Source organism: Synechococcus sp. N5 (assembly GCF_900473925.1).
In the GTDB taxonomy this organism is placed as follows: Bacteria; Cyanobacteriota; Cyanobacteriia; order PCC-6307; family Cyanobiaceae; genus Parasynechococcus.
In genome coordinates, this window is sequence record NZ_UCNI01000003.1 from 1 (window position 1) to 54,084 (window position 54,084).

61 protein-coding genes, 1 tRNA gene and 1 pseudogene (1 of these 63 only partly in view) are annotated in these 54,084 nt (G+C 62.6%); 25 read left to right on the plus strand and 38 right to left on the minus strand.

Features of this window, described 5'->3' with window-relative positions; genetic code table 11:
* Positions 1-111: 111 nt before the first annotated feature.
* Positions 112-1,017: a YihY/virulence factor BrkB family protein gene (locus DXY03_RS04320; RefSeq protein ID WP_244272298.1), complete on the plus strand. Its 906-nt coding sequence runs from the start codon at positions 112-114 to the stop codon at positions 1,015-1,017.
* 53 nt (positions 1,018-1,070) lie between these two features.
* Positions 1,071-1,421, plus strand: a complete 351-nt coding sequence (locus tag DXY03_RS04325; RefSeq protein WP_115009325.1) for a hypothetical protein — start codon at positions 1,071-1,073, stop codon at positions 1,419-1,421.
* Here the strand turns inward: DXY03_RS04325 and DXY03_RS04330 are convergent.
* The 8 genes from DXY03_RS04330 to DXY03_RS04360 form a co-directional block, all read right to left on the minus strand.
* Positions 1,397-1,750 carry a DUF2834 domain-containing protein gene (locus DXY03_RS04330; RefSeq protein WP_115009326.1) on the minus strand — a complete coding sequence of 118 codons (354 nt, stop codon included), beginning with the start codon at positions 1,748-1,750 and terminating at the stop codon, positions 1,397-1,399. The two genes, DXY03_RS04325 and DXY03_RS04330, sit on opposite strands and share 25 nt — an antisense overlap.
* Entirely contained in the window at positions 1,743-2,012 is a 270-nt protein-coding gene (gene xseB, locus DXY03_RS04335; protein ID WP_115009327.1) for an exodeoxyribonuclease VII small subunit, read from the minus strand. The genes DXY03_RS04330 and xseB overlap by 8 nt, the downstream gene beginning before the upstream one ends.
* Entirely contained in the window at positions 2,012-3,175 is a 1,164-nt protein-coding gene (gene xseA, locus DXY03_RS04340; protein WP_115009328.1) for an exodeoxyribonuclease VII large subunit, read from the minus strand. The genes xseB and xseA overlap by 1 nt, the downstream gene beginning before the upstream one ends.
* Entirely contained in the window at positions 3,165-3,341 is a 177-nt protein-coding gene (locus DXY03_RS12195; RefSeq protein ID WP_170951512.1) for a hypothetical protein, read from the minus strand. Before DXY03_RS12195 ends, xseA begins: the two co-directional genes overlap by 11 nt.
* A 112-nt stretch (positions 3,342-3,453) precedes the next feature.
* Positions 3,454-3,594, minus strand: coding sequence for a chlorophyll a/b-binding protein (locus tag DXY03_RS04345; RefSeq protein ID WP_011365253.1), 141 nt, complete (start codon positions 3,592-3,594; stop codon positions 3,454-3,456).
* Positions 3,595-3,680: 86 nt separating this feature from the next.
* The gene (hrpB, locus tag DXY03_RS04350; RefSeq protein ID WP_115009329.1) at positions 3,681-6,185 is read right to left on the minus strand and encodes an ATP-dependent helicase HrpB; all 2,505 of its coding nucleotides are present in this window, start codon (positions 6,183-6,185) and stop codon (positions 3,681-3,683) included.
* Positions 6,186-6,407: 222 nt separating this feature from the next.
* The gene (locus tag DXY03_RS04355; protein ID WP_006851931.1) at positions 6,408-6,791 is read right to left on the minus strand and encodes a hypothetical protein; all 384 of its coding nucleotides are present in this window, start codon (positions 6,789-6,791) and stop codon (positions 6,408-6,410) included.
* A 33-nt stretch (positions 6,792-6,824) separates the two neighbouring features.
* Entirely contained in the window at positions 6,825-7,097 is a 273-nt protein-coding gene (locus DXY03_RS04360; RefSeq protein ID WP_115009330.1) for a DUF2973 domain-containing protein, read from the minus strand.
* 81 nt (positions 7,098-7,178) lie between these two features.
* On the opposite strand from DXY03_RS04360, the gene DXY03_RS04365 reads away from it, so the two are divergent.
* Positions 7,179-8,372, plus strand: coding sequence for a trypsin-like peptidase domain-containing protein (locus tag DXY03_RS04365; protein WP_244272301.1), 1,194 nt, complete (start codon positions 7,179-7,181; stop codon positions 8,370-8,372).
* A gap of 10 nt (positions 8,373-8,382) precedes the next feature.
* On the opposite strand, the gene DXY03_RS04370 is transcribed toward DXY03_RS04365, so the two are convergent.
* On the minus strand, positions 8,383-8,571 hold the full coding sequence (locus DXY03_RS04370; protein WP_244272303.1) for a hypothetical protein: 189 nt from the start codon (positions 8,569-8,571) through the stop codon (positions 8,383-8,385).
* Positions 8,572-8,685: 114 nt separating this feature from the next.
* Positions 8,686-10,410 carry a ribosomal protection-like ABC-F family protein gene (gene abc-f / locus DXY03_RS04375; protein WP_115009332.1) on the minus strand — a complete coding sequence of 575 codons (1,725 nt, stop codon included), beginning with the start codon at positions 10,408-10,410 and terminating at the stop codon, positions 8,686-8,688.
* 70 nt (positions 10,411-10,480) lie between these two features.
* On the opposite strand from abc-f, the gene DXY03_RS12200 reads away from it, so the two are divergent.
* On the plus strand, positions 10,481-10,657 hold the full coding sequence (locus tag DXY03_RS12200) for a hypothetical protein (protein ID WP_170951975.1): 177 nt from the start codon (positions 10,481-10,483) through the stop codon (positions 10,655-10,657).
* Here DXY03_RS12200 and DXY03_RS04380 read toward each other — a convergent pair.
* Positions 10,635-10,865 (minus strand): hypothetical protein, encoded by a 231-nt coding sequence (locus tag DXY03_RS04380; protein WP_114988707.1) that lies wholly within the window; start codon positions 10,863-10,865, stop codon positions 10,635-10,637. The genes DXY03_RS12200 and DXY03_RS04380 overlap by 23 nt on opposite strands.
* A gap of 47 nt (positions 10,866-10,912) precedes the next feature.
* Complete coding sequence (locus DXY03_RS04385; protein ID WP_115009333.1) at positions 10,913-11,212, minus strand: hypothetical protein; 300 nt, start codon at positions 11,210-11,212, stop codon at positions 10,913-10,915.
* A 105-nt stretch (positions 11,213-11,317) separates the two neighbouring features.
* Here DXY03_RS04385 and DXY03_RS04390 point away from each other — a divergent pair, with 105 nt between their 5' ends.
* Positions 11,318-11,611 (plus strand): hypothetical protein, encoded by a 294-nt coding sequence (locus DXY03_RS04390; RefSeq protein WP_115009334.1) that lies wholly within the window; start codon positions 11,318-11,320, stop codon positions 11,609-11,611.
* Here DXY03_RS04390 and DXY03_RS04395 read toward each other — a convergent pair.
* From DXY03_RS04395 to DXY03_RS04420, 6 genes are read right to left on the minus strand one after another with little or no spacing between them, the layout of a single operon-like run.
* Positions 11,608-12,747, minus strand: a complete 1,140-nt coding sequence (locus tag DXY03_RS04395; RefSeq protein WP_115009335.1) for an anhydro-N-acetylmuramic acid kinase — start codon at positions 12,745-12,747, stop codon at positions 11,608-11,610. The genes DXY03_RS04390 and DXY03_RS04395 overlap by 4 nt on opposite strands.
* Before the next feature lie 4 nt (positions 12,748-12,751).
* Positions 12,752-13,456, minus strand: a complete 705-nt coding sequence (locus DXY03_RS04400; RefSeq protein WP_115009336.1) for a TrkA family potassium uptake protein — start codon at positions 13,454-13,456, stop codon at positions 12,752-12,754.
* 24 nt (positions 13,457-13,480) lie between these two features.
* Positions 13,481-14,896, minus strand: coding sequence for a TrkH family potassium uptake protein (locus DXY03_RS04405; protein WP_115009337.1), 1,416 nt, complete (start codon positions 14,894-14,896; stop codon positions 13,481-13,483).
* A gap of 29 nt (positions 14,897-14,925) precedes the next feature.
* Positions 14,926-16,743, minus strand: a complete 1,818-nt coding sequence (locus tag DXY03_RS04410; RefSeq protein WP_115009338.1) for an SLC13 family permease — start codon at positions 16,741-16,743, stop codon at positions 14,926-14,928.
* Entirely contained in the window at positions 16,731-18,407 is a 1,677-nt protein-coding gene (gene hflX / locus DXY03_RS04415) for a GTPase HflX (protein ID WP_115009339.1), read from the minus strand. Before hflX ends, DXY03_RS04410 begins: the two co-directional genes overlap by 13 nt.
* Positions 18,404-19,549, minus strand: coding sequence for an NAD(P)/FAD-dependent oxidoreductase (locus DXY03_RS04420; RefSeq protein ID WP_115009340.1), 1,146 nt, complete (start codon positions 19,547-19,549; stop codon positions 18,404-18,406). Before DXY03_RS04420 ends, hflX begins: the two co-directional genes overlap by 4 nt.
* Before the next feature lie 67 nt (positions 19,550-19,616).
* Here DXY03_RS04420 and DXY03_RS04425 point away from each other — a divergent pair, with 67 nt between their 5' ends.
* Together DXY03_RS04425 and DXY03_RS04430 are read left to right on the plus strand one after the other, a co-directional pair.
* Positions 19,617-20,384 carry a phosphoadenylyl-sulfate reductase gene (locus DXY03_RS04425; RefSeq protein WP_115009341.1) on the plus strand — a complete coding sequence of 256 codons (768 nt, stop codon included), beginning with the start codon at positions 19,617-19,619 and terminating at the stop codon, positions 20,382-20,384.
* Positions 20,385-21,110: a type III pantothenate kinase gene (locus DXY03_RS04430; protein WP_115009342.1), complete on the plus strand. Its 726-nt coding sequence runs from the start codon at positions 20,385-20,387 to the stop codon at positions 21,108-21,110. It abuts the gene before it with no gap.
* Here the strand turns inward: DXY03_RS04430 and bcp are convergent.
* Complete coding sequence (gene bcp / locus DXY03_RS04435; protein ID WP_115009343.1) at positions 21,088-21,555, minus strand: thioredoxin-dependent thiol peroxidase; 468 nt, start codon at positions 21,553-21,555, stop codon at positions 21,088-21,090. The two genes, DXY03_RS04430 and bcp, sit on opposite strands and share 23 nt — an antisense overlap.
* 91 nt (positions 21,556-21,646) lie before the next feature.
* Here bcp and DXY03_RS04440 point away from each other — a divergent pair, with 91 nt between their 5' ends.
* Positions 21,647-22,258 carry an alpha/beta hydrolase gene (locus tag DXY03_RS04440; RefSeq protein WP_115009389.1) on the plus strand — a complete coding sequence of 204 codons (612 nt, stop codon included), beginning with the start codon at positions 21,647-21,649 and terminating at the stop codon, positions 22,256-22,258.
* A 5-nt stretch (positions 22,259-22,263) separates the two neighbouring features.
* Here the strand turns inward: DXY03_RS04440 and DXY03_RS04445 are convergent, their stop codons facing one another.
* Positions 22,264-24,462 (minus strand): AAA family ATPase, encoded by a 2,199-nt coding sequence (locus DXY03_RS04445; RefSeq protein WP_371637647.1) that lies wholly within the window; start codon positions 24,460-24,462, stop codon positions 22,264-22,266.
* Between the two features lie 160 nt (positions 24,463-24,622).
* Here DXY03_RS04445 and DXY03_RS04450 point away from each other — a divergent pair, with 160 nt between their 5' ends.
* Complete coding sequence (locus DXY03_RS04450) at positions 24,623-25,699, plus strand: efflux RND transporter periplasmic adaptor subunit (protein WP_115009344.1); 1,077 nt, start codon at positions 24,623-24,625, stop codon at positions 25,697-25,699.
* A gap of 160 nt (positions 25,700-25,859) precedes the next feature.
* Here DXY03_RS04450 and DXY03_RS04455 read toward each other — a convergent pair whose 3' ends face one another.
* The 8 genes from DXY03_RS04455 to DXY03_RS04490 form a co-directional block, all read right to left on the minus strand.
* Positions 25,860-27,518: an alpha-D-glucose phosphate-specific phosphoglucomutase gene (locus DXY03_RS04455; RefSeq protein WP_115009345.1), complete on the minus strand. Its 1,659-nt coding sequence runs from the start codon at positions 27,516-27,518 to the stop codon at positions 25,860-25,862.
* A 195-nt stretch (positions 27,519-27,713) separates the two neighbouring features.
* Positions 27,714-28,124, minus strand: a complete 411-nt coding sequence (locus tag DXY03_RS04460) for a hypothetical protein (protein ID WP_244272307.1) — start codon at positions 28,122-28,124, stop codon at positions 27,714-27,716.
* A gap of 139 nt (positions 28,125-28,263) precedes the next feature.
* Positions 28,264-28,470: a hypothetical protein gene (locus DXY03_RS04465; RefSeq protein WP_006850065.1), complete on the minus strand. Its 207-nt coding sequence runs from the start codon at positions 28,468-28,470 to the stop codon at positions 28,264-28,266.
* Positions 28,461-29,534 carry a DUF4912 domain-containing protein gene (locus tag DXY03_RS04470; protein ID WP_115009392.1) on the minus strand — a complete coding sequence of 358 codons (1,074 nt, stop codon included), beginning with the start codon at positions 29,532-29,534 and terminating at the stop codon, positions 28,461-28,463. Before DXY03_RS04470 ends, DXY03_RS04465 begins: the two co-directional genes overlap by 10 nt.
* Before the next feature lie 184 nt (positions 29,535-29,718).
* Entirely contained in the window at positions 29,719-30,489 is a 771-nt protein-coding gene (locus DXY03_RS04475) for a phycobilisome rod-core linker polypeptide (protein ID WP_371637649.1), read from the minus strand.
* A gap of 108 nt (positions 30,490-30,597) precedes the next feature.
* Entirely contained in the window at positions 30,598-31,191 is a 594-nt protein-coding gene (locus tag DXY03_RS04480) for a phycobiliprotein lyase (protein ID WP_115009347.1), read from the minus strand.
* An 80-nt stretch (positions 31,192-31,271) separates the two neighbouring features.
* Positions 31,272-31,610, minus strand: a complete 339-nt coding sequence (locus DXY03_RS04485; RefSeq protein ID WP_115009348.1) for a hypothetical protein — start codon at positions 31,608-31,610, stop codon at positions 31,272-31,274.
* Positions 31,610-32,254, minus strand: a complete 645-nt coding sequence (locus DXY03_RS04490) for a metalloregulator ArsR/SmtB family transcription factor (RefSeq protein WP_115009349.1) — start codon at positions 32,252-32,254, stop codon at positions 31,610-31,612. The genes DXY03_RS04485 and DXY03_RS04490 overlap by 1 nt, the downstream gene beginning before the upstream one ends.
* 158 nt (positions 32,255-32,412) lie before the next feature.
* Between DXY03_RS04490 and DXY03_RS04495 the strand changes: the two genes are divergently transcribed.
* The 5 genes from DXY03_RS04495 to DXY03_RS04515 are packed head-to-tail and all read left to right on the plus strand — an operon-like array spanning position 32,413 to position 37,500.
* Positions 32,413-32,769, plus strand: coding sequence for a ferredoxin-thioredoxin reductase catalytic domain-containing protein (locus DXY03_RS04495; RefSeq protein WP_115009350.1), 357 nt, complete (start codon positions 32,413-32,415; stop codon positions 32,767-32,769).
* Between the two features lie 5 nt (positions 32,770-32,774).
* Positions 32,775-34,214 (plus strand): Fe-S cluster assembly protein SufB, encoded by a 1,440-nt coding sequence (gene sufB / locus DXY03_RS04500; RefSeq protein WP_115009351.1) that lies wholly within the window; start codon positions 32,775-32,777, stop codon positions 34,212-34,214.
* 42 nt (positions 34,215-34,256) lie between these two features.
* Positions 34,257-35,045: a Fe-S cluster assembly ATPase SufC gene (gene sufC / locus DXY03_RS04505; RefSeq protein ID WP_115009352.1), complete on the plus strand. Its 789-nt coding sequence runs from the start codon at positions 34,257-34,259 to the stop codon at positions 35,043-35,045.
* A 2-nt stretch (positions 35,046-35,047) separates the two neighbouring features.
* Positions 35,048-36,226, plus strand: coding sequence for a Fe-S cluster assembly protein SufD (gene sufD / locus DXY03_RS04510; protein ID WP_115009353.1), 1,179 nt, complete (start codon positions 35,048-35,050; stop codon positions 36,224-36,226).
* On the plus strand, positions 36,223-37,500 hold the full coding sequence (locus DXY03_RS04515; protein ID WP_115009354.1) for a SufS family cysteine desulfurase: 1,278 nt from the start codon (positions 36,223-36,225) through the stop codon (positions 37,498-37,500). Before sufD ends, DXY03_RS04515 begins: the two co-directional genes overlap by 4 nt.
* A gap of 281 nt (positions 37,501-37,781) precedes the next feature.
* Here DXY03_RS04515 and DXY03_RS04525 read toward each other — a convergent pair whose 3' ends face one another.
* Positions 37,782-39,719, minus strand: a complete 1,938-nt coding sequence (locus DXY03_RS04525) for a prolyl oligopeptidase family serine peptidase (protein WP_115009356.1) — start codon at positions 39,717-39,719, stop codon at positions 37,782-37,784.
* Positions 39,720-39,768: 49 nt separating this feature from the next.
* On the opposite strand from DXY03_RS04525, the gene def reads away from it, so the two are divergent.
* The 4 genes from def to DXY03_RS12205 all read left to right on the plus strand — a co-directional run bounded on the left by def (position 39,769) and on the right by DXY03_RS12205 (position 41,485).
* Entirely contained in the window at positions 39,769-40,374 is a 606-nt protein-coding gene (gene def, locus DXY03_RS04530; protein WP_115009393.1) for a peptide deformylase, read from the plus strand.
* A 3-nt stretch (positions 40,375-40,377) separates the two neighbouring features.
* Complete coding sequence (locus DXY03_RS04535) at positions 40,378-40,575, plus strand: hypothetical protein (protein WP_006850702.1); 198 nt, start codon at positions 40,378-40,380, stop codon at positions 40,573-40,575.
* Between the two features lie 50 nt (positions 40,576-40,625).
* The gene (locus tag DXY03_RS04540; protein ID WP_115009357.1) at positions 40,626-41,255 is read left to right on the plus strand and encodes a DUF3747 domain-containing protein; all 630 of its coding nucleotides are present in this window, start codon (positions 40,626-40,628) and stop codon (positions 41,253-41,255) included.
* Between the two features lie 80 nt (positions 41,256-41,335).
* On the plus strand, positions 41,336-41,485 hold the full coding sequence (locus tag DXY03_RS12205) for a hypothetical protein (protein ID WP_006851286.1): 150 nt from the start codon (positions 41,336-41,338) through the stop codon (positions 41,483-41,485).
* On the opposite strand, the gene DXY03_RS04545 is transcribed toward DXY03_RS12205, so the two are convergent.
* A complete protein-coding gene (locus DXY03_RS04545) occupies positions 41,479-41,835 on the minus strand; it encodes a hypothetical protein (protein WP_256377236.1) in 357 nt (118 codons plus the stop codon). The two genes, DXY03_RS12205 and DXY03_RS04545, sit on opposite strands and share 7 nt — an antisense overlap.
* Positions 41,836-41,849: 14 nt before the next feature.
* Positions 41,850-42,026, minus strand: a pseudogene (locus DXY03_RS04550) (magnesium chelatase domain-containing protein); the annotation flags it as partial.
* Between the two features lie 74 nt (positions 42,027-42,100).
* On the opposite strand from DXY03_RS04550, the gene DXY03_RS04555 reads away from it, so the two are divergent.
* From DXY03_RS04555 to DXY03_RS04565, 3 genes are read left to right on the plus strand one after another with little or no spacing between them, the layout of a single operon-like run.
* Positions 42,101-42,442: a histidine triad nucleotide-binding protein gene (locus tag DXY03_RS04555; protein ID WP_115009359.1), complete on the plus strand. Its 342-nt coding sequence runs from the start codon at positions 42,101-42,103 to the stop codon at positions 42,440-42,442.
* 55 nt (positions 42,443-42,497) lie between these two features.
* Positions 42,498-44,474, plus strand: a complete 1,977-nt coding sequence (locus tag DXY03_RS04560; protein ID WP_115009360.1) for an ABC transporter ATP-binding protein/permease — start codon at positions 42,498-42,500, stop codon at positions 44,472-44,474.
* A 9-nt stretch (positions 44,475-44,483) separates the two neighbouring features.
* The gene (locus DXY03_RS04565; RefSeq protein WP_114988677.1) at positions 44,484-44,684 is read left to right on the plus strand and encodes a chlorophyll a/b-binding protein; all 201 of its coding nucleotides are present in this window, start codon (positions 44,484-44,486) and stop codon (positions 44,682-44,684) included.
* Here DXY03_RS04565 and DXY03_RS04570 read toward each other — a convergent pair whose 3' ends face one another.
* The 4 genes from DXY03_RS04570 to psbX are packed head-to-tail and all read right to left on the minus strand — an operon-like array spanning position 44,685 to position 46,798.
* On the minus strand, positions 44,685-45,161 hold the full coding sequence (locus tag DXY03_RS04570; protein WP_115009361.1) for a hypothetical protein: 477 nt from the start codon (positions 45,159-45,161) through the stop codon (positions 44,685-44,687).
* Positions 45,158-45,688, minus strand: a complete 531-nt coding sequence (locus DXY03_RS04575) for a hypothetical protein (RefSeq protein WP_115009362.1) — start codon at positions 45,686-45,688, stop codon at positions 45,158-45,160. The genes DXY03_RS04570 and DXY03_RS04575 overlap by 4 nt, the downstream gene beginning before the upstream one ends.
* A 5-nt stretch (positions 45,689-45,693) precedes the next feature.
* Positions 45,694-46,626, minus strand: coding sequence for a Ycf66 family protein (locus DXY03_RS04580; RefSeq protein ID WP_115009363.1), 933 nt, complete (start codon positions 46,624-46,626; stop codon positions 45,694-45,696).
* A gap of 49 nt (positions 46,627-46,675) precedes the next feature.
* Positions 46,676-46,798, minus strand: a complete 123-nt coding sequence (gene psbX / locus DXY03_RS04585) for a photosystem II reaction center X protein (protein WP_115009364.1) — start codon at positions 46,796-46,798, stop codon at positions 46,676-46,678.
* 89 nt (positions 46,799-46,887) lie between these two features.
* Here psbX and DXY03_RS04590 point away from each other — a divergent pair, with 89 nt between their 5' ends.
* A complete protein-coding gene (locus tag DXY03_RS04590) occupies positions 46,888-47,208 on the plus strand; it encodes a YggT family protein (protein ID WP_244272311.1) in 321 nt (106 codons plus the stop codon).
* A gap of 2 nt (positions 47,209-47,210) precedes the next feature.
* Here the strand turns inward: DXY03_RS04590 and accC are convergent, their stop codons facing one another.
* Positions 47,211-48,557 carry an acetyl-CoA carboxylase biotin carboxylase subunit gene (accC, locus tag DXY03_RS04595; protein ID WP_115009366.1) on the minus strand — a complete coding sequence of 449 codons (1,347 nt, stop codon included), beginning with the start codon at positions 48,555-48,557 and terminating at the stop codon, positions 47,211-47,213.
* A 120-nt stretch (positions 48,558-48,677) separates the two neighbouring features.
* Here accC and DXY03_RS04600 point away from each other — a divergent pair.
* The 3 genes from DXY03_RS04600 (at position 48,678) to msrB (ending at position 50,484) form a co-directional block, all read left to right on the plus strand.
* A tRNA-Leu gene (locus DXY03_RS04600) sits at positions 48,678-48,759 on the plus strand.
* A gap of 77 nt (positions 48,760-48,836) precedes the next feature.
* Positions 48,837-50,054, plus strand: coding sequence for a glycosyl transferase (locus DXY03_RS04605; RefSeq protein WP_244272313.1), 1,218 nt, complete (start codon positions 48,837-48,839; stop codon positions 50,052-50,054).
* Between the two features lie 28 nt (positions 50,055-50,082).
* The gene (msrB, locus tag DXY03_RS04610; RefSeq protein WP_115009368.1) at positions 50,083-50,484 is read left to right on the plus strand and encodes a peptide-methionine (R)-S-oxide reductase MsrB; all 402 of its coding nucleotides are present in this window, start codon (positions 50,083-50,085) and stop codon (positions 50,482-50,484) included.
* A 25-nt stretch (positions 50,485-50,509) separates the two neighbouring features.
* On the opposite strand, the gene DXY03_RS04615 is transcribed toward msrB, so the two are convergent.
* Both DXY03_RS04615 and smc read right to left on the minus strand, forming a co-directional pair.
* Positions 50,510-51,577, minus strand: coding sequence for a PRC-barrel domain-containing protein (locus DXY03_RS04615; protein ID WP_371637661.1), 1,068 nt, complete (start codon positions 51,575-51,577; stop codon positions 50,510-50,512).
* A gap of 90 nt (positions 51,578-51,667) precedes the next feature.
* Positions 51,668-54,084 carry the 3' portion of a chromosome segregation protein SMC gene (gene smc / locus DXY03_RS04620; protein WP_115009370.1) on the minus strand. It continues 1,192 nt past the right edge of the window, so the window shows 2,417 of its 3,609 coding nt (coding positions 1,193-3,609); its start codon lies off the right edge, out of view; it ends in the stop codon at positions 51,668-51,670.

Sequence of the window (54,084 nt, forward strand, 5' to 3'; positions counted from 1 at the left end):
TCACCATCACCACCCGCAAAAAAGCCACCTCAACATGAGGTGGCTTTTTTGTTGTAAGGTTTTAGTAGTCTTTTGCGCTCATCTGTGCCAAGACGTTCACTTGTTCGATGCTTGAGTGGGCAAATTTGGCAGGCTTGTCAGCGTTGGAATAATGCTGAGTGTGTTGACTTAAGTGCTGCTTTTGCATATTTCGTTCTTCAGTCGTTCTTTCCGCTGCTTCTGATTGCCCTGTCGGTTGCCGCAAGGGTGTTTGGCAAAACGGACAGTGTGGATAATGTGTTGGCCTCGGTGACGCAGGTTTTACCGCCGTCAGCAACCAGTCTCGTGGATTCCACCTTGCGTGGGTTGGTGGATCAAGGTTTTGGAGCTGGAATCCTCGGTGTTGTTGTGTTGCTTCTTACGGCGAGTAATGCTTATTTAACGCTCCAGCGTGGAGCTGATCGCTTGTGGTCTGAGATTCTGCCCGAGCCATCAATCGGTTTATCTTGGTGGCAACAGGTTGGGCAGTTTTGTAGAACGCGTGTTGAAGCCTTCCTGACGGTTTTTGCCATATCTGTTTTGATTGTTTTTCAACAGTTGGTGCTCAGCATTGGGCAGCTCCCTGAGGACATTCTTGGCTTATTGGACGGCGTCGTTCCTGGCTTGATGGGGATCGTGCGCTCCAGTCCCATTCTTCCTCTTGGGCGGATTCTTGTTCCCGCGTTGATCTTGTCTTTGATGGCCTGGTTGCTTCAGGTGGTGTTACCCAGCCGTCGTGTCCCTGCAATTCCCCTCATTCCTGGCTCATTGTTGATTGGATTTGGCCTTGCTTTTCTCAATAAAATTCTGAGTTTGAGTATTGTTTCTCTGGGTAATCGCTATCAGGCTTATGGCGTGATTGGCGGTGTTTTGGTGTTAACGCTTTGGGTTTGGTTGGTGGGCGTGATTCTTTATTTTGGCCAGTGTTTAAGCGTGGAATTGGCTGCAGTTCGTTTTGCGAAACCTCGGCTCGGGGAACCGAACAGCGCGGCGCCTTGAACTTTGATTTAACTCTGCGAAGCTGATTCAACGGACCTCTTCCGTTGAAGCCCATGAATCGATCACCAGCAGTGTTGTGGATCGGAGTTGTGTTGCTCCTGCTGCTGCCAACCGCTGCCGGTCGTCTCTTGCTTGATCTCGCCGGTGGCGTGTTGCTGGCTCTTTTGGCACTTCCTTTGATCCTTTCCGGTCTTGGTTGGATTGGTTGGAAGCTTTTGCAGTCCCGGATGATCAGCTGTACTGCCTGCGGTGCAACGGGTCTGAAGGGGGCTGCAGTTTGTGCCGTCTGCGGTAATCCCTACGCCAGTGCGGGAGGCAGCCCGGCCAGTGCGGCAGCCCCGTCTCCACCTGCCAGTGATCTCACCATTGACGTGGTGGCTCAGGATGTGGATTCCGATTCCTGAGCCTGAAGCTGTCGTTCCCGCAGGAACAAGAAAAACGGAGCAGCGCAGGCAAAGGCCACACCGAAGCTAAGGGGGATGGCCAGCCACCAACCTTTGATCTTCTGACGTGGTCCTTCCACACAGATCCACAGCGTGACGGCACTGGCCCCCACCAGCAGATCAGCGCTTAAGGAGCGTGACGCGGCTGTGCTGCTGGCATCGGCGATGAATCGTGCCAGATCAAAGGCCTGTCCACCGCTTTCGGCGATGAATTCCAGGTTGGCCTTCCAGGGCAGGATCGCTCCCAACACAGCAAGAAGCAGATAAATCCAAGGCAGGGCTTTACGCATCGGGTGTGGCTTTGAGAGTTGTGGGATCAAGCTCGACAATCGACTGCTCCACGCTGTCGAGCAGGCTCTGACACCGGTTCAGATACACCTCGCCATGGAGCACCTTTTGCTGCAAGTCCGCCAACGGAACACTGTCGTTCTGTAGTTCAGCAAGCAGCAGATCCAAAGCCTGTATGGCTTCCTCGTAGCTCAGTGTCTCGGAATCCTTTCGCCACGCTTCGATGCGATCGTGGTGCTCTTTCTTGACTTGGCGCTTGCTCATCAGGAGGAGGTGGTGGGTGCACTGGGCTGGATCTGATCGACTCGAGCTTCAAAGCTTCCGTTGCTCATTCGAATGTTGAGCTGATCGCCGATCTTGACGGATTCCAGGTCTGAAATGGGGTCGCCGGCGGTGTTGCTGATCAGAGCCAAGCCGCGTTTCAGCCAGCGTTCCGGTGATAGTGCCTTGAGCAATTGGTGCCTTTGAGCCAGTGCCTGGCGTTGGCGTTTGATCTTTTCCAGTGGAGACTGTTGCTGAAGGGCTACGTCTCGATCCTGAAGGCGCTGACGTTCGCGAAGGATTCTCCCCAGCAGCGCGTCTTTCAATCGGCTTTGCCGCTGCGCTAGTCCCTGGCGTTCCGCCTCGCGGTCAGGCAGCAAGGCCACGATCGCTGCCGTGGGCGTGGCTGCACGATGGTCTGCCACCAGATCGGCGACGGTGAGATCATCCTCATGTCCCAGGCCTGTCACCACCGGGATGGGGTAGTTCGCCAGGAGGCGGCAAAGTGCTTCGTTGTCGAACACTGCCAGGTCTTCCCGGCTGCCACCGCCGCGGGCGAGCACCAAAGCGTCCAGTCCCAACTCATCTGTGCGCTCGGCCAAGGCTTCCAGGGTGCTGATGATCGTCGGTGCCACGGAACCCTGCACTGGAATTGGCACCACGATCAGCTGCGTCATGGGCCAGCGTTCCGCCGCAGTGCGGAGCATATCGGCCAGGGCGGAACTGGGCACGCTGGTGAGCACCGCGATCGAGGCGGGTTGGCTTGGAAGTGCCCTCTGACGGCTTGGGTCGATCACCCCCTCCTGTTCCAGCAGTTGCCGCACCCGTTCAAAGTCGCGCAGCACCGTGCTGAGGCTTGGCCGGATATCCAGCGCCTGAACGGTAAGGCTGGCTCGTGCTGCCCAGAAATTGAGCTTGCCCACCACGGTGACGCCGTCACCGTCTTTGGGTTGATAGCTCAATTGGGCCAGCTTCGAAGCCCACACCACACCTGAAATGCTGGCGGAGCCGTCGGTGAGGGTGAGCCAGAGGTGGCCCTTTTTGAGTTGTGGCCGCGAGACCGTTGCTTCCAGTAAAAAACGCGGCGCAAAACCGCGTTCAAGCAGGCTGCCGATGGCTGTGTTCAGCTCAGCAACGGAATAGGTCGGAAGACGATCAACGCTCAAGGCGGCTGTAGGCGTAACCCCAATAGATGCAGATAACGGCTGAGATGCTGGTCAACAGAACGCCCCAGTGTTGGTGGATCTGGGTGGCACCAATCGTGCAGATCACCAAGGCGCTGCTGAGCAGCCTTGATCCATCACGTCTGTTCTGAACGTAAAGCGGTGCCAACGACTGCCTCAGTGGAATCCTCCCCACTGTGCTGCATCAGCGGTGGCTGGTGGAGAGGCAACAAAAAACCCCCCGGCGAACCGAGGGGTTTCGTGAATCCGCGAAGCGGAAATCAGCCGAGGCCGATCTGGGACAGGATGCCTTGGCCGGTCAGGAGCTCCGTGCCGAGGCCGATCACGATGCCCAGCATGGCCAGACGACCGTTCCAGGTCTCAGCGAAGTTGACGAAACCGAAGCGTGCGTTGTCAGACATGGGTTAAACCGGTTGGTTGTAAGCCAATGTAACAAAGGTTGGAGTTTTGTTGAGTGTGTTAACGGCTACCCACGGGCTTTTTCTGGTCAGGATTGCTGCCCATTTGATTTGCGCTTGGTCCGGGCCGTCGGCAGCGCCTGGCGGGGGTCCTCGGGCCAAGGGTGCTTGGGGTAGCGGCCCCGCATTTCCCGGCGCACCTCTTGGTAGCTGCCTTCCCAGAAGCCTTTGAGGGCGCGGGTGCGTTGCAGGGGGCGTCCGGCTGGTGAGAGCAGCTCCAGCGTTACGGGGATTCGGCCATTCAGTACGTGAGGACCGTCGTCAGATCCGAACATCTCCTGCAATTTCACGGCGAGGATCACTTCGTCGGCGGTGTAAAGCAGCGTGGCTTGCCGGCCGGAGGGGATCGGGATGCGGCGCGGCAGCAGGTCATCAAGCTGTTGCCTGAAGCTCCAATCCAGATCGCCCCAGAGTGCTTCTTCCAAGGCTGTCGCGGTGATGTCGCTCCAGCCCAGGCAGCCCTCCAGGGTTGGACCTAGCCAGGTGTCGGCTTGCTCCAGCAGGGTTCTTAGGTCGCGATCAGGCCAGGGGACGCCCACGTGTTGGTGCATCCATGCCAGCCGTTGGCGCAGCTGATCGCTGTTGTCCGTCCAGGGCAGGGCATCAAGGCTGGCATCCTTCTTCAGCTGCTCGATCAGCAGGGTGCGGCACAGCGCTGTGGCTGGCGAAGGTTGTGGCGTTCGGCGCACCACCAATGCCCCCAGTTTGAGCTGGCGTTCGGCACGGACCCGCTGGCGTTCGGGATCCCAGCTGGCCTCGTCCTGCCAGTTGCCGTCCCGCTCAGCGATGCTCTCCAGGGTGCTCTGGCTCAGGGCCACGGCCATCTGGATCTGAGTGTCCCGGCCGCCCATGTCGACCCTGGCGACGGCCAGGGCTGGACTGCCCTGGAGCGGATCCCAGGGCAGCAGCGTGGCTCCGCGGCCCTGACGCAGCTGATAGCGACCTACCTGGCCTGGACGCTGTTGCGCCAGCCATTCCGGAAAGGCCGCCAGGATCAGATCGCCAGCATTGACGGAGGCGTCTCGTTTCTGGGGTGAGGCACCCAGTCGCTTCAGTTGGCGGCGAAGCTGCTGGCTGAGCGTTCGTAGGGATGGATGGCGCTGGATGCTGTTGAGCCGAGCTTCGAGATCGCTGCCGATCTGACGGCGATCGAAGGGATCTCGTTCGCTGAGGATGGCCGCCAGATCACAGCCCAGCTGTGGGACGCCCTGTTCGTGGGCTTCCACCAGCAGCATGCCGAGACGGGGGTGAACGCCGAGGCCGCCGATCAGCCGCCCCCGCTCGCTGATCCGGCCGTCGTGCTCCAGCAGGCCGAGCTGCTGCAGGCCGTGCTGTCCCTCTTGCATGGCTGCTGCGGGGGGAGGGTCCAGCCACGGCAGCTCTTCCCCCAGTCCAGCCCCCCATTGGGCCAGTTCCATCAGCACGGGCTGGGGATCCGCTAGCAGCAGTTCAGGGGGGTGAAAGGGGGGACGCCGCTGTTGCTCTGCGGGAGACCAGAGGCGGATGCAGTGGCCCGGGCATTGCCGGCCTGCCCTGCCCCGGCGCTGTTCCGCACTGGCCAGGCTGGAGACGGTGGTCTCCAGACCCTCCATGCAGGTGTTGGGGTCGTAACGCAGTTGACGGCTGAGGCCGCTGTCAATCACCAGGCGCACCCCATCAATCGTGAGAGAGCTCTCGGCAATGGCGCTGGCCAGGATGATGCTGCCGTCATGGTTGGGCTCGCAGCGCTGCAGGGCTGAACTCTGCTGCTGCAAGGGCAGCTGACCGTGCAGCGCCTGAATCTTCCAGTTCTGCAGGGACGGGGCGGCCGTCAGGATCTGTCTGCAGCGTTCAATCTCCGCCAGCCCCGGCAGGAAGACCAGAACCCCGCTGCCCTGCGGTTGGTCGAGGGCGTGTTGCTCGATGGCGCGCAACACCTGTTTCGGCAGGGGTTCGTCCGGCCGTGGTGGTTGGTGGTGGGTGTCCACCGGGTAACAGCGGCCCGGGCTTTCCAGCACCGTTGCTTCGGGCAGCCGTTCCCTCAGATCGGATAGATCCAGCGTGGCCGACATCAAGATCACGGCGAGATCTGGATTCAGTAGAGGCCTCGCCTCGCGCAGCAAGGCGAGGGATAGGTCCGCGTCCCGCCCCCGCTCATGAAATTCATCGAAGATCACGCACCCCACCCCATCGAGCGAGGGATCGCTCTGCAAGCGCCGCAGGAAGAGGCCGTCGGTGATCACTTCCACCTGGGTGCGATTGGATCGCTTCTGTTCCCCGCGCACGGCATAACCGATGCGCGCGCCGATGTCTTCCCCAAGGCTCTCGGCAAGACGGGCGGCGGCCGCTTTGGTGGCCAGTCGCCGCGGCTCGATCATCCAGATTTTCTGATGCTCTTCAAGAACGCTCTGGCCTTCCGTCAGGGCTCCAATCAGCGCCAGGGGGACCCGTGTGGTCTTGCCCGCCCCCGGCGGTGCCTGGAGCAGAACCGTTTCCCCTGGGCAGACCGCAGAACAGATCTGCTCCAACAGGGCGTCGATCGGGAACTGGCTCAACGCGGTGTTGCCGCTCGATTCACGGGATGAGATTCATCAGGCCGAACAGCACCAGGCTGCTGATGGCGCCGACGGCCGCCAACAGCCGAACAAGCGGGCCGATGGAAACGACAAGGGAGGCCATGAAGACTTTCTTAAAGGCCGGATTTATTCCGGTCTAGCCCCCTTGTCGCTGACATTGCTGCATTCATTCTCACGCCTTTACAGAAAACCCGTGCCGGATCAGCGCACGTGGCGGGTGCCATCCACGGGGTGGTACTCCTCGCCGGTGAGTTCTTCAAACACGATGGCCGGGAGACCGGTTTCGAACATGGTCTGCAGGGCTTCCTTGAGATAGGGATTCCAGCCTCCGGTGCTTACCTGGCCGTGGCGGACGGTCCAGTCCCAGGTGCCCTGAAGGTCGCGGGGGATCCGGCCTTCCCGGTCACGACGGGCCACCAGGTCAAGAGATTCCACAAGTCCCACGGTGATGGGGTCCTTGCCATAGGCAGGAGTAAGGCTCAATTCCAGGCGGACGGGGTCTTCCTTCATCAGCCGAAGCCGAAACCGTGGGGGCAGCTTGAGGCCTTTGATGACCGCGGCAACGATGCGTGTTCTCTGATCCACTCAGGCGACCCCTGTCGACTTCAAGCGCCCAATTTATTCAGTGCCGGGTCCTGCGGCCGTCGAGGCTTCGTCATCGTCACCGCCGAAGCGCACCGTCAGTAGGGCCTCTTCCGTGATGCGTCCCTCACTGTCCAGCAGTTCTGGGTGGACGGTGACCTGGCCTGTGCGGTCGTTCGGAGCCTTGCTGGGCGTGCTGTTGATCGGACCGCTGGCAGCGCGGAAACCCTTGCTCATCACGCGAAAGGCCTGCCACAACAGGGCCACGAACAGCGCTCCGTAGATGAGGGGAAACAGCGAACCGAGCATGACCCTCTGACCCAGCTGAATGTCTGCATCCTCACGCTATCGGGACCCCGGTCGCATGTGGTTACAGCGTTGACACGGAACGTGGCTGTTTTTGGATCTGCTCTGCGTAGCGTCGAGGTAGCCGATCGCTCTGTCGCTGTGGTCAACTCCCCGTCCCGCTCGCTTGTTGCCTCTGCTCTGGCGGGGGGAGTGCTGGTGGCCGGCGTGTCGTCGCTCCCCTTGATCGTTGGCGCTCAGCAAGCCGAGGCGCGCCAGGAGATCCGTCGCGACTCGTTTGTGGCTGTCGCTGTGAAGCGCAGTGGTCCGGCAGTGGTCAGCTTGGAGACGGCGCGGACCGTCAACCAGTCCAGTGTTGCGGGTGTTCCGCCGGCCCTGTTGCAGGACCCTTTGTTTCGCCACTTCTTCGCCATCCCACGCGCCACAGCGCCGCGCTCCAGGGTGCAGCGTGGCCAAGGCAGTGGGGTGATCTTCGATGCCAAGGGTCTGCTGCTCACCAATGCCCATGTGGTGGAGGGGGCGGATCAACTCACCGTGGACCTCTCCGATGGCAGGAGGGTGCCTGCCCGAGTGGTGGGCAAAGACAGCCTCACCGATCTCGCCGTGGTGCGTCTGGAGGGCTCCGGGCCGTGGCCGGTCGCGGATCTGGGCGATTCTGACCGGCTCAGCGTGGGCGACTGGGCGATTGCCGTGGGAAATCCTTTTGGCCTGGAGAGCACGGTGACTCTGGGAATCATCAGCAACCTCAACCGCAACGTTGCTCAGTTGGGAATTTCCGGCAAACGACTTGACCTGATTCAGACCGACGCGGCGATTAATCCTGGTAATTCGGGTGGGCCACTGCTCAATGCCGACGGTGAGGTGATCGGCATCAACACCTTGGTGCGATCAGGGCCTGGGGCGGGTCTGGGTTTTGCCATTCCGATCAATCGGGCTCGAACCATTGCCCAGCAGCTGGTGGCCAGCGGCAAGGCCCGTCATCCGGTGATCGGCATCCGTCTGTCGCCGGTGCCCCGGCCCACCCCCACATCCCCGGTGCCGCCAGGTGCGGTGATTCGCGCTGTTCAACCGGGAGGGCCGGCGGACCGCGCCGGGCTCAAGGTGGATGATGTGATCCTTCGCTTCGATGGCCAGGTGGTTGATGGCCCAGCTGCGGTGGTCAGTGCCATTGAACGCCGCGGTGTCGGTGCCACGGTTGTGCTCGAGGTGCAGCGAGCTCAGGAGCGGGTCTCGATCAACGTCAAGCCCGTCGATTTGTCGGCCTTGGCCCCTGGCTGAAGCCTTTGGCTCAGGCGTCGTCGGCGTCCTTCAGTTGTTCGACGCATTGGGTGATGCAGTCGCCATCATCGAGCGAACAGGTGGTGATGCATTGGAAATAGGTTTCCACGGCGTCCCAGGTCTGCTCATGGGGGGCCGGACCGGGGGCTGTTGAACCGCCAACGGGTGCGCTGTTGCCGGTGCCGGGAACCATGCTCATCGGGGCTGGAAGGTCAGTTTTGTCAGCCTATGCAGATGAAAACAGCAGGTAAAGAGAAATAAGTTTTCCTGCCTAAGCCTGTGTGAAGTTTTTGTTGCCGTCGTCTGATGCCAGTCAGGCCGCCTTTTTACGGCGGGCGTCGCGTGCCTTCTGCTTCTCTTTGTTGGCCCTCCGCTTGGCTTCCCGTTCTGCAGCCAGTTCTTTCTCCTTGGCGGCTGCCCTTTCCTCCTCTCTCTTCTCGAGGTAGTAGTTGTAATCCCCGCGATACATCACCAGCTCTCCGTCCCGCAGTTCCACGATGCGATTGGCGACGCGGGAGATGAAATAGCGGTCATGGGAGACCAGCAGCGCGGCGCCCTCGTAGGCCATCAAGGCGTCCTCGAGCATCTGCTTGGCGGGGATGTCGAGGTGATTGGTGGGCTCATCCAGGACCAGCAGATTGCAGGGGGTGAGCAGCATCAGGGCCAGAGCCAGCCGGGCTTTCTCCCCGCCGCTGAGCTTCCCGACTTCCTTGAACACCGTGTCGTTGCTGAAGCAGAAACTGCCCAGCAGCGAACGAACCTGGGTCTGGGTCCAGTCGGGAACCGCTTCGTACATCGTGTCGATCACGGTCTTGGACAGATCCAGGGCTTCCGCCTGGTTCTGTTCGAAGTACCCCGCAATCACGTTGTGCTCCCCAAGCCGGGCACTGCCTTCATCGGGGGTTTCAACCCCCATCACCAGACGCAGCAGGGTGGACTTGCCCGCACCATTGGGGCCGACGAAGGCAATGCGGTCACCCCGCTCCACCTCCAGTTCAGCCCCCAGGAACAGGATTTTGTCTCCATAGCTGTGGGTGACGTTGTCGATCAGGGCAACCTGGGCTCCTGAGCGCGGGGCAGGCGGGAACTGAAAACTCGGCCCGGCTACGGATTCGATCGGTGCTTCCACCCGTTCCACTTTGTCCAGCTGCTTCTCACGACTTTTGGCCTGGGTGCTGCGGGTGGCACTGGCGCGGAAGCGATCGATGTAGGCCTGTTGCGTGGCGATCTCCTTCTGCTGCCGTTCGAAGGCCGCCTGTGTGGCCTCCCGCTCCAGTTGTTTCTGCTCCAGGTGGGCGGTGTAGTTGCCGAGGTAGCTGCGGGATACCCCCCGTTCGGTGGAAACGATCTGATTGCAGACCCGGTCGAGGAAGGTGCGGTCGTGGCTGATCACCACCAGGGCTGCGCTCTGCTCCAGCAGGTATTTCTCCAGCCACTGGATGGTTTCGACATCCAGATGGTTGGTGGGTTCGTCGAGCAGCAGAAGATCCGGTTCCTGCAGCAGGATTTTTCCCAGGGCGATCCGCATCTGCCAGCCCCCGGAATAGTCCTTCACCTGCAGTTCAGCGCCCTCCGGGGTGAAGCCGATCGTGGGCAGGAGCTTGTCGATGCGGGCATCGAGTTCGTAGCCATGCAGTGCTTCGAAACGGCTTTGCAGCTTTCCCAGTTCTTGGATCAGCTGGTCCAGATGGTCGGGATCCTCCGCAGCCCGTTCGGAGCCCATCGCCTCTTCCACCTGCTGCTGCTGGTTCATGACCTCGGCCGCTTCGCCGAAGGCTTGAAACAGTTCCTGGCGTACGGTGCGCTCCAGGTCCACGTCGAATTCCTGCTGGAGATAGGCGATGCGGGGCTCCCCCTGCCGAACCACCTGGCCGCTGGTGGGCTCTTCGTGTCCGGCGATCAGACGCATCTGGGTGGACTTGCCGGCGCCGTTCACCCCCACCAGGCCGATCCTGTCTCCGGGTTTCACCTCCCAGGTCACGGCCCGGAGCACTTCCCCGGTGGGGTAGATCTTGCTGACGTTTTCGAGTCGCAGCACCGGCGGAAGGCGTGATGCCCCCCATCATCCCTGTCGGCAAACTGGTGAAGGTTCCTGGAGGCTGGTCGCCATGCTGAAACTGGAACAGCTGGCCGCTCTCGTGGTGGCCGCAGGATTGGCGATTGTGAGTTATCTGCTCTTCTTCAGTTGGGCCGGAGGTGGCGGCTACGAACGCCGTGAGCGCGCTGCGCCCAAGGCGCTTCTGACGCCCGATGCCCCCGCGCTCAAAGACCGCCTCTCGCTTTGATCAGCCAGCGCTTGCTGTCGTCGTCGTCAAGGCTGGCCAGATGGTCGCGCACCTCCTGGGTCGTGACGGGAAGCCCCAGCTGGTCGCCCAGGCTGCAGATGCTGGCCATGGCGCCGTTGGGATCCTGGAGCGCCTGACGGAACAGGGCCTGGGTCTGTTCCGGATTGCTGCTGATTCGGGCGTACAGCGATGCGGCATTGGAAGCCATCGCGATCTGAGCAACTGCTCAAACGCTATTCAGCACGGAGAGTCTTGTCAGGCGGCTTGTTCGATGCCGTCATCGTGCTGCCCCAGGGCCGAGGCGTCCTTCATGCTGCGAGCGTCCATGCAGAGCACCTTGCGCAGTTGGGCGTAGTTGGCGGCTTGGGTGCTTCGCCCTTCCTGGGAAGCGCCGTATTCGGCCCGTTGCAACACGTGGTGCAGATGGGTCAGCAGGTAGGTGCTGATGACGGCTGACACCAGCACGTCGCCATTTTCAGCGCTGCGACGGGGGCGTCGGGACCTAGCGCGGGTGCCGGCTGGGCTTCGACGGGAGCGAGGTGTGGCTTGGGTCATGGGGTACTCCGAGGAGGACCAGTGCCCTCACCATAGCCATGGATACTACCCTTGACCATCTCTGTACACTTTCTAGTAGCAGAGCCTCTTCAAGGGGATCCGGTCGTGCCCACCCGTCAGACCTCATCCAGCGGGAAGCCAAAGTCCCCGAGAATTCAGGTGGTTCTGCCTGAGGATCTCTGTGCGCGTCTCACGGCGATGGCGGAGCTGGAATCCCGCACGGTGAGCAACATGGCGCGGGTGCTGATCCAGCAAGGCGTGCAACGCCATGAGCAGGAGTTGGAGGCATCCATACCGGCGCCGTCTCGCGAGGAGCGCCTGCGGTCGGCACTGGAATCACAGCAGCCCCGCCGTCTGAGGGGCGCCCCCCGGCGCCTCCGCCTGCACCGGCCCGGTTAGGCCGGCTCCACCCGCGTGCCGAGCACGGTCTCCCGACAGGCTCCGGTGACAGCTGGCACATTGCCGGGATGCCCCCTGTGGTGCCACCAGGCCAGCAACGCGAAGACCAGCGCTTCTCGGGCTTCCGTCGGCACCCCAAGACTGCTGCTCGCATCGATTTGTGCGCCTTTGCAGCGCCGCCGCAGCTCATCGATCAACACCGGGTTTTGGCTGCCACCTCCGGCTGTGATCAGTTCGATCGGTGCGATCCCAACGCTCTGGCGAAGACGTGCCAGATCCTGGGCAACCACAGCGGCGGAAAAGGCCGTCAGGGTTGCGATGGCATCCGCCGGTGAGGCTCCATCGAGCTGTTCTAGCCGTCGATTCAGATCGTCCTGCCCAAAGCACTCCCGTCCGGTGGATTTCGGCGGTGCCAACTGGAAATACTCCTCCTGGAGCCACCGCTGGATCCAGCCCTCATCCGCTTGCCCCTGCGCTGCCATCGCTCCACCCTTGTCGAAGCTTTGGGCACCGTTGGTGAAGTGACGCATGCCCAGGTCGAGCAGGCTGTTGGCTGGTCCGCAGTCCCATCCCAAGATCGCGGCATGCCGATCCACTCCACCGCAGGGGGGGATGAGGGTGAGGTTGGCAATGCCGCCCAGATTCAGCAGTGCACGCCAGCCCTGCGTGCTCCCCAGAAGTGCCGCATCGGCCCGAGGCACGAGCGGTGCTCCCTGTCCTCCCAATGCCAGATCAGCAGCGCGGAAGTCATGCACCACCGGTCTTTGCAGCAGATGGGCCAGCAGTGGGGCCTGAAGAATCTGCCAGCTGGCCCCCCGTGCCCCCCGGGCCGGCGGACGGTGCCAGACGGTCTGGCCATGGCAGCCGATCAGCTCAGCTTTAGCATCGGGGTCGCAGGCTAGGGCCGCCTCGGCTTGCACCTCAGTGATGGCTTCCGCCAGCTCCAGCAAGAGGGCTGCCGGCATCGGTGCGCCCTGGCCGGCGGCCACCACCTGCCGCTGCAGTTCGAGCGGATAGGGCTGATGGTGGTGGCGAAGCAGGGACCACTGAGGACGCTGGGGTGGGCCGTCGAAGTGCGCCAGCACGGCATCAACACCGTCAGCGCTGGTTCCGCTCATCAGCCCGAGGCAGTGCATCGGCTCAGTTTTTTGGGAGCCGTTGCAGGTCGTCTACCAGTCCCATCACCACCAGCAGGTGCCCCTCCTCCAGAACGTGGGAGGCGGGTGGGTTCACCATCAGGCTGCTTTGCGGTCCTGCCGCCAGCACGTTCACCCTGAAGTTCTTGCGCAGATTCAGATCCCGCAGCGAGCGCCCCACAAACGGTTTCGGAACCTTGATTTCCTCGATGCAGTGCTGTTCATCCAGGGCCAGCCGTTCCATCAGGTTGGGGCGCACCAGCTCAAGCCCCAGGCGCTCCCCCTGCATGCGCGAGGGAAAGATCACCCGGTCGGCCCCAACCCGCTTCAGCATTTTTTCGTGGAGATCGCTCGTTGCCCTTGCGATCACCTGTCGCACGCGGCTGCCTTCGCTGTCTTTGGCGATCAAGGTTGCGGTGATGCTGGCCTCGATCGGTTCACTGATCGCCACCACCACGGTGCCCATGTCGAGCACGCCGGCTTCCCGCAGGGCCTCTTCGTCGGTGCAGTCCACGACGCGGGCCTCCACGCTGGGCTCCACCTGACGCAGTTCATCCACCGCACGCTCTGATCGGTCCACGGCCAGCACATCAGCTCCGTTTTGAAGCAGTTCCCGGCAAACGGCGATGCCGAAACGTCCCACGCCGATGATCGCGAAGCCGAGTCGTTCGCTGCCCTGGGCCGGGCTCCACTGCCACCACTCCTTCATTGCTGCCTCCCCCGCTGATCACGCTCAGACATACAGATCCTCGCTGGGGTAACCGACTCGATTCTGGCGATTCATCTGGAGTTGTTCCTGAGTCATCGCTTCCCAGATCGCACTCACCAGCAACAGGATCCCCAACCGTCCCACAAACATTCCCACCATCAGCACGGCCTGGCCGAAACGGGGGAGTTCAACGGTGACTCCCAGATCCAGGCCCACCGTGGCAAAAGCGGAGATGCAGGTGAACAGCATCTCCATAAAGGTGAATGAATCCTTGCCGTTCACATTGCTGGCGATGCTGATCAGCATCGCCATGGCCATCACGAACAGCAGGGAGCCCACCGTGATGCCGACGGCCCTCAGCACCACCTTGTCGCTGATGCTTCTGTTGCGAATCACCACCACCTCCCGGCCCCGCAGGGTGGAACGGGTGGCTGCCATCAAGGCGGCCACGGTGGTGGTCTTGATCCCACCACCGGTCCCGCCGGGGCTGGCCCCGATGAACATCAGCACCATCAGCAACAGCAGGCTCGATTCGGTGACTGTGTCGAGCGAGAGCGGAAGGGTGCTGAAGCCGGCTGTGCGTGCCGTGACGGATTTGAACAGGGCTGTGAGCCACCGCTCAGACCAGGGCATGGCCGTGAAGATCTCACCCTGGTTCAACCATTCCGTCAGGGCCAGTCCCCCTGCCCCGAAGATGATCAACAGCAGGGTTGTGCGCAGCACCAGGCGGGAGTGCAGGCTCAGCCGCCGCCGGCTCCGCCGTCTGCGCAGCAGCTGTGTGGTCAGATCGCTGGTGACCCGCCACCCCAGGCCGCCGGCCACGATCAGCATCATCACCACGGCATTCACAACCCCGTTGCTGCGGTAGCGCTCGAGGCTGTCGCTCCAGAGTCCGAATCCCGCGTTGTTGTATGCCGAGATGCTGTGGAACACCGCAGCCCAGAGGCGTTCGCCCTGGTTGGGGATGTCATCGAAGCCGAAGTGATACAGGATCACAGCCCCCACAAGGATCACCAGCGTCGCCGTCAGGGCAATGCCACGAAACGTGCGCCCAACGCCCCCAACGCCGAATTCATCCAGGGCCTGCCCCCGATCCAGCCTGCGGCGTAGGGCTGTTCCCTGCACCACAAAGCCCTGGAGAAACGTGGTGATGGCCATCAAGCCAAGGCCCCCTGCCAGGATCATCAGGGCCAGCACCGCCTGGCCGAAGGTCGTGAGATCGCTGCCGATGTCGATGATCGACAGGCCCGTCACCGTGATGGCCGATGTGGCCGTGAACAGAGCTTCCCAAAGCCCCACGCGGCTAGAGGAGCACAGCGGAGTGGCCAACAGCAACGTGCCGATCAGCACCACCAGCAATCCAGTCACCACGGTGAACTGGGGAACCGTGAGCCGACGATGCCAGCCCTGGGTGCGTTCGATGGCTCTTCCGATCGGCACAGGAGCGGGCGAGATCTGACCAGTGTTGTTCAGGATCCGCCGTAATGCCAGAGAACCAAGGCCGGCACGATGATGGTCATGATCAGCGTCAGGCCAATTCCGTAGCGGGTGACGTCGAGAAACCGATAACGGCCTGGACCGAACACCATCAAATTGGTCTGGTACCCGACGGGGGTGAGAAACGACTGACTCGCACCGAACAGCACTGTGATCAGCAAGGCGATGGGAGACAGTTGCAGGGATGGGGCCAGTTGCACCGCGACAGGCGCCAGCAGGGCCACCGAGGCGGCATTGCTCATCACCTGGGTGAGCAGCGTGGTGCCGATGAAGACCACCATCAAAGCCGTATAGCTCGGCCAGCCCGCCAGCCCCTGCTGGAGCACCAAGGCAAGGGCATCGGCGAGGCCCGTGCTCTGCATGGCAACGCTGAAACTGGTGAGGGATCCCAGCAACAGGATCACGTCCAGCCGGATCGAGCGCTGCAGTTCGCCAAGGCGAAGGCAGCCGGTGGCCACCACGCTCACCATGGCCAGGAGCACCGCCGCTACCAGAGGGATGGGGGTGAGCGTCGGCAGCAGCAGCATCGCCAGGGCAATGCTGACGGCCACGGGCTTGCGTCGAACAGTAGGAAGGTCATCCTCCAGTCGGTCCAGCACCAACAGGTCGTTGCTGGCCTGCAGGCCGCGGATGGAGTCGATCGGTGCCTGCAACAGCAATACATCGCCCTCCCGCAGGATCACCTGGCCGAGGCGTTCCTGAACAGTCTCCTGGCCGCGGCGAAGCGCGAGCACCGTGGCGTTGTGGCGTTGCCGGAATCGCAATTCCCGCAGGCTGGCGCCGGCCAGGGTGGAACCAGCCGGCAGCAACACTTCCACGGTCTTCTGACCGCTTGATTCTTCGGTGTAGACGCTGAACCCGGCGTTCTGCCCCTGGGTTGTGAGCTGAACCGTGTGATCCTGCTGGAGACGCAGTAGATCGGGGCGGGTGACCCGCAGCAGCAGACGATCGCCGGCTTCAAGACGACGGTCCGCCAGGGGGGGCAGCAGTCGCTCTCCTCCGCGTTGCAGCTCCAGAACGTCCACGTCGAAACGGCGCTGCAGCCGACTGTTCAGCAGTGAGCGGCCCACCAGCTCAGAGTCGGGGGGGATGCGCACTTCTGTGCAATAGCTGCTCGTTTTGCTGGTGTTTCCCAGGTCATCCGTCGTGGCACCGCGGTCCGGCAACAGCACTCTCGGAGCCATCACCAGGTAGATGGCCCCGGCCAGCCAGACCGGCAGGCTGATCAGCGTGAAGCTGAACAGATCGAGGGAGCCGTAGCCCAGTTGCTCGCTGATGTCGCTCACCAACAGGTTCACCGAGCTGCCCAGCAAGGTGAGGGTGCCCCCAAGCACGGTGGAAAACGACAACGGCAAGAGCACCCGAGATGGCGAGATGCCGCGCCGTTGGCACCAGCCCTCCACCACGGGCAGAAGCGAGGCCACCACGGGGGTGTTGGGAACAATCCCTGACACCGGGGCGATCACGAAGGCCATCAGCGCAATCAGACGCCGCGAAGACCGGATCCGCTCCGAGGCGATCAGATCTCTGAGTCGATCCAGGGCACCGCTCTTGAACAGTGCCGCGGAGACCGGGAACAGGCCCAACAGGGTGATCAGTGCAGGACTACCGAACCCCGCCAGAGCCTCCTGGGGATTGAGCACCCCGGTAGCGATCAGCAGGCTCAAACTCAGCAAGCCGGTGAGCTCCGGTGCAATCAACCCGGTGATGAACAGCACCACTGCCAGAGCCAACACGCCCAGGGTGATCAAGGCCTGAGGGTTTTGAAGAGCGCTGCTCAGCTCGGCCATGGCGGCGAGTCGCCGGTCGTCAATTGTGGCGATTCTGCCCCGGGATCAAAAAATTGCTCACGCAGCCACTGCTTCAGTCCCTGCAGCCCATCCCCCCGCACCGCTGAGAGAAACAGGGCGTCGGGTTCCCGCTGGTGAATCATCTCGATCTCCGTCGCCTCACAGCGGTCGATCTGATTGGCGATCACCCTGCGCAGGGCGGTGCTGCCAAGGTCATCGAGCAGCCGATGCACCGTGTCCAGGTGGCCCTGCCAGTCGGGGTCAGCAAGGTCGACCACCAGCAGGAGCACATCGGCATCCAGCGCCTCCTCCAGCGTGGCGCGGAAGGCCTCTACTAATGGGGCGGGGAGATCGCGGATGAAGCCCACCGTGTCGGTGAGCAGTAACCGTTCGGGGCGTGCCCCAGGGCAGGGAAGGTCGAGTTTGCGGGTGGTGGGATCCAGGGTGGCGAACAACTTGTTCTCCGCCAGCACGCGATCACTGGCTCGTTTGCCGCATAAGGCATTGAGCAGGCTGGACTTTCCTGCGTTGGTGTAGCCCACAAGCGCCACCCGCGGCAGGCCACGCCGCTGATCCCGCAAGCGGCTGCGGTGGGATTGAAGTTGGCGTTGATCTCGAAGCAGTCGTTCGATGCGTCGGCTGATGGCCCGACGGTCCTTTTCCAGCTGTGTTTCCCCCGGGCCGCGCGTGCCGATGCCGCCGCCCTGTCGCGACAGGCTGCTGCCCCGTCCCAGCAGGCGCGGCAGCCGATAGCGCAGCTGAGCCAGTTCCACCTGAAGTCGTCCAGCAGCACTGCCGGCCCGCTGGGCAAAGATGTCGAGGATCAGCTCACTGCGGTCGGAGACCGGGCAGCTGAGCAGCCGTTCCAGATTGCGGGCCTGCACGGGGGTGAGCTCCCTGTCGGTGATGACAAGGGAGGCCTGGCAGCGGCGGATCTCAAGGGCGGCTTGCTGAAGTTTTCCGGAGCCCCAGAGCGTCTGGGGATTGGTTTGGCCCCGGCGCTGGCTGGTCCGGGCCACTGGCTCGGCACCGGCACTGCGCACCAAGCCTTCCAGCTCAGCCAGATCCCGCTGGTCGCGCTGTTCATCGCCACTGGTGAGCGTGAGCAGAAGCACTCGCTCGTTTCCGGCCGCGGCGTTGATGCTTTGCTGATGGGGTTCGTCCGGTGTGAGGACGCAAAGATCCCTCAGGTCGCCTTGTTCAAACGGTCTCCAGCTATCGGCTTGAGACGGGTCTGGAATCAAGAGTTCGGCCGGGCGAGCTCCATCGGCCCCTGGGCATGGTGCAAAGCGCAGCCAGTGCCGAGGGGCGATGTCGAGGGCGACCACGGCGTCGCGGGGATCTGAGTGCAGCCCGTTGCGGGCAAAAGGGCAGCTGATCAGTCGCCATCCCCCGCTGCTCCGTCGCGGCGTCGCCGGTAGGTGCTGCAACAGCGAATCGCTGCCGGTGAGAGGCCCCAGCCAGAGCAGGCGGCAGAGGCCACGGCCGTCCAGCACCAGATGCAATGCCATCTCCAGATCCAGCACCAGGTCGGCCAAGCGTTCGAGGCTCAGCAGATCGGCGCCGCAGTCTTCAGGATGACGGCGATGGCTCAACCGCTCCAGCTGGCGTTGCTGGCTGGGGCGCAGACCACGGCAACGCCCGCCGAGGTGGGATTGCTTCAACGGTTCAACAACCAGGCGCCTGCCGAGCGCAGACCCAGTGAGAGCCCTGGCAGCCGCGTGAGATAGGTAGCCCGTCGTAACTGGAAGGCCAGGGGGCCGGCCAGGGTGAGCCCCATGCCGGTGAGGGTGGCCTCACCGACACCGAGGCTGAGCATTTCGCCGCGGTCCTCGAACTGGAAGGGTTGTGGCTCCTCCTCCATCCGCAGCTGCTCGATGGCTGCGGCCGTGGCATCGCCCTGTTGCATCGCCACCTGGGCGCTGGCGGGCCATGGGCTGCCAGGCCGGGCTGAGAGATCCCCGAGGGCGAATGTGTTGGCGCTGCCGATAAGGCGCAGGTCATCGTCGACGGCCAGGCGCCCCCGTTCCAGCACAGGTGCAGGTGAGATGGCGGGGATGGAGGGGCTGCTTCCTGCGGTCCAGATCAGGCCTGAGTGACGCATAACAGCACCATCGGCAAGAACAGCAGTACTGGATTTAACTTCGCTCACGCTGGTGTTGAGCTGGACCACCACCCCTTTGCGTTCCAGCGCGGCCTGGGCCCGCTCGCGATTGAACGCTGTGCTGCCGGGAAGGATTTCATCGCCCATCTCCACCAGCCGAACGCTGACAGCACCATCGATCAGGTCCGCCAGCTTGCAGGCCAGTTCCACGCCGGTGGGTCCCGCGCCGACAATGATCAGTCCGGCCTCTTCATCCCGTTGCTGGTGCAGGTTGTTGAGCCATTGCTTGAGGCGGCTTACATCGCTGAGGTCACGGAAGCCGGAACTGTGTTCTTTGACGCCTGTAATGCCGAAATCATTGGCTTTCGATCCCGTCGCCAGCACCAGTTGTGACCACCTCAAGCGGTCTCCGGAGGCCAGTTCGATGCTTTGGCTGGTTTGATCGATGCCAACAACGCTGTCTTGAACCCAGCAGATGCCGTTGTTCAGCAGTTGGTCGTAGCGGGGGGCCACCTCCCAGCCTTGAAGTTCATCGCTAAGCAGTTCGTACAGCAGCGGTTGAAACAGGAAGCGATCCCGCGGCTCGATCAGAACGATGGGGCAGTTGGGCTGCCGTCGCTGAAGAGCAAGTGCTGTGAACAAACCGCCGAATCCACCGCCAACGATCACCACGGCATCCGACGTGGACGAGGGTGAACGCATGAAGGGATCTGCCGGTTCTCAAACGATAGGAACCACACCTGGTCCCGCGACAAGGGAAGATGGCGTGATGACGGAGGCTCCTGAGGCCATGGTGCCCATGGCGGTGCAAAACGAGTTGCTCGAAGGGCGCAAGCTGCTGGAGTCGATGGAGCCGCAGCAGCGTCTGGCCTGGGGGTTGGAGCAGTTCGGTGAGACTTTTGCTCTCACCACGAGTTTTGGGATCCAATCGGCTGTGCTGCTGCACATGCTGAGCACCCTCCCCGGGGGCGATGCTGTGCCGGTGATCTGGATCGATACCGGTTATCTGCCTTCAGAGACCTACACCTATGCATCTCAACTCACCCAGCAGCTCAGGATTCGTCTGGTGGTGAGTCAGAGCGAGATGTCCCCGGCTCGGATGGAGGCCCTGCACGGGCGGCTTTGGGAGTCCGGTCGCGTGGAAGACCTGGAGACCTATCACCGGATCCGCAAGGTTGAACCTCTGGAGCGAGCGCTCAACGACCTGAACACACGCTGCTGGGCCAGTGGCGTGCGGCGTGGCCAGACCGATCACCGCCGCTCAATGACCGCTTTGGATCCGATTCGGGAGCGTTGGTCATTGCGCCCACTGCTCGAGTGGACCAAGCGCGATGTGTACTACTACATGCAGGACAACGGTCTTCCCCAGCACCCATTGTTTGAACAGGGTTATTCCACGGTCGGCGACTGGCATTCCAGTGGTCCTGATGTTGGCGATCTGAGTGGCCGTGACACCCGCTTCGGTGGATTGAAGCAGGAGTGTGGAATTCATCTGCCCCAGGAGGTGAATGAAGGGCTGATGGGTGAAGGCATCTGAGTGACGGGGTCTGTACGGGACGTTGGCCGCGCCCTGCTGATTGGTAACAGCCGTTGGCATTGGGCCCAACGGCAAGGCAACACTGTCCGCATTGACCACGGTCCTCCTGAGCCTGGTCGCATCGGTACCAACCCTCCGGTTTGGGCCGCGGTGGGACCTGTGCCTGAGCCGCTCATGGCCCACCAGGATCTGCGCATTTGTTTGGAGGATGTGCCCTTGCCCAAGGCTCCTCCTTGGTTGGGGGTGGATCGCGCTCTCGGGGCTTGGATGGCCTGGCGTTGCAGTCAGGAGCAACAGCTCGACTGTTCCAGGGGGTTGCTTCTTGTGGATGCCGGCACCGTGTTGAGCCTCACCCGGGTGACGGCCGACGGTTGTTTTGGAGGCGGACAGCTGATCCCGGGCTATCGGCTCCAGCTCCAGGCCATGGCCGATGGAACCCTCGGCTTGCCATCAACCCCTGAGGATCTCGACAACGACGCTCTGCAAGAGGTCTTCCCACAGCAAACCGTGGCCGCCATGCAGCGCGGTGTTCTGGAGGCGATGTTGGCCTCCATTGCAGCGGCTCAGCAGCATGCCCAAGGCTTGCTGTGGATCTGCGGTGGGGACGCTGCCCTGTTGAACCGTCATTGGTCCGGTGCAACGGAGTTGTTGCAGCTGGAGGGTGATCTTCAGTTGCAAGCACTGCTGAGCCTGGGGTCTGGGCTCAGCTCAGCCCGAGATCGCTGATCAGCGTGTCGGCCATGGTGGCCGCTTTCACCTTGAGATAAATCCGCTCGAGTTTTCCTTCTTCATCGATCAGGAAGGTGTGGCGCATCATGCCCATGTATTCGCGCCCCATGAACTTCTTCAGCCCATAGCTCTCATAGAGGCTGGCCACGGCACAGGGCTCCTCATCGGTGAGCAGGGTGAAGGGAAGGTCGTGCTTGTTGATGAATTTGTTGTGGGAGGTGGCTCCGTCCTTGCTGACACCCAGAACGGTGATGTTGTTGGCTTTCAGTTGCTCCCAGCGATCGCGGAAGTTGCAGGCTTCTTTGGTGCAGCCCGGGGTGTCGTCCTTGGGATAGAAGTACAGAACAACCTTCTTTCCGCGCAGTGAAGCGAGGCTTATGGGATCACCGTTTTGATCGGGAAGGGTGAAGTCGGGGGCGGCGTCGCCGATTTGCAGACTCACGGAAAGGGTTTGGTCAGAGGCGGCAGCGTACGGCCCTCAGGACAGGACTGTCCGTGCGGCCTACGTTGGAATCAACCTGCAGCTTTGGGCCATGGCGTCGCGGATCAGGCTCGAGCACATCGCAGGTTCCCTGGCATCTCTTGTTTTTTGTACGTACCTCGCGGTCCTTCCTGGGCCGTTTTCAAAAGCAGGTTCTCAGCAACCGGTGCGCTGGAACACGGGTGGCTCAGTTAGCACCACCACTTACAGCGAGCTCGAATCCTTTCTTGATGACGGCAAGGTCAAAGACCGTGCTCTTCAGGACGCCATTCGGATGTCTGGCTGGACCGCTGAGGAGCTCCGTTTTGGTTTGAACAAGAGCTATGCAGTTGACCTCGCCGGTGTATCCCGGTTTCTTTATTCCCAAGCTGGTAAAGCCTTCCTGGATGATCAAACAAGGTCTTATGTCCCTTATTGGCGCCAAAAGGCGACGGCGGTAACGGCTCTACGGGCCGCCATTATCGCGGATGCCAAGGATGGGCTCATTAGCTCAATCGGCATCATTAAACAGCTCCCCGTCGCCTTCCGTTTATCAGATAACGGACCGAATTATGGTAGGCAAAGGGTTTGTGCTCCAGACAAGGTGAGCGGAGCCCAGTCCACTTCGCTGCTGTCCTGGTACGTCTTTCTGCCTGCTTGCATCAAAGCCAATTCAGAGCTCTGATCTCTTTATTTGAGCCCAGGTTTCGGCGTTTTTTTTGATGGCATGCTGCACTTGCCTTGAATCAATTGATGGCGCATCGGCAGTCGCAGGCCGACCTCGCCCAGGTCGTTCAACGATTGGCGCAACTGCGTCATCACCTCCTTGCTGATCTCCCCCATGGCCTGCCGGTAGGGCGACCCATCGATTAGCCATCGCTCAGCCAGTTCGGTGCCCCCTGGAAGCATGAGATGTTCCAGCCACTCCTCACAACGGAGCTGCCAGCCAGCCTTCGCCAACAACTTTTCCGGACGCTGCTGCAGCTCAAGCCACTGCTGTTCTTGAGCCGCTAGATCGCTCAACAGCTCTGTTGGCTCGCCGTCTTGCAGCAATGCACCGGCGGGCCCCAGTTCGGCGCGGCTGATCAGCAGCCGTAAACCTGTTGTCGGCTCGGCATGTTGGTTGATTGTCTTCAGCAGCGCCGTCCAGTTCTGCCCTTGCAGGTCGGCAGCGGCGAGCCGACCCCCGATCCAATCGAAGGCTTGGCTTTCGGGCAGAGCGTCGAGGTTGCCTGTTAACAGCTCTGGTCGATGCTCCGGCTCGAGCAAATCCATCTGCGCTTCCAGCCGGCTGCGGTCGGCATCGTTCTCGCAAAGCACGGTCACTCCTCCTTCCGGGGTGGCCCTCAATGGATCGAGGGCCCAAATCAGCGAGCGCACCCCCAGCAGCAGCACTCGATCTCGACGGGTCCAGGGGATATCCCGCCAGAGCCGCTCTCGCAGGCGCTGCAGTCGCTCCCCCTCCTGTCCTAGTTGGCGCTGGACCCAGCGGTCCACGCCAGGACGGTCGGGCCCGCTGCTCAAAAGCAAAGGCTGGTCGGCTGCCAGTTCCGCGGCCGCGGCGAGTTGGGCTGCCCGGCGTTCCGCCATCCGCTCGCGTCGTTCCCCCTCCCAACCGAGTTGTCCGGGCTGCCAGAACACCTCGCCTTGCAGGGGTGTGGGGAGGTATTGCTGCTCCACCCAGTGTTCTGCGTAGGCATGGGGGTAGCGGTAGCCCACGCCATCGCCGAAGGCGGCTCCATCCCGGTTGGCATCGCGCAAATGCCCGGGCACGTCCTGCTTTTGCGCATCGCGCACGGTTTTCAGGGCATCAAAGAAGCCCAGAACGCTGTTGCTCTTTTCGGTGCCGGCCAGGTACAACGCGGCCTGGGCCAAGGGATACAAGCCCTCTGGTAGCCCTACCCGTTCGAAGGCTGCGGCACAGGCTTCCACCACAACCATGGCCTGAGGGTCGGCCAGGCCGATGTCTTCCCCCGCCGCAATCAGCATCCTCCGGAAGATGAAACGTGGGTTCTCACCGGCCTCCACCATGCGGGCCAGCCAGAACATCGCCGCATCGGCATCCGAGCCCCGTAGCGATTTGATGAAGGCGCTGATGGTGTCGTAGTGGGCATCACCGTGCTTGTCGTAAAGCACCGCCCGCTGCTGGATGGATTCCTCGGCGATGGCCAGAGTGATTTGGATCACGCCGTGGCCATCGGGTTCGGAGCTCTCCACCGCTAGTTCAAGGGCATTGAGCAGGCTGCGGGCGTCTCCGCCCGCTACATCAACGAGGTGGTTGACGGCATCGCTGCTGATGGCGATGGCGCGGTCGCCGTACCCCCGCTCATTGTCTGCAAGGGCGCGTCGCAGCAGCCGCTGTAAATCCTCTGGTTCTAGAGGCAGTAAACGAAACAGCCGCGAGCGGCTGACCAGTGCCTTGTTGACTTCGAAATAGGGGTTTTCTGTGGTGGCCCCGATCAAGGTGACGGTGCCGTTTTCCACCCATGGCAGCAGCGCATCCTGCTGGGCACTGTTGAAGCGGTGCACTTCGTCGATGAACAGGATCGTGCGAAGGCCATGCCGTTCAAGGCGTTGGCGTGCAGCATCAACCTCGATTCGTAAGTCTTTGACGCCGGCCAGCACGGCGTTGAGGCTGCTGAAGTGGGCACGGGTGTGGTTGGCAATGATCCGCGCCAGGGTTGTTTTGCCGACCCCGGGCGGGCCATGCAGGATCAGGTTGCCGACCCGATCGGCCTTGATGGCACGGCGCAGGAGCCGTCCGTCAGCCAGGATTCCGCTCTGACCTTCAAATTCCTCCAGCGTGCGCGGACGCATGCGATCGGCCAGGGGGGCCAGCATCCTTCGTTGCTGCTCACCGTGAAAAGCGAAGAGGTCCTGAGCCAACAAACCATCGGCGATGCCCCAGTGTCCCTGAAGTTTTCAATCAGTGCTTGAGCTGGTCCAAATCGGACGCTTTTTGAGTCTGTCTGTTTCCAGGCTTGCAAATCTTCGCGGCCCGGTTCTTACCTTATGACCACCTCATAATCCATTTCAAAGCCTTTTTGCCGTGCCTCATCTGCAGCGCCTCCTGCTTACCGTCGCGGCTCTGATCACGGTTAGTTCCTGCAGGAGCGAAGCACCGAAGCTGCCGCCGCCGCCGAAGGTTCAGGCTGCTGCTGCTCGGCTGGTGGAATTCACCGAGGGGATCGACACCGTCAGCACGCTCGAGGCCAGCAATCTTGTGGAGTTGGCCGCTCAATCGGGTGGACGAATTGAGCAGCTGAAGATTCGCCAAGGTGATGAGGTGGAGGCCGGTCAGCTTCTGCTGGTCCTTGATCAAGACGAGGAAAAGGCCAACGCCGACACGGCTAAAGCCAATTACGAGCGTTACGCCTACCTGGCTGAAGTGGGAGCAACGTCGCAGAAGGAGTTGGATCGCTACCGGACTCAGTACATCGAAGCGAAGGCCAAGCTCAGTTACAGCAATCTCACTTCACCCTCCGCCGGCACGGTCGCTGACGTGAAGGTGAAAGTGGGTGATGTGATCCAGCAGGACCAGGTCTTCACCAGCCTGGTCCAGAACAATGAGCTGGAAGCAAGGGTGGAAGTGCCAGCGATCTTCTCGGCCCAGCTGCAGGAGGGCCAGCCCGTTGTTCTGATGGCCCCTGGCAGCGAAGAAATACTGGCCACAGGTGCAGTGGAATCAATTGATCCACGCATCAACCCCAACACCCAAGGACTGTTGGTGACGGCGGTGTTCCCCAATAGCGACGGAACACTGCGGGATGGTTTGCGACTGCATACGCGTGTGCAGATCAAAGCTGAGGAACAGTTGGCTGTTCCCTTTGCCGCTGTTACCCAGACCTCGGGTCAGAGCTTTGTCTTCCGGCTCGGAAGTTTCGATGAGCTAAAGGAGAATCCTGGTAAGGCGGATTTAAAAAGGCTGGAGCTGGGAATTAAGGCCGGCAAGCTTCCCGCGAACTCGCAGTTCGCCTTGCAGACACCAGTCACGGTGGGCGAACTGGAGAACAACCTGTATCCCATTACCAAGGGCCTGAAACTGAATCAGAGGGTGGCCACCACCAACCTGCTGAACCTCAGACACGGGATGCCTGTTCAGGTGCAACCCGCCAAGGCGAACTGAGGTTGAACGATGTCTGCTTCCAATAACTTCATCACCAAACCGGTTCTCAGCACGGTTTGCAGTCTTTCGATCACGGTCGTGGTCGCTGGGTGTTTATCCGCAGCAATCAAAAAGCCACCCAGAGGGGTGGCTTTGGCATGTCAGACGTGATGGTCCGGGTTCAGGTGATCACGGTGGGTTGATCCATGCCCGTGCGTTGCTTGATCTCCGCCAGGTCATTGATAGCGCTGATCATCTCGGCCAGGGCGACCTGGGGATCCTGGTCGAGGTCGCCGCTGCTGGGCACATAGCTCTCCAGGTAGACGCGAAGCGTTGCTCCCTTTGTGCCGGTGCCGGAGAGGCGAAGCACAACACGGCTGCCGTCGTCCAACAGGATCCGCAGACCTTGGCCTGACGTCACGGAACCATCGACGGGGTCGGTGTAGCTGAAGTTGTCTGCGGTGCTGATGGTGCGTCCGGCAAAAGCCTGGCCCACCAGGCTAGGCAGCATGGATTCGAGGCGGTCGTAGAGGCCATGGGCGGCGTCGCTGGCGACGGCCTCATAGTCGTGACGCGAGTAGTAATGGCGTCCGAAGCGCTTCCAGTGTTCGGCCATGATCTCGGCGACGCTGCAGCGACGCACGGCCAGGATCTGCAGCCAGAACAGCACGGCCCAGAGGCCATCTTTTTCGCGCACGTGGTTGCTACCGGTGCCGAAGCTCTCTTCACCGCAGAGGGTGATCTTGCCGGCGTCCAGCAGGTTGCCGAAGAACTTCCAGCCTGTGGGCGTTTCGAAGCAGTCAATCCCCAGCTCCTTGGCCACCACATCCACTGCAGCGCTGGTGGGCATTGAACGCGCCACCCCGGCCAGGCCTTCGGCGTAGGCCGGAGCCACCGTGGCGTTCGCAGTGAGCACGGCGAGGCTGTCGCTGGGATTCACAAAGCAGCGCTGGCCCAGAATCATGTTGCGATCGCCATCGCCGTCGCAGGCGGCGCCGAAGAGGTACTCATTTCCCTCGAGCAGCAGTTCAGCCAGGTCGTGGGCGTAGGTGAGGTTGGGGTCGGGGTGACCGTTGCCGAAGTCTTCCAGGGGTGTGCCGTTGCGCACGCTTCCCGCCGGTGCACCCAGTAGCCCTTCGAACAACCGGGCGGCGTAGGGCCCGGTGACGGCATGCATGGCGTCAAAGGCCAGGGGGAAGTCGCTGCGAATCAGATCGCGGATCTGATCGAAGTTGAATAGCTCCTGCATCAGGGCAACGAAATCGTCGATGCCGTCGATCACCTCCACCTGCATCGCGCCGATGTTGTGAAGTCCAGGCGCATCCAGAGGGATTTCTGCAGCCTCAACAATCGTGTATTGCTCCAGGGTTTTGGTGCACTCGAACACCGCATCGGTGAAGGAGGCGGGGGTGGGGCCACCGTTGGCGCCGTTGACCTTGACGCCGAAGTCACCGTTCTCACCACCTGGGTTGTGGCTGGCGGACAGGATGATGCCGCCAATGGCCTGACGCTGCCGGATCAGATTGGAGGCGGCGGGTGTGGAGAGGATGCCGCCGGTGGTGACGATCACCTTGCTGAGGCCGTGGGCGGCGCCCATCCGCAGGATCACGTCGATGGCACGGCGGTTGCCGTAACGGCCGTCGCCCCCCACCACAAGGGTGCCGCCCTGTACGCCTGGCAGCGTGCGAAGCGACGCTTCGATGAAACTTTCGAGGTAGTGGGGCTCCTCAAACTGGCGACTGCTCTTGCGCAGGCCGGAGGTCCCTGGCTTTTGGTCGGTGAAAGGGGTGGCCAGGCGCACCTGGCGTTGGGTCGGTTCCGCAGGGGCCGAGATGGTCATCACAACGGATGAGGGCTATATGCGGAACCTAAACATGGAAATCCATTTGTAATGCGTCGGTCGCGACCAGTTGATTTCGTTACCCCTGTGGCCCGCACCAAACCTGAGGACCATGCAACGCAGAGCTTGAAGCGAGCCATTCGCTTGGCGGTGCCTTTTTGGGAGACATTGACTGCCACAAGTTTTGGATCATTCTCAAGCCTGACGCGATTTGAGTTTCTCGTTTTTGGTCACCGGCTCTGCGCAGAACCTTGGGATACGACGGGCTGTGTTCGTAATGGTGTCTTTGCGCCTGAAGTCGTTGTTGTTGGCGACCTTGGCTTCGTCCATCAACATCCACAACACGTCTTTGCAGCGCTCGGGCAACCTGGAGTGATCCATCAAAGGATCAGCGAGTTGCCTTACTCGCTTGCAGGCCTTTGTTGAGTTGATTCGGGAACATGCGTAGGCGGCCTGTTCGATGTCTCGCAGTTGCTCTTTGCTGGGCCAAGCCACATAGGGCTCAGCAGCCATAGACGGGGCAGTCATGGATAACACCATGAAGATGCGAATGAGTGCAGGGAAGTTCATGGCGCTCATTATCTTTCGTTTGATCTGGTTTTTCATTTATTAGATACTCCGACCTCTCTGGACTTTTTGACGATCGAATTTCATTGGACATTTGCTGGGACTCCCAGCCCAGTGCTCTCCCAGAGCCGCTCCGTGTTCAGATGAAGAACTTGGCGTAATCAGAGTTCCCCGATTTTCAGTGGGGCATCTCCGATGTCTTCAGCATCGCTACAAACCAAAGTCCACTCAGAACAAGGGCGACGCCCACACCGGCTCCAATGCCCACCCGGGCCATCACCAAAGGCACCACCAATGGAAAGACCATCGCCCCCGCGAGGGGGGTGATGGCCACGAACCAGCGCAGGGATGCTGGTGCTTTGGAATCGGAAGGGTTCAGAACCACTCGGCGCGGGCTTCGCTGGCAGGGTTGCTGTTGTCTTCAGGGGTCTCACGCTTGAAGTTGAGCGTGATGTTGCGCTTCTGCTCTCCATCGGAGGCCGTGGCTTCGATGGCATACATCTGCTCGCCATCCCGGAACGGCACCTGAATTCGGAAGGTGCCGTCGGTGGAGAGAGGCACTTCTTCGCCACCGATGGTGAGGCGAGCGGAAGGGTCGGTGGCGCCGTAGACGATCAGTTCGGCGTCAGCCACCAGCCAGAAGGAGCGTTGGCGGGGAGCCACGCCACCAAGGCCAGACTCGTTGCGGCCGCTGGCCCAGAGGCCAGCCCCCGAGTCATTCAAGCCACTGGTGTCGCCGGAAACGTCAAAGCCTTCCTGGAATTCTTCCGAGCCAACCCGACGGCGGCGGAACTGAACCGTGGCGCTTTGGTAGAGCCGCTCGTGCAGGCCACTGTTGCTCGACTCGATCGGCGCGACGGGAGCTGGAGCGGATTCAGCCGGCGCTGCCTCAAGGCTGAAGGGGACGAACTGATCAAGGATCTGCTCGCTTGGGTGAAGAGCGGGTACGCGTGCCACGGAAGAGAAGGCCAGAGACATCCAGCTGGCGCCGATGCGATAGCCCAACTCAACTCGGTAATCCCTGTCACAGAGGGGTACGGGCAGATACCACTCGGTGCTGTGACTGTCGACGGGGACTTCCTGGAGGGTGTGGGGATGGGCATTGCCGTCTTGCATGCCGGTTACGTCAGCCAGGCGCAGGCAAAGTCGGCTGGCGCCGTCCTTCTGGGCCACCTTGCGATCGGCGTCGGAAATTTCCCAGAACACGTAGGCCCACTGGGGGTCGCGAGGCAGGAACACCACGCGGGTGTCGCTGCTGCCCATGGCCGGCGCGTTGAGTTCTGCCTCGATGGCCTTCAGATCTCCACCACGCTTTTGCTGACGCTGGGCAACTTCGTCGACCAGGGTCTCCTTGCTTTTGCGGCTATAGAGCGGCACCCCTAGGTCGCTGGCGATTTGACGCAGTTGACGAAGGGTGAGACGTGCCAGAGATGAAAGGGTTTGGGACACGTCCAAAAACTCCAGGTTTCGTTTGGGATCATTGTGATCTGAAAAATTCCTTTTCGAAGCGTTAAGTGGCCAAGGGTCAGTGGATGCTGACCACTGGGTGAACGTCGATCCCGGGGATCACAGTCAGAGACACAAAAAAAGCGGAGCCGAAGCCCCGCTTTCTTGAACATGATCGAGGCCGGGATCAGCGGCCGATGCTGCGGTAGGGAACCTTCGACATGTAGTCCATGTCGGCGCCACCGCTGGGGGCAACTCCACGGGGTCCGCCCATTTCTGCCACCCAGGCCATGTAGTCCTGAGGTGAACCACCCTTGCGGATCTTGGCGCGGGCAGGAACTTTCTTGGCGGGGCCGCCGGTGAAGACGATCTGGGGGAAGCCCAGGATTCCCCGGTAGTACTCGTCGTAGCGGGGGGTTGTGATGTTGAACGGCGTATCGCCCAGCTCCCGGCCAGGAAGCACGCGGTTGCGTTGGTAAGGAACCGTGTCGTAGCCGAAGGCGTCGAGGTACTCGGAGCTGTCGAGCAACACATCGACAAGGCCTTCAAGGCCTTTGGTTGCAATCACGATCGACCAGGAGAGCTCTTCGCCTTTGCCGTTCACCTTGCGGCCAAGAATCCGTTCGCAGAGATGACGAACAACCTTGTAGTTGCTGTTGAAGCCGTAGAAGGTGCGCTTGAAGGTGTCAGATAGCACCAGGCCGCGAATGAAGTCGCGAACCGTGATCTGGCCATCCTTCAGCTGGGACTCAAGGTTGACGTCCCGGTCTGTTTTGAAGGCGTGGAAGAAAATCTGCCGGTAGGCGGCTTCCACAACGGTGTCGAGGTTGTCCCGGTCGTCTGCAATTTCCAGGGAGTAAGCCCGTGATCCCTCGTCGGAGCCGACACGGAGGTTCGGAACACCCGCTCTCAAGGAGTTCTGGGTGATCGGTGCGTACTCCAGAAGAGGAATGGCCACGCGAGCTACAGCATCCACTGCTGGCGATCGTAGAAGTGCTGGGTCTTGCCCCCTTCAGCTGCTGTTGCAGCGATTACATGCCGTAATACTTTCTCTAAGTACTTCTGCTTACCAGCCGAAGGGGGCGAGGGCGGCCCCGCTCGTAGCTATGGCTGGGCTGGGCTGATCAACATCGTCCAGCTGCCGGGTCTCGATGCAGAAGGAGGCGTTGTTGGAGAGCCCTTGCACCGTGCTGGTGCGCAGCCGCACGTTCTCGCTGGCGAACCAGAAGCGCTCCAGGGAACTCATCATTTCGTAGTCGGTGGTGAGGATCAGGCCGTTTTCTTCGTCCATGCGGAACTGTCCCGCCACCGGCGCTTTCTCGGCGTAACCGCGATCCCGCAGCAGCAGTCCCCGTCGCCCCGTTTCGTCTTCGGGGATCAGTCCGAACATGGTCTGGTCTTCGTGGGATTCACCGGCCCGATCCCAGGCCATCGATCCGCTCCAGCGCACCCAGCAGCCCCCCACGATCTGCTCAACGCTGGCGTTGTTGCGTTCGGCGATCTCCGCAAGGCGTTCGTCGCCCTTCAGCAGTTCCTCCACAACGATGAAGGAGGCGCCGGCTTCGGCGCGGCGATGCAGCAGGTGGTGCTGGCTGCGCTGTGAGGTCCAGCGGCCACAGCTCAGACGAAAGAAGCTGAGGGCGTCCGAGATCTCAAGCATCGCCGGCGTTGAGGAAGTGAAGTGATGATGGCAGCCCGACCAGGTCAGTCACGACAGCCAGGCCACCCCCGACGGCCATGTCAGCCACGGCAGCGGGCTTCGGCGGCGCTGATCAGATCGTCGAGGGTCAGCGCCAATGGAGGCTTGCCCAGCTCAAGCGCCAGTTGATCCAGCTGATCGGCGGCAGCATTGAGCTGCAGCAGCAAGGTGTGGAGGAATGCCGGGTCCTCGGCGACCACGGGTTGCTTCTGGCACCAGCGGCGCCGTTGGTTTTCGTCGGGGATTGCACCAGTGCTACTCGGAGCGGCCATGGATTGAAAGCTGTCCAGGCAGTGGCTCAGCAGCCGCAGGTGATGGCGATCGAGCTGGGGCAGCAGGGTGGAGTCGATGCGTTCAATCGCGGCTCGGTCGATGGCCATCAGCCCTGCGCCAACGGAGTGATGCGGAAGCCGCAGGCGTGGCCGCCCTCGAGCCGCCAATGCACCCGTTCCACCCGGCAGTCCGGCACGGTGCGCCGAATCAGCAGCAATTCCTGGTCGCAGACCGCGGGAAATTCTTCAGCAATGCGCTGCACCGAACAGTGGGCCTCCTCGAGCCGCCAACTCACGCCGTCGTCGTCCCGGCTGCAGACGGTCACATAGCCCTCGTCGCGCCGCAGCCGTGCCAGGTGTTCGAGGCGAGCTTCCAAGGAGGCTTCGCCAAGGCTTTGCCGGTACTTGCTGGCCTTCGACTCCGCCTGCTGATTGAGCAGCTGGCGGACGGTCGCTTCGGGGAGATGGCTGCGCATCGAATCCAGCAGGCCAAGGGCGAAGCGGCCGCTGCCATCGGGGAACTGGGCCCGTCCTTCGTCGGTGAGGCACCAGCGGTTGCTGGGTCGACCTGGGCCGCTGGCATTGCTGCTAGCGCAGACCAAGCCGCTGTCGGCGAGGGAGCGCAGATGTCGCCGCATGGCCTGAACCGAAATGCCCACGGCATCGGCAAGGGCGCCAGCGTCTTCCTCCCCGCGCTCCAAAAGCAGGGAGAGCACGGCGTCGCGGGTGCTGGCGGGGGCCGAGGCGCTCATGAGGAGGCGAAACCTCCCCACACGATGCCATCGAATTGCCACGTCATGTTGGCCGTGTTGAGGGTCACAATGGGGAGCCCGCTGACCGGAGGCCTGTTGGCCTAGGCTTCCAGTAAGGAAACCGCGGGGTTTCGTAATTCGCCGCTCCCTCCACTTCCATGTCCGACGCCCCTCAAGAGCCGACTGCAGAAAGCCTGGAGGTCATCCGCAAGTTCGCTGAAACCTACGCCCAGCGCACCGGCACGTATTTCTGTGCCGACCCCAGCGTCACCGCCGTTGTTCTGAAGGGTCTGGCGCGTCACAAGGATGATCTGGGGGGAGCGCTGTGTCCTTGCCGCCATTACGAGGACAAAGAGGCCGAGGTCTCGCAGGCCTTCTGGAACTGCCCCTGCGTTCCGATGCGCGAGCGCAAGGAATGCCACTGCATGCTCTTCCTCACCGAGGACAACCCCTTCGCTTGCCCTGAGAAGACGCAGACCATCGCCACCGAAACGATCAACGCCACCGCCGGCTGAGCTGAATGACCAGTACCTCCACACGGGATCTCGTCAGCCAGCCGTACAAGTACGGCTTCGTCACCGAGATTGAGACCGACAAGATCGCCAAGGGTCTCAGTGAAGAGGTCGTTCGCCTGATCTCGGCCAAGAAAGAAGAGCCGGATTTCCTGCTGCAGTTCCGGCTCAAGGCGTTTCGCCACTGGCTCACCCTCGAAGAGCCCGACTGGGCTGCTCTGGGTTATCCCGAGATCGATTACCAGGACATCGTTTATTACGCGGCTCCCAAGCAGCAGGAGAAGAAGGCCAGCCTCGATGAGGTGGATCCGAAGCTGCTGGAAACCTTCGACAAGCTCGGTATCCCGCTGAGCGAGCAGAAGCGCCTCAGCAACGTGGCGGTGGACGCTGTTTTCGACAGCGTTTCGATTGCCACCACTTACAAGGAGAAGCTGGCCGAACATGGGGTGCTGTTCTGCTCCTTCAGTGAGGCGGTCAAGGATCACCCCGAGCTGATCGAGCGTTACCTCGGCACGGTTGTCTCCAGCAACGACAACTATTTCGCCGCCCTGAACTCAGCTGTGTTCAGCGACGGATCCTTCGTCTTCATTCCGAAGGGCGTTGAGTGCCCGATGGAGCTCTCCACCTACTTCCGAATCAATTCCGGCGACACCGGACAGTTCGAGCGCACCTTGATCGTGGCCGAAGAGGGTGCTTCGGTGAGTTATCTCGAGGGATGTACGGCACCGATGTTCGACACCAATCAGCTGCATGCGGCGGTGGTGGAACTGGTGGCCCTCGACGACGCCTCAATCAAATATTCCACGGTTCAGAACTGGTATGCCGGTGATGAAAACGGCGTCGGCGGGATCTATAACTTCGTGACCAAACGAGGCCAGTGCCGCGGTAATCGCAGCCGCATCAGCTGGACCCAGGTGGAGACCGGTTCAGCCATCACCTGGAAGTACCCCAGTTGCGTGCTGCAGGGTGCTGATTCGGTGGGTGAGTTCTATTCCGTGGCCCTCACCAACAACTGCCAGCAGGCCGACACCGGCACGAAGATGGTCCATGTCGGACCGCGCACACGCTCCACGATTGTGAGCAAGGGCATCAGTGCAGGACGCTCCAGCAACAGCTACCGCGGTCTTGTGCAGATGGGGCCCAATGCCAAGGGCGCCCGCAACTACAGCCAGTGCGATTCGATGCTGATCGGCGATCAAGCCGCCGCGAACACCTATCCCTACATCCGTTCTCAGCAGCCGCAGGCGGCCATCGAGCACGAGGCCAGCACCTGTCGCATCTCCGAAGATCAGCTCTTCTACCTGCAGAGCCGTGGCATCGGGTTTGAAGAGGCCGTCTCGATGATGGTCAGCGGCTTCTGCCGCGACGTCTTCAATCAGCTGCCGATGGAGTTTGCCGCTGAGGCCGACAAATTGCTGGCCCTCAAACTTGAGGGGTCCGTGGGCTGATCCCCTCCCCCACCTTGTCTCTGTTTTTTAACGACGCCTTCCGTGATTCGCCCTGACGCTGAGCTGCTGCTCGACATTCAAGACCTGCATGCCTCCGTCGAGGACAAGCCCATCCTCAAGGGTGTCAATCTGCAGGTGAAGGCTGGTGAAGTCCATGCCGTGATGGGTCGCAACGGCAGTGGCAAGAGCACGCTCTCCAAGGTGTTGGCCGGGCATCCGGCCTACCGGGTCACGGGCGGCAGCGTTCGTTATCGCGGCCAGGATCTGTTTGAGCTGGAGCCTGAAGAGCGTGCCCGTCTGGGGGTGTTCCTCGGATTTCAGTACCCCGTTGAAATCCCTGGTGTCAGCAACCTGGAATTCCTGCGGGTATCCACCAATGCCCGGCGGGAAAAACAGGGGGAAGAGGAGCTCGACACCTTTGCCTTCGAGGATCACGTGCACGACAAGCTCAAGGTGGTGCAGATGGACCCTGCCTTCCTTGAGCGCAGCGTGAATGAAGGCTTCTCCGGGGGCGAGAAAAAGCGCAACGAGATTCTCCAGATGGCGCTGCTTGAGCCCGTGGTAGCGATCCTGGACGAAACCGATTCCGGCCTTGATATCGATGCCCTGCGCATCGTGGCCGGTGGTGTGAACCAGCTGGCGACGGAAGACAACGCCACGCTGCTGATCACCCACTACCAACGTCTTCTCGACGAGATCACCCCGGACTATGTGCATGTGATGGCGGCAGGCCGGATCCTGCGCACCGGTGGACGGGAGCTGGCCCTTGAGCTGGAGCGGACGGGATACGACTGGGTGGATCAGGAGCTGGCCGCTCAAGGAGCCGCTTGACCATGGCGAGCAGTGTGCTGGCGCCAGTGCAGGAGCGCGGTCGAGCCGCGCTTGAACAGCTTGGTCTGCCCAATCGCCGCCAGGAGCCCTGGCGCCTCACCGACCTCAAACGGCTTGCGGCGGTCTCCGAATTGCCGGCCAGTGCCTCGCCACTGTCCACATCTTTGCCGGCCAGCCTGGACGGGGTGACCCGTCTGGTGCTCAATGGTTTTGATGATCCCCTGGCCGGCCAGGTGCTTCCGGAAGGAATCACGGCGCTGAATGCCGAAGAGCTGGAGCAAGCCCTTGGCCACACCCTTGATCGCTGCGGTTGTGCCCAGGTCTGGCCCGTGGAGTTCAACCATGCCAAAGCCCAACAGATCCTGGCCCTCAGGGTGCGGGGACGGGTTGGCCCCTTGGAGCTGGTGTTGGCGGCGGGTGCGGGGTTGAACGCCACGCGGGTGCTGCTGCTGTTGGAGGAAAAAGCTGAGCTTGAGTTGATGCAGGTGCTGCTGGCTGAGGGGGCGTCGGCCCACAGCCATGTGCTGGAAGTGCATCTGGGGCAGGAGGCCCAACTGCGCCATGGCGTGCTGGCGACGGCGGATGGCGCGTCATCGCTGATGGCCCATTTGGCTGTGGAGCAGGAGCCCCGCAGCTCCTATGCCCTCACTTCTGTGGTTCAGGGCTGGAATCTGGGACGGGTGGAGCCCCGGGTGGTGCAGGTGGATGGCCAGGCAGAGACCGTGCTTAAAGGTCTGGCCGTCACCGGCGCCGAGCAGCAGCTGGCTACCCACACCGCGGTGTGCTTCGACGGGCCGGAGGGGGAGCTGGATCAGTTGCAGAAATGCCTGGCAGGCGGCCAGTCTCACGCAATTTTTAACGGCGCCATCAGTGTTCCCCGCGATGCTCAGCGCACCAACGCCGCCCAATTGAGCCGCAACCTGCTGCTGTCTGACCGGGCCCGGGTGGACACCAAGCCCGAGCTGGAGATCGTGGCGGACGATGTGCGCTGCGCTCACGGCGCCACCGTGTCGCAGCTTCAGGACGATGAGCTGTTCTACCTCCAGAGCCGGGGCATCGCTGCGGCGGATGCAACGGCGCTGCTGCTGCGCGGGGCTTGCCAGGAGGTGATCGCCCAGCTACCTGCTGCCGCGCAGGCGTGGCGCCCCCTGGAGCGCGTGATGGAGAGCCTCGCCCCATGACGATCGCCGAAGCACGATCCAGTGCTGATTTCGTGGATTTATCGTCTCGATATCGTGCTGATTTCCCGATTCTCGAGCAGCTGGCTCCGGATGGCCGCCCGCTGATCTATCTCGATCACGCTGCCACCAGTCAGAAGCCCCGTCAGGTGCTCGAAGCGCTGCAGCAGTACTACAGCTGCGACAACGCCAACGTGCATCGCGGTGCGCACCAGCTCAGTGCCCGTGCCACCGATGCCTTTGAGGCGGCCCGCAGCACGACGGCGGCCTTCGTGGGTGCGGCCAGTTCTCGCGAGATTGTCTTCACCCGCAATGCCAGCGAAGCCATCAATCTGGTGGCGCGCACCTGGGGGGACGCCAGCCTCAAGGAGGGGGACGAAATTCTCCTCACGGTGATGGAGCACCACAGCAACCTGGTGCCCTGGCAGCTGTTGGCGCAGCGCACCGGCTGCGTGCTTCGCCATGTGGGCATCACCGAATCCGGTGAGCTGGATCTGGAGGATTTCAGGGCCCAGCTCAACGAGCGCACCCGACTGGTGAGCCTGGTGCACATCAGCAATTCCCTCGGTTGCTGCAATCCCTTGGATCAGGTGATCCCCGCAGCCCATGCCGTTGGCGCCTGTGTGCTCGTGGATGCCTGCCAGAGCCTGGCCCACAAGCCGATTGATGTGGCGGCCATAGACGCCGACTTTCTTGTTGGCTCCTCCCACAAGCTCTGTGGCCCCACCGGCATGGGTTTCCTCTGGGCGCGGGAGTCGCTTCTGGAGGCGATGCCTCCCTTTTTGGGCGGCGGGGAGATGATTCAGGACGTTTTCCTGGACCACAGCACCTGGGCGGTGTTGCCCCACAAGTTCGAAGCGGGCACCCCTGCCATTGGCGAGGCGGTGGGCATGGGTGCCGCGATTCGCTACCTGCAGGCGGTGAGTCTGGAGGCGATTCAGGCCTGGGAGGCTCAGCTCACCCGGCATCTGTTCACCCGGTTGCAGGCCATTGATGGTGTGAGGGTCCTGGGGCCGACGCCGGATCAGCAGCCCGAGCGAGGTGCCCTCGCCACATTCCTTGTGGATGGAGTGCATGCCAACGACATTGCCGCTCTGATCGATGCGTCCGGGATCTGCATCCGCAGTGGTCACCACTGCTGTCAGCCCTTGCACCGCATGTATGACGTGACGGCTTCAGCGCGGGCCAGTCTGAGCTTCACCACCACTTTTGAAGAGATCGACCGCTTTAGCGAAGAGCTCGCTTCCACGGTCGCTTTTCTGCGCGAGCACAGCTGAGCTGGCTCAGGCCGCCAGCTGATCGTTGCTTGCTGCGGCCTTGCGTTGACGCAGTGGAACAACCTTGTTGGAGTCGATGGCGTACTTCACCCAGCGGTAGGAGCGTGCGCCGGGACGGGGAGCCGCGTTGATCGGTTCAGGGCTGGCATAGCTGTTGCCGCGATAACGCAGGATCCGCGTCGGTGCTGTAGAGACAGCCGTCAGCTTTTCAGGCTTACCGCTTTTTCATGGGTTCCGTGGAGCACAGGTTGATGGTTCCTGCTGGTTGCTCGCTCAACCGATCACATCTGCTGAACGGGGTTGTGTGCTTTGTAACCGTCTGTTAGCCCCAATTCCCGCCTGAAAAAGGCCTCGGTTTGCTCGAGCACCTCGATCTGGGTGGCTTGGTTGCGGAATCCGTGGCCTTCCTCCTCGAACAGCCGCACCTCCACCGGGATGCCGTTGTTGCGCAGGGCCTCTGCCATGCGTTCGGTCTGTTCCGGCGGCACCACTTTGTCTTGCAAACCCTGGAAGAACAGCACCGGACAGCGGATTTGGTCGGCATGCAGCAGTGGCGACCGTTGCTCATACAAAGCCCGCGCTGCGGGCCATTCCCCCACCAGGCCATCGACATAACGCGCTTCAAATCTGTGGGTGTCTTCGGCCATGGCTGTGAGATCACACACCGCATAGCGGCAGGCGCCGGCCCTGAACACTTCGGTGAAGCACAGCGCCGCCAGGGTGGTGAAGCCGCCGGCACTGCCACCTTCGATGGCGATCTGGCCGGGATCGGCGCGACCGGTCTCGATCAGGGCCTGTGCTGCGGCGGCGCAGTCGGCCACATCCACCAGGCCCCAGCCCCCGTTGAGGCGCTCCCGGTAGTCCCGGCCAAACCCCGTTGAGCCGCCGTAATTCACATCCACCACGCCCCAACCCCGGGAGGTCCAGTACTGAATCGCCAGGCTGAGGCCGCGGCGAGCCATGGCTGTTGGCCCGCTGTGGCTTTTCACCAGCAGTGGCGCAGGCCCTGGTGGTTTGCCGCTCGGGGGGTAGTACCAGGCATGGGTGCGTTCACCCTGGTGCCCGTTGAACCACAACGGTTCGGCCACGCTGATCGCCTCAACCGACAACGGTGACGTGATGGCGGGGCTGTGGCTCCAGATCGGGGTGGCCGGCCGCAAATCGATTTCCAGCAGCCCGGCCACGCTGGTGCTGTTGCTGGCCACGGCCACGGCGCGGCCGTTGCATGCGCTCAATCCCGCAAGGTCATCAAACGGTTGCGGCAACGGCTGCACCGTTCCATCCAGGCTGAGCCGTTGCAACGACCAGGCCCCGCGGCTGCAGACGGCGGCGATCAGCTGCTCGCCATCCCAGGCCGTGGTGCTCATCCCATAGATCCACTGGGGCATGGCCGTTTCGGCAGCCATCGGCCAGGGCCTCCTCCAGGCGGCGTCGGCACTGGGCTGGAGCATCAGGTTCCACCAACCGGAGCTGTCCTCCGCCACAAGCAACTGCCCGTCGGGCAGCCATTGGGGTTGAAACACCGAGATGCCATCGCCTCCGGCCAGCTGACGGGTCTCGACCAGCCCGCCCGTGTCGTTGAACTCCGCGCACCAGAGACGGCTGCTGTCCCAGGGCATGGCAGGTTGCTGCCACTCCACCCAGGCGAAACGCTGGCCATCGGGGCTTAGGCAGCCATAGCCGGCAAAGTCCGTCGGCTGGTGCAGCAGCAGCGGGGTCTGATCCGTAGCGTTCAGCGCCAGGCTCACCAGCTCGTCACGGCCCTCGATTTCACGGATGCCGATCCAGCGCTGCCTGGGCAGATCGAGCACGCCATCCGCCAGCTCCCAGTCCCCTTCCCGGCTGAGCCGTTGGGGTGCAGCCAGGGGGGTGAGTTGCTGGGGGCCTGTCTGCGGCAGGCGCCAGTCCTGACGCCAGAGGCAGCCGCACTCGATCCAGGCCAGGATCAGCCTGTCCTGCTCCATCGAGGTGGCGAGTACGCCGCCGCCGTAGTCATGCACGCGGCTGCGCAGATTGCTGGGGGCCGGCGTCAGCTCCTGTGGTTCTGCTTCGGAATCACCAAAACGCCGGATCAACGCAGTGGTGCGGCCGCGCTCCTGGGGCCGCTGTTCCAGCCAGATCAGCCACAGCGTTGCATCGGGGCCACTGACCAGGGCCGGTTCCTTGAGACCCGGCAAACGGCCGACGGCATGTTGCGCGGATAACGGAGCGGCTCCCATAACGTCTGATTAAGGCCGCTTAGCATGCTGAATCAACGAGGCGTTGGTCTTGGCAGGAAGCTTTGCAGAGTTGGCCCGTCAGGCCGATAAGTCGCGGGACACGATGCTGGTGCCCAAGACGGCCCTGGAAACCCCGCCGCTGGAGATTCACACCCTGGGCGATGAGGTGTTGCGGCAGCCTGCGCGCCGCATCGGCAAGGTGAATGAGCAGGTGCGGGAGCTGGCCCGCGACATGCTGCGCAGCATGTACACCGCCAAGGGCATTGGCCTGGCGGCTCCTCAGGTGGGGATTCACCAGCAGCTCCTGGTGATTGATCTGGATTTGGAGAATGCCGCCACGCCGCCCTTGGTGCTGATCAATCCGGAGATCACGGCGGCCAGCGCCGGGCTCGACACCTATGAAGAGGGCTGTCTCAGCATCCCTGGGGTGTATCTCGATGTAGTGCGCCCCACCGCGATTGAACTGAGCTTCCGCGATGAGATGGGTCGGCCCAGGAAGATGAAGGCCGATGGCCTGATGGCCCGTTGCATTCAGCACGAGATGGATCATCTCAATGGCGTGTTGTTTGTCGATCGCGTCACTGATGAAGACGGTCTGCAGAAGGAGCTGAAGGAGAAGGGCTTCGAGCGCCAAGATGTGCGGAGCGTCGCCTGAGTTATGCCGATGAAACCCCTGGCCGGCGTCTTCCTGGCCCTCGCCTGTGTTCTGGGTATCGCCAGCACCGGTTGTGTGTTTGAACTGGCCTACGGCGATCCTGATCTCGGGGTCAAAACCACTAGCTGGATCCTGGCCCTGGCGGCCCCTGGAACCGTGGGGACCCTTCTGTTTGCCATACGCCTGAACAAACCGGCCTGATCGGGGGCGACCGATTCAGGCATCACTTTTACGATCCGCTCAGTTCCTCCATGGACGTGATGGCACGTTTTCGAACCATGGCCGCTGCCGGCCTCGCTCTCGCAGCGACCTCTGCACCGGTGGCCCTGGCCCAGGGTTCGCTGTTCACGGCGGTGCCCGTGGAGTTGAGCAATTTCGTTTTGGTGTCGGCCCCGATTGGCCAGGGCGAGCGTTCTCAGTTGAACATCTACGAGCAGCGCACCACAAAACGCCCCTGTTTCGCTGTGGCTGCGGGATCACCGGCCATGGTCGATCCCTTGTTGTCCACGTTTGATTTCAGCGGGGTCTGCAACCGCTACATCGATGGCAATGGCTACTCCCTGCGGATCGATGGTGACGACCTCGGCACCCGCTACCGGCTCAGCGTGGTGAACACCGGTCGGGATATTGAATTGCTGGCCACGCCCACCAAGAATCCCTCCCAGCCCACCATGCTCGTGGCCCGGGCCGGTGGTGCCGCCAGCGGATTCGTTCAGCTCAAGCTTGAGCCGGGCTGGACCTTGAAGCGACGGGCCTACGGCAAGAAGAGCCTCGGCCATATCTATGTCTATCGGGACAGTGCGCCAGTGGCCGGTTCCAGCCCAGCCAGCGAGCCGGCTGAGACTGAACAGAGTGAGAGTTCCGTAGCTCCGTCCTACTGAGCTAGCCCAGAACCGGTGAAAACACCTGTTGTCGTCCTCTGTCAGTGATTTCACACTGAAGACAGACCCCGGAGGATGTGATGAAAACAACGGTTGTTCAGTGGTTCCAGTGGTTCGGTGAAGCGATGACCCATGCCCTGGGTTCGTTCAACGACCGCCATCTCCAGCCCCCGCCGATCGGCACCCAGCCCTACCGGGACACGCCCGACAAGCGAGCCCGCGACTACTGAGCACCAGGCTGCTTGAGCAGATCAGTGCAGCGGAAGCAACTCGCTTCCGCCACGGCGTTTCGATCGACGCTGGCCCGGTCGTTGAGATCGGCAATGGTGCGCGCCACGCGCAACAGTTGAAGGCCGCTGCGCGTGCTCAGCCCACGCTGGTTGATCAGCTGTTCCCAGAGCTCGAGTGCCGCAGCCTCGATGGCTCCGGTCCGCCGCAGCGCTGCTGCCGACAGCCGCCCGTTGCTGTCTCCACCCGGATTGCGCCTCTGCATCCGCTGCCGGGCTCGTTCAATTTGTGCGGGGGTGCACCAGGACGCTGCAGCTTGCGTTGGGCTGGGCTGCTTCAGCACCGATGCCACCTCCTTGGCGGAGCGCCGTTCCAGCCGCTGTTGCGCAGGGCGGATCGGACCCGCTCCCGTGATTCCTGAATGGCCTTGTCCGGCAGACCCACCAGCTGAACGCCCGGCAGGCCCGGGGCAAGATCCACTTCCACCACCACTGGTCTGGCCTCCAGACCTTGCAGGGATGCACTGAGACAACGTGCCAGCATTCTGTGGAGGGTGACGCAGGAGATTCATGCCCCTGCTGTCATACCGGTCCGGCTGTTCCCTCTTTTCAAGGCCCATGGCAAACGACACGATCTTCGGGAAGATCCTTCGTGGCGAGATCCCGTGCGATGAGGTCTACAGCGATGAGCAGTGCCTGGCCTTTCGCGATGTCGCGCCCCAGGCCCCCGTTCATGTGCTGGTGATTCCGCGCAAGCCGATCGAGAGCTTGCGCTCCGGTGCTGCTGAGGATGCGGCCCTGCTGGGCCACCTCTTGCTGGTGGCTGCCCGCGTGGCCAAACAGGAGGGTCTGGACGATTTCCGCACGGTGATCAACAGTGGCGCCGGTGCTGGCCAGACGGTGTTTCACCTCCATGTGCATGTGATCGGTGGACGTCCTCTGGCGTGGCCTCCCGGTTGAGGTCAGCGGCGAAGCGGCGCGGCGACAGCCAGACTGAGCACAGTTCAGCAGTGGCATGACCCACCAGCTTCAGAACCTGCGCAATCAGGCCGCCAAGCTGCGTCGGCTTTCGCAGCCCTACTTCTTCCCCTACACCGAAGACAACGGCTGGCAGTTCCTTGGACTGCTGGTGAGCCTGCTCTTCTGTGTGGCCGGGATCGTGCTGTTCCTGGTTACCGGATTGATGAACGGCCTGTCGTGGCTGTTTCCGGAGTTGTCCGGCCAGTACCTCGGTGGCGTCCAGTCGTCCCTGGCCATGCTCTGGTCCCGTGGATGGGGGGCGGGCATCAGTGCCCTATTCGTTCTGGGGGCTGTGGTGTTTGCCTCCGTGCGGGGCCAACTCAGGCATCGCCGCTGGTTGCCTTGGCTGTTTCTCGGCCTGATCATCCTGATGCTGTTGAGCGTGAACGGCATCAACGCCGGCATCACATTCCTCGCCAGGGATCTGACCAATGCGTTGATCGCCAGGGATGGCGATGCGTCGTATCGCAACCTCTGGATCTACGGCGCCTGTTTTGCTGTGGCACTGCCAATTCGCAGCCTGCAGTTTTATTTCACCCAGAAACTTGGGCTGTTCTGGCGCGAATGGTTGTCGCTGAGCCTGGTGGACGATTACCTGCGGGATCGGGCCTATTACGTGCTCAATCCCAATGATGAAGCGGCCACCAATGTTGATAACCCCGATCAACGTATTTCCGAAGATGTGCGTGATTTCACGGCACAGGCCCTTGGTTTTGCGCTGAATATTTTTGATTCGATCCTCACCTTTTCCCTCAATATCCTCATCCTTTATTCGGTGAGTGAGGGGCTCACCTTTGCCCTTCTGGCCTATGCAACCGGGGTTTCTGTCCTGATGATTGTGGCTGGCCGCAAGTTGGTGCGGTTGAACAATTTCCAACTGCGTTTTGAAGCGGATTACCGCTATGGCCTCGTACGGGTGCGTGACAACGCCGAGTCAATTGCCTTCTACGCCGGTGAGCAGCAGGAAGCGAAGGAGGTGACGCGTCGCCTGGCCACCGTCGTTGAAAACTTCAATCTGCTGATTGTCTGGGAAGTGCTACTGCGGGTGCTGCAGCGCTCAAGCATTTACGCCAGCAATTTCATCCCCTATCTGATCCTTGCGGCACCGATTCTCGCCGGTGAGATGGATTACGGCGGCTTCGCCCAGGCGAACGTCGCCTACAACCTGGTTGAGGGATCGTTGTTTTTCATCATCTACAACATCGAAGCCCTGGCCCGGTTTTCGGCATCGATCAACCGGCTGGAAGGATTTCAATCCAACATCTCCAACCTCGATCCGGAGGAGTGGAGTGATTACGTGCCGCGGATCGTGCCCTCGGAGCACCTGGCGCTGAAGGGGGTGACGGTCAAAACACCGCGCACCGACAACGTGCTGGTGCGCGACCTCAGTTTTTCCCTGGGCAACGCTGAAGGGCTGTTGGTGGTGGGACCCTCCGGCTGTGGCAAGACGTCTCTGCTGCGGGTGGTGAGTGGCCTGTGGGGCTCGCCGACGGGCACCGTTTATTCCCCGGGGCAGGGCGATCTCCTTTTCATTCCCCAGAAGCCCTACATGGCACTGGGATCTCTGCGCGAACAGCTTTGTTATCCCCTCGATCAGGCCCGTTTCAGCGATGAACAGCTACGGGCGGTTTTGGTTCAGGTGATGTTGGGCAAACTTCTGCAGCGCTATCCCGACCTCGACATCAAGCAGGACTGGCCGCGCCTGCTCTCTCTGGGTGAACAGCAGCGACTGGCCTTTGCGCGGCTGCTGCTCAATTCGCCCAAGGTCGTGGTGCTGGATGAAGCCACCAGTGCCCTGGACGTTGAGACCGAATCCCGCCTTTATTCCCTGTTGCGGGATCGGGAGGTGGCGTTCATCAGCGTGGGTCACCGGCCAACCCTGAAGGACTTCCATGACACCGTTCTGGAGCTCAGCGGTGATCACGACTGGCGGCTGATCCCGGCGACCAGCTATGACTTCGGGCGTTCTTGAACCGGCCGGATGACCTCCACCAGCGAGACCCCTGACACCACGTCCGTTCCGGAGACGTCCGCCACCACCAACGACGTGCCTGCCTTCGGCTGGAGTGGCTATGCCGAGCGGGTGAATGGCCGCTTCGCCATGGTGGGTTTTGTGGCGGTGCTGCTGATCGAGGTGCTCAGCGGCGACACTTTTCTGCACTGGGCGGGGCTGCTGCCCTGATCAGGGCAGGCGGATCAGATCCACATCCCAGCGTCCGTTGCGGCTCACCTGCACCGCCAGCCGCCGGCCCGAGCCATCCAGGCTGACGCTGCGGGGTACACCCGGTGGGTCCAGGGGCAGCCGTTGCGTCGCCCCGACGTTGCGCCGGTAGAGCACCAGTTCCGTGCGGTCCTCCCGTTGCTGGACCACGGCCAGGCGTTGTCCATCGGCACTGACGCTGACGCTGATCGGTTGGGCATCAGCACGGTTGAGGCCCGGCAACGGGACGGGGCTGCGGCTGCGCAGGTCGATCAGTTCGACCCGCTCCCGCCCATTGTGTTGGCCCAGGCTGGCCAGCCAGCGTCCCCCCAGGGATGGATCCCGCCGGCTGTTCACTGATTGACGCAGCAGGCCGTTGAGGTCGGGCCGAGGAGTGGGCCTGGGGCTGCTGCACCCGCTCACCAACACCAGGCTGAACAGCAGAGCGACGCGGATCATGGCTCTGACGACAGCGCCGGTGTGGAGAGGCTCTGTCCCGGAGGACGGTCCGGCTCGAGCAGATCACTCAGATCCAGCAGTTCCACGCGCCACCTCCCCTGATCCGTCACCTGCAGGGCGATCTGCTGGGCATCCGGCGCCAGGCTGAGCTGCACCGGGTCCCTCCCCCCCGGCAGCGGCAGGGGGTGCATGCGTCCGTTCAGGCGGTCGGTCACCACCGCGAGTCGGCGGCGCCCCCGCTCGGTGATTGCTGCCAGGTAACGGCCGTTCCAGCTCAGGGAGGGCGAGCTGTGGGGCTGATGTCGGCTCAGCTGGGGAACGGAAACAATCGATCCGTCGCTCAGGCGGCGCAGCTGCACCGTGGGTCGGCCGCCGCGATCGCTGACGACCGCCAGCCACTCACCACTGCCACTTAGGGCTGGGGCCTGCTGACTGGTGGCGAGCAAGCCACCACCGGTCCGTTCACTACGACCGTTGCAGCCCATCAGCGCCAGGCTGGCGAGCAGGATCAGCAGCGGACGAGGCAACTGGCTCAGTCGTCGAAGCGGGAGCTGTTGTCCCGTGGTCTGCCGGATGAGGGCCGTGAGCTGCGGGGGGGTTGGCGGTTGCTGCTGGGCCGGTTCGACGCCAGGGGCGGCTCAGCGGATCGCCTGGAGTCGCTCGCGGCGTTCGGGTTGGTGCTGGGGCGTCCCCGGTTCGGGGCCGCACTGCTCGGCGCTGAACTGCGGCTGGGGGCGAAGGCGGCATCCTCGGCTCCTGAAGGAGCGCGTTCGCCGGAAGGACGCTCAGGCCGCCCCATGGGACGGCTGCCGCGGCGTTGTTCCTCTCGATCCGACCGTCTGGAGCCAAAGTCGGGGCGTCGCTCATCCCGGGCTTCTCCGGCACGGAAGCGAGCCATGCGGCGGGAGCGCTCGTCGTTTTGGTCCCAGCCGGAATCGCCTTGATCACGGTCTGCGGAGCGACGGCTGGCGGCTTCCTCGGGAATGGCGGCACGGCTGGCGCGGCGCGGCCGGTAGAACTCCTCTTCCGGCCTTTCTTCGGCGTCATCGTCACGGCCTGAGAAGCGCCGCCGCACCGGCTGGGGCTCATCAAAACGGTCGTAACCGCCGTCATCCCAGCCGCCCCGTAGGCCCCCAGGGCTTCCGCCCCTGGCCGGCGCCGGTTCGTCATCGAAATAGGCGGAACGCCGGGCCTGCTCCGTGGCCACGCCGCGCAGTCGCACGCTCTCGTAGGCGAAGAACACGGTGGTTCCCGCCAAAAGGAATTGGCCGAACTGAAGAATCGGGTCGAGGCGCCAACCCTGGAAGAACAGGATGCCGCCGCACAGCAGCCCAATGGCTGCAAAGAACACGTCGTAGTCCCGTGCCAGGGCGGGCTTGAACGACCGCATGAAATAGAGCAGAGCGCCGCCGACGGCCAAAACGATGCCGACGATGCTGGCCCAATTGAGACTGGCGTTAACCAAAGCTCTGCTCCCGCTTGAGAGTCAGTCTACGAGGGGCGCCAGGGGCGGATCAGAGCTTGCGGTCGACCTGGTCGGTCTGGCTCAGCAGGATCAGGGCGATGGTGGCAGGAATCACGACGATCACACCTCCCCAAACGAGGCTGCTCAGGAAGTTGGAGAGGGAGGGTGTCATGGGGTTGCTGCTGTCTGCATCAAAGCCGCGCCGATCTTAAGAAGCGATGCCGTCTTTCTACGATGAGGGGACGATTTGCTTTGAGCTTTGTGACGCCGCTGCTGCTCCAGGCCCTGCCAGTCCTCCATTTGCTTCTGGGCTTGCTGCTGGCGGCCTGGACCTTGGCGTTCCTGCTGCGCATCGTGCTCACCTGGTACCCCCAGGTCGATCTGAGCAAGGGCGCTTGGCCCCTGGTGGCATGGCCAACGGAACCTGTGCTCTCGCTGAGCCGCCGCGTGATCGCCCCGATCGGTGGAGTCGACGTCACACCGGTGATCTGGGTGGGCTTGATCAGCCTCGTGCGTGAGTTGCTGGTTGGTCAGCAGGGGCTGCTTTCTCAAATCCTGATGCACGCCCAGGCAGTGGCCTGAGCTCAGGGCAGCATTTCCTGCTCCACGAATTTGGTGTGCACGTCGCCGTTGATGAACTCCGGCCGATCCAGCATCTCCAGATGGAATTCCACCGTGGTTGGGATCCCGGTGACGGCACATTCATTCAGGGCCCGCTTCATCCGGGTCATGGCGTGGTCGCGGTCCTTGCCCCAAACGATCAGCTTGCCGATCAAGGAGTCGTAGAAGGGCGGAATGTCGTAGCCCGTGTAAACGTGGCTGTCGACGCGCACACCCGGCCCGCCGGGGGGCAGCCATCCGGTGATGCGTCCGGGGGCGGGACGGAAGTTGTGCCGGGCATCCTCAGCGTTGATCCGGCATTCGATCGCATGGCCGGTGAGCTGGATGTCCTCCTGGCGCACGCTGATGGGTTCGCCACCGGCGATGCGCAACTGCTCAGCGATTAGATCCACACCCGTCACCATCTCAGTTACGGGATGCTCCACCTGGATCCGGGTGTTCATCTCCATGAAGTAGAAGCCGCCGTTGCGATCAAGCAGGAATTCCACCGTTCCGGCGCCCTCGTAATTGATGCTTCGGGCGGCAGCAACGGCGGCTTCGCCCATGCGGCGGCGCAGGTCGGGATCCAGGGCCGGGCTGGGGGCTTCTTCCAGCAGTTTCTGGTGACGGCGCTGAATCGAGCAGTCCCGTTCACCCAGGTGAACCACGTTGCCGTGGCGGTCGGCCAGCACCTGCACTTCCACGTGGCGGGGCCGATCGATGAATTTCTCCATGTAGAGGCCGGGGTTGCCGAAGGCGGCTTCCGCCTCCCCCTGGGCCGCTTTGTACAGGCTCTCCAGCTGACTGGCGTCCGGTACGAGGCGCATGCCGCGACCACCACCGCCAGCGGTGGCTTTGATCATCACGGGATAGCCCATTTCCGCGGCCAGGGAGGCCGCCTGGCTGGTGCTGCTGAGCAGACCCTCGCTGCCGGGCACCGTGGGAACACCCACCGATTGCATGGTCGATTTGGCGGTCGACTTGTCCCCCATCGAGCGAATCGCGTGGGGGGACGGCCCAACGAAGGTGAGGCCGTGATCACGGCACATCTCGGCGAACTTGTCGTTCTCCGCCAGGAAGCCGTAGCCGGGGTGGATGGCGTCAGCACTGCGGGAGGTGGCGGCCGCCAGGATGTTGGGAATGTTGAGGTAGCTCTTGCTGCTCAGGGCTTCGCCCACGCAGACCGCTTCATCGGCGAGCTGCACGTGCAGAGCGTCCTTATCAACCGAGCTGTACACCGCCACAGTGGCGATGCCGAGCTCGCGGCAGCTTCGAATGATCCGGAGGGCAATCTCGCCGCGGTTGGCGATCAGCACTTTGCCGATGGGCATCCCGCAGCATGTTCAGGCCTGACGCCGGATCGTATCAGCGCCGACCGAAGTTGCCGAGGAGCGAAGACCCCGCCCGGTATGATCTGACCTCGACAGCACCCGAGCGGTGAAGTCGACCACGCGGATGTGGTGGAATTGGTAGACACGCACGTTTGAGGGGCGTGTGGCTTCGGCCTTGCGAGTTCAAGTCTCGCCATCCGCATTTTTTTTTCTTTGGCCCGTCCCCGCGCATCAGAACCAGGACCGGCCGTTGTTCTTGTTTCGAACGGTCCCGGTGAAATGACCACCTGGGTTCGCCCCCTGGCGGAGCGGCTGCACGCCAGCCTTCTCTTGCGTCCCCGGTCTCAGAGCGCGCCGGCGTCGTTGCATTTGGTGTTGGTGCCCTGCCCCAATGCCACGGGCCAAGAGCGGGCGGCCGCAGAGCCCTGGGGTTTGTTCGACCGCATCGTGCCGGCAGGCCGCTTCTGGTCGCTGCTGCTGCGTCCCCATCGCTACGGCCCATGGCCGCAGAAGGGTGTGGTGGTGTTCCTGGGCGGTGATCAGTTCTGGACCGTTCTGCTTTCGGCTCGTCTCGGCTACCGCCACATCACCTATGCCGAGTGGGTGGCGCGTTGGCCGGGCTGGAACGATCGGATTGCGGCGATGTCGGACGCGGTGCGGCGCCAGCTGCCGATCCGTTACCAGCCCCGGTGCCGCGTGGTCGGTGATCTGATGGCGGATCTGTCGTCCTTCGCTCGTCGCGAGGAGCCTCTCCCCGCGGGCCAGTGGGTGGCCCTGTTGCCGGGGTCGAAGCCGGCCAAGTTGAGCGTCGGCATGCCGTTTCTGCTCGATACCGCCGATCGTTTGGCCCGATTGCAACCCGGATGCCGTTTTTTGCTGCCGCTGGCTCCCACCACCAGCGTTGATGAACTACTGCGTTTCGCCGGCGCATCCAACCCGATTGCTGCCCGCTACAGCGCCACCGTTGCTTCGGTGGAGCAAGGGGAGTTGGGGACGGAGTTGGTGACGGGTGCGGGCACACGCATTCTTCTGCTGGAGCAGCATCCGGCCCATGGCCCCCTGAGTCAGTGCGCCCTGGCCCTGACCACTGTCGGCGCCAACACGGCCGAACTCGGCGCCCTTGCGGTGCCGATGATCGTGATTGTTCCCACCCAGCACCTGGAGGTGATGCAGGCTTGGGACGGCGGGCTGGGGCTGCTGGCGCGTCTGCCGGGTCTGCGGCGTCTGATCGGGGTTCTATTGACCCTCTGGCGTTTGCGCAGCAACGGGTTGATGGCCTGGCCCAACATCAGTGCAGGCCGTGCTGTGGTGCCGGAGCGGGTGGGGGCGATCACCCCGGAGGAGATTGCGAAGGAGGCCTGCGATTGGCTGAACACACCCGAGCGGCTTGAGGGCCAGCGCCAGGACCTCCAGGCGTTGCGGGGAGAACCCGGGGCGGTGGCCGCATTGGCCGCCGAGGTGAGGGGTTTGCTTCCCCGAGAGCTCAACGCTTCTTAGGCTGCGCCCCACTCTGGTTCCGACGACCATGTCCCCGTCCAATCCGGTCGAACGCAGCGCCGAGGAGTGGAAGCAATCCCTGACGCCGGAGCAGTTCCAGGTGGCTCGCTGCGGCGGTACCGAGCGGGCGTTCACCGGGGCTTACTGGAACAACAAGGCCACGGGGATGTACCACTGCGTCTGCTGTGGTGCGCCGCTGTTCAGCTCTGAGACCAAGTTCGATTCAGGCACGGGTTGGCCCAGCTTCTGGGACGGTGTGAGTGCCGAGGCGATCACCACCAAAGAGGATCTGACCCACGGGATGGTGCGCACCGAAATCAACTGCGCTCAATGTGATGCCCACCTCGGACACGTCTTCCCGGATGGTCCCGCCCCCACGGGCCAGCGTTACTGCGTCAACAGCGCATCGTTGAACTTCAAGGGGTCCTGAACACCGTTCAGCGCCTCAGGCCCGATCACCAGGGATCGTCGAGATCCTGGCTCCGGCGCTGGGGCGCTGCATCCTCCATCGGTTCCACATCTAGGGGTTCACCCGACTGCTGAACCGCGCGACGGGAGGCAGGCATGGCACGCCGCGGAGGCTGTTCCTCGTAGGCGGGCTGTTCCTCGTAGGCAGGCTGCTGATCGAAGGGTGAGGGCTCGTTGTAGGTCTGTGCTCGCTCAGCCGGCCGCTCGTCGTAGCGGGCAGGTTCGGCGTAGCGCTGCTCGTCGTACCTCTGGGGCTCATCGAGGTAACGGCGTTGCTGCATCGATTCCTGCCGCCGGTCCTCCAGCTCCACATATTCCAGTTCTGCATCAGCCTCAAACCGCTCGGCTTCTGAAGCCTGGAGACGCCGTTGCTCCTGCTCCTGGGGTTGTCCGGAGATGAGCTGATTTTCCACGGGCACCAGGTTGACCCGGTAGCGCTCCCGCTCCTGCTCTTCCCAGCTGGGGCCACCGACGCCCAGTTTTTCCAGAACGCCGCTGTTCAGCTGTTTGAGCTTGTCTTCGGCTCCCTCGTAAACAATGATTCGGTCCGGCCCGCTGCTGACGATCTCCTCCACCGGCATTTCCCAGGTGCTCAGCACCCCTTCCCCCAGCAGGGGCACGCCAAGGGCGCCCATCACCAGGGTGGTGAGCTCGCCGGTTTCGATGTCGAAGGCAAAGCCGAGCACCCGCCCCAGCTGTTCGCCGGATTCGGTGATCACCTGGCAGTTGATCACCCGGCTGTAGCGCTCAGGGTTGAAGTTCTCACTCAGGGAGTCGGCCGAATCCACCAGGATCACGTCGCCCACCTGACGGATCCGGTCCAGCGGCATCCAGCGCGGCAGGCCGGGCAGGAAACGGGTCAGGGGGTTGTCCCGCAGCCCCACAGCCACCACTTCACGGCGGTCGATATCGACGATCACTTCACCCACCACACCAAGACGTCGGCCGGTGTCACGGGTTATCACCTGGGTGCCCATCAGTTCGGAGCGCAACCAGAGGCGATCGCTGGGTACGCCAGTGGTGATGGCGTCGTTTGGGGTAGGGGTCGGGGTCAAGCGCGGGCCCTCGGCCATGGACATTCAGACCATTGTGGCGCAGGGGTTCCGCCTGTCACGTTCAGATTGCACAGCGAAAACTCCGATCGTTTAGGCGGCATCCGGTAAACCCACCACCTGGGTATGGGCGCCGCGGGCCTGGGTCACCCCGATCGTGCGCTGGGCTGCGCCGATCATCGGGCGGCGGTGGCTGACCACCATGAATTGGGCTGCCTCGGCCTGACGGGCGATCAGAGCCGCCAGGCGCTCCACATTGACGCCGTCGAGGAAGCTGTCCACCTCGTCGAGGGCATAGAACGGCGACGGCCGGAAGCGCTGTAGGGCGAACAGGAAGCTCAAGGCGGTGAGTGATTTCTCTCCCCCCGACATCGAGGCCAGGCGCCGCACGGTTTTGCCCTTGGGATGGGCCACCAGGGTGAGGCCACCTTCCAGGGGTTCCTCCGGGTTCTCCAGTTGCAGGTGGCCATCACCATCGGAGAGCGAGGCAAAGATCTCGCGGAAATGGCCATCCACGGCGGTGAAGGCTTCCATGAAGGCATCCTGGCGCAGGGTGGCCACGGTTTCGATCCGCAGCAGCAGTTCCTCCCGCTCGCTGTTGAGCACGTCGAGCCGTTCGTTGAGTTCGTTGAGCCGCTCTTCGAGGGCCTCGAGTTCCTCCAGCGCCAGCATGTTCACGGGCTCCAGCGCTTCCATGCGTTGCTGGATGGCCTGCAGATCGGTCTGCAAGGCTTCCAAGCCCGCCAGCCGCAGGGCTTCCGGGATCTCCGGCCTCGGGTCCGGCAGGGTCTGTTCCATCTCCTGCAGGCGCACCGCACCGCTGCGCTGTTCTTCGATCAATCCTTCGCGGTCTTCCTTGAGCCGCTCCAGGTTCCATTCGGCCTGCTGCAGGGCCTGACGCTGGCGGCCTACCTCGGCTTCCGCGGCGTCCCGGGCCCGGCGCTGGCTGCCGAAGCGCTCCTGCAGGTCGGTCTGCTGCTGCTCGAGCTCTTTGCGCTTCTCCTGGAGGTCGGTCTGCTGCTGGCGCCAGGCCCCATGGGCACTGGCGAGGGCCTTCACCGCCTCCTGCAAGCGGGTTTCTTCGGCGGCCAGAGCCTTTTCTTGATCCCCCAGGCGTTCGATCGCCAGCTGCCGCTCGCGGCGGGCATTCAGCAGCTGGTCGCGCTCGCGGCGGGCTGCCTCCAGCCCTTGGTCGGCGGCTTCCTGTTCCGTCTGAAGTTGGGCCCAGGCGGCTGCATCGTCGTTGTTGCCGCTGTTGCGCTCCGCCTCGTCCAAGGCCTGCAGTTCCGCGGTGAGTGGGGTGAGTGCAGTGCTGATGGCTTCGAGCCGCTGCTGTTGCTCGGTCTGGTCCTGCTGCAATTTGCTGAGCCGTTCGGCCCGCTGGCGGCTGCGCTCGAGCAGGGGGCCGTGGTTGCGCCGGGCGGCATTGCGCTCGGCGATCAAGGCCGCCTGTTGATTTTCGAGTTCGCGCAGCTGGGGTTTCTGCTGTTCGATCAGTTGGGCCAGCTTCGACTCCTCCCGCCGGCAGGCCACCAGGGATTCTCCCAGTTCCAGCAGGCGCCGCCGCAGGGGTTCAGCTTCGTCCTGATCGCTGCTGCGGCCGAAGCTGAGGCTGCTGCTGCGCTGGGAGAAGCTGCCGCCGGTCATGGCGCCGCTCTTCTCCAGCAGCTCCCCATCCAGGGTCACCGCCCTGGAGCGGCCCAGTTGTTGACGGGCGCTCGCCAGGTCGGAGAACACCAGGGTGTCGCCGAAGACGTAGGCAAACACCTGGTCATAGACCGGTTCGAAGCGCACCAGTTCCACGGCCCGGCCGATCAGGCCGGCACCGCTGTCCCCACCGGGGCGTGCACCCCGGGCAAAGGCGGCTGAAGAGCCGCCGCCCCCTGGCGCGCGGATCTTGTTCAGGGGCAGGAAGGTGAGCCGGCCAGCACGGCGGCTCTTGAGCAGTTCGATGGCGCGGGCGGCGATGCGGTCGTCGTCGACCACCACCTGGCCGAGACGGGCCCCCGCGGCCACTTCCAGGGCGAGGCGATGGCGATCCTCCACCTCTCCCAGCTGGGCCACAGGGCCGTGGATGCCATCGAGGCCGGCCTCCAGCAGCAGGCGCAGGGCTCCGGTGCCGCGGCTTTCCTGAAGGGCATCCCGACGGCTCTCCAGCCGAGCGATCTCCCGTTCCAAGCGGGTCTGCTCCTGCTCCAGCCGGCTGCGGGTGCGCTGTTGGATGGCCAGCGATTCGGCGGTCTGCTGGAGCTCCTGTTTGCCGTCGGCAATGGCTTGCAGCAGGGTTTGCCAGGTCTCCTCCAGGGTTGCGAGCTGTTGCTGCACGGCGTCGCCGTCGGCGCCGTCCTGGTGCTGCTCCTGGGTGAGTTCTTCCAGCCGTTCCCGTTCCTGGCGCAGCCGTTCCTGCAACTGCTGCTGCTCTTCCAGTAAGGGAGCGACGCTGCTTTGCAACTCCTGCCGGCGACCGCTGCGGCGCTTCTGTTCCTCCACCCAGGCGCCGGAGCGGCCCG

What these genes read in the sequence shown, in the direction of transcription:
- DXY03_RS04360 (WP_115009330.1), bottom strand. Translation starts at nt 7,097, where the DNA reads ATGCTCGGTTCGCTGTTTCCCCTCATCTACGGAGCGCTGTTCGTGGCC.
- DXY03_RS04565 (WP_114988677.1), top strand. Translation starts at nt 44,484, where the DNA reads ATGACCTCCACCAGCGAGACCCCTGACACCACGTCCGTTCCGGAGACG.
- DXY03_RS04420 (WP_115009340.1), bottom strand. Translation starts at nt 19,549, where the DNA reads ATGCGTTCACCCTCGTCCACGTCGGATGCCGTGGTGATCGTTGGCGGT.
- psbX (WP_115009364.1), bottom strand. Translation starts at nt 46,798, where the DNA reads ATGACACCCTCCCTCTCCAACTTCCTGAGCAGCCTCGTTTGGGGAGGT.
- xseB (WP_115009327.1), bottom strand. Translation starts at nt 2,012, where the DNA reads ATGAGCAAGCGCCAAGTCAAGAAAGAGCACCACGATCGCATCGAAGCG.
- DXY03_RS04480 (WP_115009347.1), bottom strand. Translation starts at nt 31,191, where the DNA reads ATGCTTGAGATCTCGGACGCCCTCAGCTTCTTTCGTCTGAGCTGTGGC.
- DXY03_RS04560 (WP_115009360.1), top strand. Translation starts at nt 42,498, where the DNA reads ATGACCCACCAGCTTCAGAACCTGCGCAATCAGGCCGCCAAGCTGCGT.
- DXY03_RS04395 (WP_115009335.1), bottom strand. Translation starts at nt 12,747, where the DNA reads ATGCACTGCCTCGGGCTGATGAGCGGAACCAGCGCTGACGGTGTTGAT.
- DXY03_RS04370 (WP_244272303.1), bottom strand. Translation starts at nt 8,571, where the DNA reads ATGAGCATGGTTCCCGGCACCGGCAACAGCGCACCCGTTGGCGGTTCA.
- DXY03_RS12200 (WP_170951975.1), top strand. Translation starts at nt 10,481, where the DNA reads ATGCTGAAACTGGAACAGCTGGCCGCTCTCGTGGTGGCCGCAGGATTG.
- accC (WP_115009366.1), bottom strand. Translation starts at nt 48,557, where the DNA reads ATGCCCATCGGCAAAGTGCTGATCGCCAACCGCGGCGAGATTGCCCTC.
- DXY03_RS04540 (WP_115009357.1), top strand. Translation starts at nt 40,626, where the DNA reads ATGGACGTGATGGCACGTTTTCGAACCATGGCCGCTGCCGGCCTCGCT.
- DXY03_RS04485 (WP_115009348.1), bottom strand. Translation starts at nt 31,610, where the DNA reads ATGGCCATCGACCGAGCCGCGATTGAACGCATCGACTCCACCCTGCTG.
- DXY03_RS04425 (WP_115009341.1), top strand. Translation starts at nt 19,617, where the DNA reads ATGACGGAGGCTCCTGAGGCCATGGTGCCCATGGCGGTGCAAAACGAG.
- DXY03_RS04440 (WP_115009389.1), top strand. Translation starts at nt 21,647, where the DNA reads ATGGCGTCGCGGATCAGGCTCGAGCACATCGCAGGTTCCCTGGCATCT.
- DXY03_RS04460 (WP_244272307.1), bottom strand. Translation starts at nt 28,124, where the DNA reads ATGAAAAACCAGATCAAACGAAAGATAATGAGCGCCATGAACTTCCCT.
- DXY03_RS04455 (WP_115009345.1), bottom strand. Translation starts at nt 27,518, where the DNA reads ATGACCATCTCGGCCCCTGCGGAACCGACCCAACGCCAGGTGCGCCTG.
- DXY03_RS04570 (WP_115009361.1), bottom strand. Translation starts at nt 45,161, where the DNA reads ATGATCCGCGTCGCTCTGCTGTTCAGCCTGGTGTTGGTGAGCGGGTGC.
- DXY03_RS04490 (WP_115009349.1), bottom strand. Translation starts at nt 32,254, where the DNA reads ATGAGCGCCTCGGCCCCCGCCAGCACCCGCGACGCCGTGCTCTCCCTG.
- DXY03_RS04605 (WP_244272313.1), top strand. Translation starts at nt 48,837, where the DNA reads ATGACCACCTGGGTTCGCCCCCTGGCGGAGCGGCTGCACGCCAGCCTT.
- DXY03_RS04330 (WP_115009326.1), bottom strand. Translation starts at nt 1,750, where the DNA reads ATGCGTAAAGCCCTGCCTTGGATTTATCTGCTTCTTGCTGTGTTGGGA.
- DXY03_RS04495 (WP_115009350.1), top strand. Translation starts at nt 32,413, where the DNA reads ATGTCCGACGCCCCTCAAGAGCCGACTGCAGAAAGCCTGGAGGTCATC.
- DXY03_RS12205 (WP_006851286.1), top strand. Translation starts at nt 41,336, where the DNA reads ATGAAAACAACGGTTGTTCAGTGGTTCCAGTGGTTCGGTGAAGCGATG.
- DXY03_RS04400 (WP_115009336.1), bottom strand. Translation starts at nt 13,456, where the DNA reads ATGAAGGAGTGGTGGCAGTGGAGCCCGGCCCAGGGCAGCGAACGACTC.
- DXY03_RS04380 (WP_114988707.1), bottom strand. Translation starts at nt 10,865, where the DNA reads ATGGCTTCCAATGCCGCATCGCTGTACGCCCGAATCAGCAGCAATCCG.
- sufD (WP_115009353.1), top strand. Translation starts at nt 35,048, where the DNA reads ATGGCGAGCAGTGTGCTGGCGCCAGTGCAGGAGCGCGGTCGAGCCGCG.
- DXY03_RS04410 (WP_115009338.1), bottom strand. Translation starts at nt 16,743, where the DNA reads ATGGCCGAGCTGAGCAGCGCTCTTCAAAACCCTCAGGCCTTGATCACC.
- DXY03_RS04325 (WP_115009325.1), top strand. Translation starts at nt 1,071, where the DNA reads ATGAATCGATCACCAGCAGTGTTGTGGATCGGAGTTGTGTTGCTCCTG.
- sufB (WP_115009351.1), top strand. Translation starts at nt 32,775, where the DNA reads ATGACCAGTACCTCCACACGGGATCTCGTCAGCCAGCCGTACAAGTAC.
- DXY03_RS04525 (WP_115009356.1), bottom strand. Translation starts at nt 39,719, where the DNA reads ATGGGAGCCGCTCCGTTATCCGCGCAACATGCCGTCGGCCGTTTGCCG.
- msrB (WP_115009368.1), top strand. Translation starts at nt 50,083, where the DNA reads ATGTCCCCGTCCAATCCGGTCGAACGCAGCGCCGAGGAGTGGAAGCAA.
- DXY03_RS04555 (WP_115009359.1), top strand. Translation starts at nt 42,101, where the DNA reads ATGGCAAACGACACGATCTTCGGGAAGATCCTTCGTGGCGAGATCCCG.
- DXY03_RS04345 (WP_011365253.1), bottom strand. Translation starts at nt 3,594, where the DNA reads ATGTCTGACAACGCACGCTTCGGTTTCGTCAACTTCGCTGAGACCTGG.
- DXY03_RS04385 (WP_115009333.1), bottom strand. Translation starts at nt 11,212, where the DNA reads ATGACCCAAGCCACACCTCGCTCCCGTCGAAGCCCAGCCGGCACCCGC.
- DXY03_RS04515 (WP_115009354.1), top strand. Translation starts at nt 36,223, where the DNA reads ATGACGATCGCCGAAGCACGATCCAGTGCTGATTTCGTGGATTTATCG.
- DXY03_RS04535 (WP_006850702.1), top strand. Translation starts at nt 40,378, where the DNA reads ATGCCGATGAAACCCCTGGCCGGCGTCTTCCTGGCCCTCGCCTGTGTT.